The 57,671-nt window shown below is 58.0% G+C and carries 46 protein-coding genes, 1 pseudogene and 1 riboswitch (2 of these 48 cut by a window edge); of the genes and pseudogenes, 25 read left to right on the forward strand and 22 right to left on the reverse strand.

The annotated features are described in order from the left end of the window. The 3 genes in view from CWM52_RS04500 to CWM52_RS04510 are tightly spaced (at most 11 nt apart) and all read left to right on the forward strand, a layout consistent with a single transcriptional unit that may run on beyond the window. Positions 1-235 carry the 3' portion of a cellulose biosynthesis protein BcsC gene (locus tag CWM52_RS04500; protein ID WP_100682989.1) on the forward strand. Its footprint begins 3,818 nt before the window's first position, so the window shows 235 of its 4,053 coding nt (coding positions 3,819-4,053); its start codon lies off the left edge, out of view; its stop codon occupies positions 233-235. Beyond that, a complete protein-coding gene (gene bcsD, locus CWM52_RS04505) occupies positions 235-711 on the forward strand; it encodes a cellulose biosynthesis protein BcsD (RefSeq protein ID WP_165785340.1) in 477 nt (158 codons plus the stop codon). Before CWM52_RS04500 ends, bcsD begins: the two co-directional genes overlap by 1 nt. Positions 712-722: 11 nt before the next feature. After that, the gene (locus tag CWM52_RS04510; protein WP_100682991.1) at positions 723-1,715 is read left to right on the forward strand and encodes a glycosyl hydrolase family 8; all 993 of its coding nucleotides are present in this window, start codon (positions 723-725) and stop codon (positions 1,713-1,715) included. 187 nt (positions 1,716-1,902) lie between these two features. On the opposite strand, the gene bcsG is transcribed toward CWM52_RS04510, so the two are convergent. From bcsG to bcsE, 3 genes are read right to left on the reverse strand one after another with little or no spacing between them, the layout of a single operon-like run. Beyond that, complete coding sequence (gene bcsG / locus CWM52_RS04520; protein WP_100682993.1) at positions 1,903-3,573, reverse strand: cellulose biosynthesis protein BcsG; 1,671 nt, start codon at positions 3,571-3,573, stop codon at positions 1,903-1,905. Continuing rightward, positions 3,570-3,767, reverse strand: a complete 198-nt coding sequence (gene bcsF / locus CWM52_RS04525; RefSeq protein WP_100682994.1) for a cellulose biosynthesis protein BcsF — start codon at positions 3,765-3,767, stop codon at positions 3,570-3,572. The genes bcsG and bcsF overlap by 4 nt, the downstream gene beginning before the upstream one ends. Beyond that, entirely contained in the window at positions 3,764-5,320 is a 1,557-nt protein-coding gene (bcsE, locus tag CWM52_RS04530; RefSeq protein WP_100682995.1) for a cellulose biosynthesis protein BcsE, read from the reverse strand. The genes bcsF and bcsE overlap by 4 nt, the downstream gene beginning before the upstream one ends. A gap of 165 nt (positions 5,321-5,485) precedes the next feature. On the opposite strand from bcsE, the gene bcsR reads away from it, so the two are divergent. From bcsR to CWM52_RS04580, 9 genes are all read left to right on the forward strand, one after another. Further along, the gene (bcsR, locus tag CWM52_RS04535; RefSeq protein ID WP_100682996.1) at positions 5,486-5,674 is read left to right on the forward strand and encodes a cellulose biosynthesis protein BcsR; all 189 of its coding nucleotides are present in this window, start codon (positions 5,486-5,488) and stop codon (positions 5,672-5,674) included. Between the two features lie 11 nt (positions 5,675-5,685). Beyond that, on the forward strand, positions 5,686-6,423 hold the full coding sequence (bcsQ, locus tag CWM52_RS04540; protein WP_100682997.1) for a cellulose biosynthesis protein BcsQ: 738 nt from the start codon (positions 5,686-5,688) through the stop codon (positions 6,421-6,423). Then, positions 6,420-9,038 (forward strand): UDP-forming cellulose synthase catalytic subunit, encoded by a 2,619-nt coding sequence (gene bcsA / locus CWM52_RS04545; RefSeq protein WP_100682998.1) that lies wholly within the window; start codon positions 6,420-6,422, stop codon positions 9,036-9,038. The genes bcsQ and bcsA overlap by 4 nt, the downstream gene beginning before the upstream one ends. A gap of 10 nt (positions 9,039-9,048) precedes the next feature. After that, positions 9,049-11,409 (forward strand): cellulose biosynthesis cyclic di-GMP-binding regulatory protein BcsB, encoded by a 2,361-nt coding sequence (gene bcsB, locus CWM52_RS04550; RefSeq protein ID WP_100682999.1) that lies wholly within the window; start codon positions 9,049-9,051, stop codon positions 11,407-11,409. 10 nt (positions 11,410-11,419) lie between these two features. Further along, a complete protein-coding gene (gene bcsZ, locus CWM52_RS04555) occupies positions 11,420-12,526 on the forward strand; it encodes a cellulose synthase complex periplasmic endoglucanase BcsZ (RefSeq protein WP_100683041.1) in 1,107 nt (368 codons plus the stop codon). After that, positions 12,508-15,987, forward strand: a complete 3,480-nt coding sequence (bcsC, locus tag CWM52_RS04560) for a cellulose synthase complex outer membrane protein BcsC (protein WP_100683000.1) — start codon at positions 12,508-12,510, stop codon at positions 15,985-15,987. The genes bcsZ and bcsC overlap by 19 nt, the downstream gene beginning before the upstream one ends. A 299-nt stretch (positions 15,988-16,286) precedes the next feature. After that, positions 16,287-18,296 (forward strand): biofilm formation regulator HmsP, encoded by a 2,010-nt coding sequence (gene hmsP, locus CWM52_RS04565; protein ID WP_100683001.1) that lies wholly within the window; start codon positions 16,287-16,289, stop codon positions 18,294-18,296. Positions 18,297-18,452: 156 nt separating this feature from the next. Next, positions 18,453-19,739 carry a dicarboxylate/amino acid:cation symporter gene (locus tag CWM52_RS04575; protein WP_100683002.1) on the forward strand — a complete coding sequence of 429 codons (1,287 nt, stop codon included), beginning with the start codon at positions 18,453-18,455 and terminating at the stop codon, positions 19,737-19,739. 220 nt (positions 19,740-19,959) lie between these two features. Further along, on the forward strand, positions 19,960-21,453 hold the full coding sequence (locus CWM52_RS04580) for a M16 family metallopeptidase (protein ID WP_100683003.1): 1,494 nt from the start codon (positions 19,960-19,962) through the stop codon (positions 21,451-21,453). A 53-nt stretch (positions 21,454-21,506) separates the two neighbouring features. Here CWM52_RS04580 and CWM52_RS04585 read toward each other — a convergent pair whose 3' ends face one another. Beyond that, a complete protein-coding gene (locus CWM52_RS04585) occupies positions 21,507-22,436 on the reverse strand; it encodes a sugar kinase (protein WP_100683042.1) in 930 nt (309 codons plus the stop codon). A gap of 193 nt (positions 22,437-22,629) precedes the next feature. Here CWM52_RS04585 and CWM52_RS04590 point away from each other — a divergent pair, with 193 nt between their 5' ends. Beyond that, entirely contained in the window at positions 22,630-24,681 is a 2,052-nt protein-coding gene (locus tag CWM52_RS04590; protein WP_100683004.1) for an AsmA family protein, read from the forward strand. Between the two features lie 44 nt (positions 24,682-24,725). On the opposite strand, the gene CWM52_RS04595 is transcribed toward CWM52_RS04590, so the two are convergent. The 3 genes from CWM52_RS04595 to CWM52_RS04605 all read right to left on the reverse strand — a co-directional run bounded on the left by CWM52_RS04595 (position 24,726) and on the right by CWM52_RS04605 (position 28,356). Further along, complete coding sequence (locus CWM52_RS04595; protein ID WP_100683005.1) at positions 24,726-26,048, reverse strand: MFS transporter; 1,323 nt, start codon at positions 26,046-26,048, stop codon at positions 24,726-24,728. 269 nt (positions 26,049-26,317) lie between these two features. After that, positions 26,318-27,349 (reverse strand): inner membrane protein YhjD, encoded by a 1,032-nt coding sequence (gene yhjD, locus CWM52_RS04600; RefSeq protein WP_100683006.1) that lies wholly within the window; start codon positions 27,347-27,349, stop codon positions 26,318-26,320. A 107-nt stretch (positions 27,350-27,456) separates the two neighbouring features. Beyond that, positions 27,457-28,356 carry a LysR family transcriptional regulator gene (locus tag CWM52_RS04605; RefSeq protein ID WP_100683007.1) on the reverse strand — a complete coding sequence of 300 codons (900 nt, stop codon included), beginning with the start codon at positions 28,354-28,356 and terminating at the stop codon, positions 27,457-27,459. A gap of 119 nt (positions 28,357-28,475) precedes the next feature. Between CWM52_RS04605 and CWM52_RS04610 the strand changes: the two genes are divergently transcribed. After that, on the forward strand, positions 28,476-29,234 hold the full coding sequence (locus tag CWM52_RS04610; RefSeq protein ID WP_100683008.1) for an SDR family NAD(P)-dependent oxidoreductase: 759 nt from the start codon (positions 28,476-28,478) through the stop codon (positions 29,232-29,234). A 42-nt stretch (positions 29,235-29,276) separates the two neighbouring features. On the opposite strand, the gene CWM52_RS04615 is transcribed toward CWM52_RS04610, so the two are convergent. The 3 genes from CWM52_RS04615 to CWM52_RS04625 form a co-directional block, all read right to left on the reverse strand. Beyond that, positions 29,277-29,816: a GNAT family N-acetyltransferase gene (locus CWM52_RS04615; RefSeq protein WP_100683009.1), complete on the reverse strand. Its 540-nt coding sequence runs from the start codon at positions 29,814-29,816 to the stop codon at positions 29,277-29,279. A gap of 68 nt (positions 29,817-29,884) precedes the next feature. Further along, a complete protein-coding gene (locus tag CWM52_RS04620) occupies positions 29,885-31,537 on the reverse strand; it encodes an alpha,alpha-trehalase (protein WP_100683010.1) in 1,653 nt (550 codons plus the stop codon). Between the two features lie 248 nt (positions 31,538-31,785). Further along, positions 31,786-32,934 carry an iron-containing alcohol dehydrogenase gene (locus tag CWM52_RS04625; protein ID WP_100683011.1) on the reverse strand — a complete coding sequence of 383 codons (1,149 nt, stop codon included), beginning with the start codon at positions 32,932-32,934 and terminating at the stop codon, positions 31,786-31,788. 122 nt (positions 32,935-33,056) lie between these two features. Between CWM52_RS04625 and CWM52_RS04630 the strand changes: the two genes are divergently transcribed. Then, entirely contained in the window at positions 33,057-33,680 is a 624-nt protein-coding gene (locus tag CWM52_RS04630) for a glutathione S-transferase family protein (RefSeq protein ID WP_100683012.1), read from the forward strand. A 161-nt stretch (positions 33,681-33,841) separates the two neighbouring features. After that, positions 33,842-34,013, forward strand: a pseudogene (locus tag CWM52_RS26670) (serine hydrolase); the annotation flags it as partial. 19 nt (positions 34,014-34,032) lie between these two features. On the opposite strand, the gene gorA reads toward CWM52_RS26670, so the two are convergent. Further along, positions 34,033-35,385, reverse strand: coding sequence for a glutathione-disulfide reductase (gene gorA, locus CWM52_RS04640; protein WP_100683013.1), 1,353 nt, complete (start codon positions 35,383-35,385; stop codon positions 34,033-34,035). A gap of 97 nt (positions 35,386-35,482) precedes the next feature. Next, complete coding sequence (locus CWM52_RS04645) at positions 35,483-36,325, reverse strand: 23S rRNA (adenine(2030)-N(6))-methyltransferase RlmJ (protein ID WP_100683014.1); 843 nt, start codon at positions 36,323-36,325, stop codon at positions 35,483-35,485. Positions 36,326-36,518: 193 nt separating this feature from the next. Here CWM52_RS04645 and CWM52_RS04650 point away from each other — a divergent pair, with 193 nt between their 5' ends. From CWM52_RS04650 to rsmJ, 3 genes are all read left to right on the forward strand, one after another. Continuing rightward, positions 36,519-37,790 (forward strand): acid phosphatase, encoded by a 1,272-nt coding sequence (locus tag CWM52_RS04650; protein WP_100683015.1) that lies wholly within the window; start codon positions 36,519-36,521, stop codon positions 37,788-37,790. Between the two features lie 258 nt (positions 37,791-38,048). Next, positions 38,049-40,091, forward strand: a complete 2,043-nt coding sequence (gene prlC / locus CWM52_RS04655; RefSeq protein ID WP_100683016.1) for an oligopeptidase A — start codon at positions 38,049-38,051, stop codon at positions 40,089-40,091. A 7-nt stretch (positions 40,092-40,098) separates the two neighbouring features. Further along, on the forward strand, positions 40,099-40,851 hold the full coding sequence (gene rsmJ, locus CWM52_RS04660; RefSeq protein WP_100683017.1) for a 16S rRNA (guanine(1516)-N(2))-methyltransferase RsmJ: 753 nt from the start codon (positions 40,099-40,101) through the stop codon (positions 40,849-40,851). 71 nt (positions 40,852-40,922) lie between these two features. Here the strand turns inward: rsmJ and uspA are convergent, their stop codons facing one another. Continuing rightward, entirely contained in the window at positions 40,923-41,360 is a 438-nt protein-coding gene (uspA, locus tag CWM52_RS04665) for a universal stress protein UspA (RefSeq protein ID WP_004126268.1), read from the reverse strand. 377 nt (positions 41,361-41,737) lie between these two features. On the opposite strand from uspA, the gene uspB reads away from it, so the two are divergent. Continuing rightward, positions 41,738-42,073, forward strand: a complete 336-nt coding sequence (uspB, locus tag CWM52_RS04670; protein ID WP_100683018.1) for a universal stress protein UspB — start codon at positions 41,738-41,740, stop codon at positions 42,071-42,073. Positions 42,074-42,149: 76 nt separating this feature from the next. Here uspB and pitA read toward each other — a convergent pair whose 3' ends face one another. After that, a complete protein-coding gene (gene pitA, locus CWM52_RS04675) occupies positions 42,150-43,649 on the reverse strand; it encodes an inorganic phosphate transporter PitA (RefSeq protein WP_100683019.1) in 1,500 nt (499 codons plus the stop codon). A gap of 230 nt (positions 43,650-43,879) precedes the next feature. Between pitA and CWM52_RS04680 the strand changes: the two genes are divergently transcribed. Then, a complete protein-coding gene (locus CWM52_RS04680) occupies positions 43,880-45,073 on the forward strand; it encodes an NAD(P)/FAD-dependent oxidoreductase (RefSeq protein WP_100683020.1) in 1,194 nt (397 codons plus the stop codon). Between the two features lie 41 nt (positions 45,074-45,114). Here CWM52_RS04680 and CWM52_RS04685 read toward each other — a convergent pair whose 3' ends face one another. The 8 genes from CWM52_RS04685 to CWM52_RS04720 all read right to left on the reverse strand — a co-directional run bounded on the left by CWM52_RS04685 (position 45,115) and on the right by CWM52_RS04720 (position 52,841). Then, positions 45,115-46,131, reverse strand: coding sequence for a magnesium transporter (locus tag CWM52_RS04685; protein ID WP_100683021.1), 1,017 nt, complete (start codon positions 46,129-46,131; stop codon positions 45,115-45,117). 56 nt (positions 46,132-46,187) lie between these two features. Beyond that, positions 46,188-46,371: riboswitch (M-box (ykoK) riboswitch) on the reverse strand. A gap of 114 nt (positions 46,372-46,485) precedes the next feature. Further along, on the reverse strand, positions 46,486-46,902 hold the full coding sequence (nikR, locus tag CWM52_RS04690) for a nickel-responsive transcriptional regulator NikR (RefSeq protein ID WP_100683022.1): 417 nt from the start codon (positions 46,900-46,902) through the stop codon (positions 46,486-46,488). Further along, positions 46,890-47,681 (reverse strand): nickel import ATP-binding protein NikE, encoded by a 792-nt coding sequence (gene nikE / locus CWM52_RS04695; RefSeq protein WP_100683023.1) that lies wholly within the window; start codon positions 47,679-47,681, stop codon positions 46,890-46,892. Before nikE ends, nikR begins: the two co-directional genes overlap by 13 nt. Further along, positions 47,678-48,442, reverse strand: a complete 765-nt coding sequence (gene nikD, locus CWM52_RS04700) for a nickel import ATP-binding protein NikD (protein ID WP_100683024.1) — start codon at positions 48,440-48,442, stop codon at positions 47,678-47,680. The genes nikE and nikD overlap by 4 nt, the downstream gene beginning before the upstream one ends. Next, positions 48,442-49,275: a nickel ABC transporter permease subunit NikC gene (gene nikC / locus CWM52_RS04705; protein WP_100683025.1), complete on the reverse strand. Its 834-nt coding sequence runs from the start codon at positions 49,273-49,275 to the stop codon at positions 48,442-48,444. The genes nikD and nikC overlap by 1 nt, the downstream gene beginning before the upstream one ends. Continuing rightward, positions 49,272-50,216, reverse strand: coding sequence for a nickel ABC transporter permease subunit NikB (gene nikB / locus CWM52_RS04710; RefSeq protein ID WP_100683026.1), 945 nt, complete (start codon positions 50,214-50,216; stop codon positions 49,272-49,274). The genes nikC and nikB overlap by 4 nt, the downstream gene beginning before the upstream one ends. Beyond that, positions 50,216-51,784 carry a nickel ABC transporter substrate-binding protein gene (nikA, locus tag CWM52_RS04715; protein ID WP_100683027.1) on the reverse strand — a complete coding sequence of 523 codons (1,569 nt, stop codon included), beginning with the start codon at positions 51,782-51,784 and terminating at the stop codon, positions 50,216-50,218. The genes nikB and nikA overlap by 1 nt, the downstream gene beginning before the upstream one ends. A gap of 196 nt (positions 51,785-51,980) precedes the next feature. Further along, on the reverse strand, positions 51,981-52,841 hold the full coding sequence (locus CWM52_RS04720) for a LysR family transcriptional regulator (protein ID WP_100683028.1): 861 nt from the start codon (positions 52,839-52,841) through the stop codon (positions 51,981-51,983). A gap of 96 nt (positions 52,842-52,937) precedes the next feature. On the opposite strand from CWM52_RS04720, the gene CWM52_RS04725 reads away from it, so the two are divergent. The 4 genes from CWM52_RS04725 to arnA form a co-directional block, all read left to right on the forward strand. Continuing rightward, positions 52,938-53,465, forward strand: coding sequence for a phenolic acid decarboxylase (locus tag CWM52_RS04725; protein ID WP_160704471.1), 528 nt, complete (start codon positions 52,938-52,940; stop codon positions 53,463-53,465). Positions 53,466-53,818: 353 nt separating this feature from the next. Further along, a complete protein-coding gene (arnB, locus tag CWM52_RS04730; protein ID WP_100683030.1) occupies positions 53,819-54,958 on the forward strand; it encodes a UDP-4-amino-4-deoxy-L-arabinose aminotransferase in 1,140 nt (379 codons plus the stop codon). A 1-nt stretch (position 54,959) separates the two neighbouring features. Beyond that, complete coding sequence (arnC, locus tag CWM52_RS04735; RefSeq protein WP_100683031.1) at positions 54,960-55,943, forward strand: undecaprenyl-phosphate 4-deoxy-4-formamido-L-arabinose transferase; 984 nt, start codon at positions 54,960-54,962, stop codon at positions 55,941-55,943. After that, positions 55,940-57,671: the 5' portion of a bifunctional UDP-4-amino-4-deoxy-L-arabinose formyltransferase/UDP-glucuronic acid oxidase ArnA gene (gene arnA / locus CWM52_RS04740; RefSeq protein WP_100683032.1), read on the forward strand. It continues 254 nt past the right edge of the window; 1,732 of the gene's 1,986 nt are visible here — the first part of the coding sequence; it begins with the start codon at positions 55,940-55,942; its stop codon lies beyond the right edge, outside the window. The genes arnC and arnA overlap by 4 nt, the downstream gene beginning before the upstream one ends.

Genomic DNA, 57,671 nt, shown 5'->3' on the forward strand with positions numbered 1-57,671 from the left:
GACCAATCCTGAATGGCAGCAGACCCTGGAGACCGCGGTAACCAATGGTTTTGCCAAAGAGGCATACTATTCAGCGACCTCGAAGAGCGGCATTGGCTACACGCTGCGCGCCGGGGCGGATTACAAGGTGAACAAACAGATGACGCTGGGCGGCCAGATTGGCTACGACACCTTCGGTGATTACAACGAGAGCACCGCCGGTCTCTATATCCGCTATATGTTGGGAGATAACTGATCATGACGGACAAAAACAACGCGGAAGTCATGGCCTGGTTTCAGCAGCAGCAAACCCCCGCGGGATGGTTTGATCTGCTGCTCATTATGATTGACGGGATGCTGAACAACGCCGGCGAGCTGGAGAGTCAGCCATTTTTACGTCAGATGGGGGAAGCTCTGGCCGATCGCTACCCGCTGCCGGAGTCAGAAACCGTCGGCCAGCTGGAGGTCAACATCAACCAGCTGCTCAGCCGCTTTCAGTGGGGGTTCGTCAGCGTGGATGTGGGCGATGACGGTCTGCGTTTACGTCATCGCGCGCTGCCGCTGAGTCGTGATGATGCGCGTCGCGTGCCCTGGTGCAATGCGTTTTGTGCCATACTCGAGGGGCTTTACTCTCGCTGGCTACAGGGACAAGGGGGCGGCGCGCATGTGGTGTTACAGCGTGAGCGGCTGTTCTCGGTTTCTGATGTTCAGTTTCTCTACTTCCATCCATAACGGGTGAACATATGTCTTTGCGTGCTGTAATCGCTGTTATGGTGACGATGGTGCTGCTGCCCCGCGCGTGGGCAGACACCGCCTGGGAAAGCTATAAATCACGTTTTATGATGGCTGACGGGCGAATTGTGGATACCGGCAACGGTAACGTTTCGCATACCGAAGGCCAGGGGTTCGCGATGCTGCTGGCCGTGGCCAAAAACGATCGGCCGGCCTTCGACAAGCTGTGGCAATGGACCGATAAAACGCTGCGCAATAAAGACAACGGGCTCTTTTACTGGCGCTATAATCCTGTGGCGCCGGACCCTATTGCTGACAAGAACGATGCGACCGACGGCGATACCCTGATTGCATGGGCGCTGCTGCGTGCGCAGCAGCAGTGGGGGGACAAATCCTATGGCAACGCGTCTGACGCCATTACCGCATCGTTGCTGAAAAATACGGTGGTGACCTTTGCCGGTTATCAGGTCATGCTGCCTGGCGCCGAAGGCTTTAACCGCAACGACCATCTTAATCTTAACCCCTCCTACTTTATCTTCCCGGCATGGCAGGCGTTTGCCGCGCGTACGCATCTGGTAGCCTGGCGTAAGTTGCAAAGCGACGGGCAGGCGCTGTTGGGCAAAATGGCATGGGGCAAAACGCAGCTCCCTACCGACTGGGTTGCGCTGAAAGCCGACGGCAGGATGGAGCCGGCGAAAGAGTGGCCGCCGCGGATGAGCTATGACGCGATTCGTATCCCGCTGTATCTCGCCTGGGCCAATCCGCAGAGTCCCCTGCTGACGCCGTGGAAAAACTGGTTCCAGAGCTATCAGCGGTTGCAAACCCCCGCGTGGATTAACGTCAGCACCAATAACGTCTCCCCGTGGTTCATGACCGGCGGCCTGTTGGCGGTTCGCGACCTGACCATGGGCGAGACGCCGGAGGATCCGCAAATTACCGCTCAGGATGATTACTACTCCGCCAGCCTGAAACTGCTGGTCTGGCTGGCAGGGCGCGATCGGTAAGCGTACCGCCTTCGCCCGGCTTGCCGTAGTGCAGTCTGCATCTTCTGCCCGACGCTGTAGCCGTTGCTTTCGACATCGCTCTGAATCGCATGGCCGATATCGCCCGGCGTGGCGCCAGGAGATGAGCGAAGTGGCGAGGGGACTGGCGAGTCATGGCCGCAGAGAACCCCTGCGGCCATTAACGGGGTTACTGCGGGTACGGTACCCAGCTTCCGCCGTTCAGCTGAACGTAGGGTTTCCCCTGGTACTGCACAACGATGGCGTTGGCGTTTTCCGATACCGCGGCGCTTTGCGGCAGATTGGCGGTGTACTGCTGCCAGTTCACGTTATCTTCGGTAAACATCTTGCCATCCAGCGCGCGAACCACCAGCTCCGACACGGCCAGATAGCTGGTTGGCTGGTCGATCATCAGCGGGGCGCCCTGATGCGGCGCCTTCATCCCGAAGAATTTCACCGCCGTCGGCACGTTGGTAATGGACGGGCTCGGGATATCACGCAGGCCAGAAACCTGCATTTTGTCACCTTTCAGCGCGCCGCCGTGCTCCGGTACGACCAGGACCATCACTTTACGGCCCGATTTTTCCAGCTCGCTAAAGAAGCTGTCCAGCTCGTCGAAGAGTTTCTGCGCGCGAACTTTGTAGTCCGCCGTTTTGCTCTGGCCCGGGAAGTGGTTGCCGTCGTGCAGCGGCAGGGTGTTGTAGAAGGTGGCGTTGCGGGCGTTACCCTGTTTATTTTCGGTTTCCAGCCAGCGGTTGAGGGTCGCTAAGTCATCATAGACCGGCGAGCCATCAAAAGCCTGCAGGCTGACCGGCAGCCCCGTTTGGTCCATCAGCGGACTTTGCATCCCGCCTAAGCTACGCAGCTCTTTCAGGAAGTCGCCAAACTGGCCGTTGTGGCCGAGCATCAGCTGTTGGGTGAAGCCGAGTTTTGCCAGATTTTCGAACAGGTAGCAGTCGTTGCCCGACGGTTGATAGAGGTTGGAATGCGACAGCTGGCCGCAGCTTGCGCGCAGCAGTCGTACCGCCGCCGGGCCGCTGTAGGAGGTCGCCGAGTTAAAGTTTTTGAACACAATATCAAAATGCTTCCACAGCGGATGATCCATCAGCCCGGCGGCTTCAATATCGGACCACGACAGCGAGCAAATGTTGATAACCAGCAGGTCAAACGGCTGGGCATCGGCCGGGAGCTGCTCCGGGAACGGCGTTTTGCGTTTCTGTTCTGAGGCATAGAACGCGTTCAGCCAGTTGGTCAAATTCTCCGGGGTGGGCGGTTCGGTTTGTGGCGGAATATCGCCGCTGGCGGCAGGGGCGCTCGCCTGGGCCACCGTCGCAGTTGTCGTCTTCACGGTAGTCGCCGCTGCCGTCGGCTGGCCCGCAGGCCATAACGTAAAGGCCGGAAGCAGCGGGCCGATCGCCAGCCACAGCATAATGGCGCAGACCACCACCGTGACGCGCAGCCACTGGCTGATGAACATCCACAGTACCAGCAGCAGGAAGAAGGCACCGACCATATTCCAGTTAATAAAGCGGGTTATCAGGTCCCAGATATAGCTGGCGCTGAAGCCAGCAAGCTGCGAGCCCTGGCTGAAAATACTTTCCGGCCCCGGCAGCCAGGTATCATGCCAGAACAATCCAATGCCGATCGGAATAGCTATCCAGTGTCGCAGCCGGTGAAGTTGATATTTCGGCACAGGGACCAGTAAAAACGCGAGAAAGACCAGGTTGAGCATCGGATGAAAATTAAGATATCCCGCCCAAAGCAGCGCAAACTTCACCAGGAAGTAAAAATTCCAGCCGGCCAGGCCACGCCAGTATTGCCAAAGCGGCAATGGCGTCGCATTTGTTTTTGGATTCGTCATTTATTCACTTTGCTTTGCTGAGTTGTTGCTTCCCGGCGTAATACGCCAGCCGGTTTGACATAACGAGGTTTAAAGAACATTAAGCGTAAGGTGGTGCGAATTCGGCGCTGGTAATAGCGCGTCAGGTATCCCAGCGGAAAAAACAGCAGGGCACAGAGTACGATCAGCTGAAGAATATCGCTGATGGACATCATGACGTTTTCTCCCCGTCGGTAGACAAGCGATGCGGCTGAGGAATGCGTCGCCAGCTGCGCCCGTCATGGGTCGCATTAATCGGGAGATTTTTCTCCATCGTAACCGGCAGCGGCGTGTTCCACTGTTCCGGTGAAATACCTCGCATCAGCACAATTTCCGCAGTGATTTGTTTATCTTCAAACCAGACCATGCGGTTGGAAAAAATATCGCCGGTGGGCAACGGGAAAATATGGTTTAACGCGGTATCGAGGTCGTTTACGCGACAAAATGACAGAAACAGCACTAACCGGTTGTTACCGATCGTCATGATATCGCCCAGACGGTTTGGTCGGCATAGCGTCAGCGCTTGCTCGACGCGCAGCCCCGGCGCCGGGCGCAGCGCCACCATCACGCCCTTGCTGTCCGCAGGCAGCATGGTGTTGGTCATCATGTTATGTACCGCGGCGCAGAAATCCCCCCACTTCTGGTAACCGCGTAGCTTGAGCGGCTGGCTCCAGGTCAGCAGGGTGGTGAAGTCTTCCGGGATATAGCGGGTGAACTTCTGTTTTTGCACGCTTTCCACTAACGTCAGACAGCGGGAAAGCGGTGCGCTGAAGGGGATAACCATATTCGCGCCGCTGCTGAGTAGCAGTCGCTCATCGGTCGTCCGCAGGCTAGGTCGCTGTTCGCGCACGACAATTTTCAACGCGCTGCCGCGCTGGCGGCGCAGCGTGTGAATATAGCGACCCAGTTGCTCAATCTGTTCGTTCTGCGTCAGGGAAAATAACAGCGTTGCCGCCTGCGCGGTGCGGGCGGCGTTAAATACGCCGTCATTGGTATCAAACAGCGTCCAGTATTCGGACAGGGCAGGCGCGCCTTCCAGCACTCGCAGGTTACTCAGGACGACCTTCTCATCGCTGCGCGGCTGCACCATGGCCTCTTCTTCTTCAGCCAGCCGCCAGCCGTCCTCATCCTCGATGAGCGTCAGTTGCTGCTGCGCGCTCATTCCTTTTTCACTGCCCCACCAGGCGATATCAAACAGAAAACTATCGCCCTGATAACGAATGCTCGCCAGCCCGGAAAGTGCCCGGTACTCGCGTAATAATGGCGAAAGCTGTTTGTCTATATCATTATCGGAATTAAGTATTAATAAGGAACACTTATGATATTTAGCCCACTGGTGAGATTTTTCTACCCACGCGATCATCTTCTCGCTTTTTATGTTTTTCCATGCATTTTCAGCGCATAGCAAAATAAAAAAGTAACTGGCTGGATCGACGGAGCACAGTAAATCACGATGCATTTCTTCCAGCCCGGCCGTCAGGTCAGGCATACTGAATAATGCCACTTTTTCCGGGCCGCTACCCTTTTTTAATGATATGATTTTATTTGGTTTTTCACCCATGACAATGGCAGCGACTTTACATTCTTTCTCCTGGGCCGCCAGAGTTTGATTGAGCAGGCTTACCGCGTCAGGATAGCGATCGACGTTCAGCCACCACACGCCCCCGACGGGCATATGACAGACTTCGTCCCATAGTGATGAAATACCTAAAGTATAAACGATATTCACGTCGTTCCTCGCGAGCCCTGATTCATACTGAATTAGTTTACTAGCGAAAGCGTCAGAGTAAACCTAACATTGAATTTAAAGGGTATCAGTTTTAGCATGGGCGGCTTGAGAATGAGCCTATTGCACATTGGGTTTTATTTATGTGTTTTTTGAATGGACAGCGAAATGCCAGGAAAAGAGCCTTTAGTACCCTCAGATGCAACTCTGGGTTACACCCTTCAAAATGATTTCCTGGCGTTAAGCCGGGCATTTTCCCTGCCCGAAATTGATTACCACGACATTTCCCGGCACGAGCAGTTAGCCGCGGCGCTGCAACGCTGGCCGTTATTGGCGGAATTCGCCGAGAAAAAGTAAGGACGCCGTCGATGGCTATTCTTGGATTACAGGGTATCCGCGGTGGCGTGGGCACCACGTCGATTACCGCTGCACTCGCCTGGGCGTTACAGCTCCTCGGGGAGAAGGTTCTGGCGATCGACGCCAGCCCGGATAATATGCTGCGCTATTTTTTCAACGTTGATGCGACGCATCGCGACGGTTGGGCGCGCTCGTTGCTTGATGGCGGCGACTGGCGTGACGCCGGTATCCGTTATACCTCGCATATTGATATTTTGCCTTTCGGCCTGCTCTCACCTGGCGAAAGAGAGAACGTTGATAAGCTCTGTCCGATGCTGGAGTCCTTTGTCGGCATGGTGGAGAAACTGGATCAACAGGGCGATCATCGCTGGCTGCTGCTGGATTTACCGGAAGGGTATTCCCCGTTGACTCGTTCGCTGCTGAGCGCCTGCGATCGCACGCTGGTGGTGGTGCATCCGGACGGCAACAGCCATATTCGCCTGCATCAACAGGCGCTGCCGGCGAAGGGCGATATTCTGATTAACGATCTGCGCGTCGGCAGCCAGCTACAGGCAGATTTACATCAGCTGTGGCTGGAGAGCCAGCGCCGTATTTTGCCGGTCGCGGTCCATCGTGATGAGGCGATGGCGGAGTGTCTGGCGGCGAAGCAGCCGCTGGGGGAATACCGTTCTGATTCGCTGGCCGCCGAGGAGATCCTGACCCTCGCCAACTGGTGCTTGCTGCACTATTCCGGCAAGGGGATGCCATGATGCGCCTGAGCACCCTGTTACTGGCACCCCCGGTGGCGCAACGCCTGCGCGAACGCTACAGTGATTATCGCCAGCATGGCGCATCGTGGCTGTCCGCATCGTTGGGCTGCCTGTGGGCGTCGCTGGTCTGGGCGCTGATGCCGCTGGAAACACCGCGCTGGCAGGCGATTCTGAACAACCATCGTGACTACTTCCCGCATATCAATCCCCATCGCCCGCGGCTGCTGGATCCACTGCGCTATCTGCTACAGTCCCTGTGGCTGCTGGTGACGCATGTGCCCGGGGCAGATAAAAAGGCGAACTGGCGTTCGTTTGTCGCCATCGAAGGGGTGCACGGACGCTACACCCAGTGGCTGGATACGCTTCCCGAACGGATGAACAGCCGAACCGCCCATCTGAATAAACACAAAGAGCTGGCGCACGTCAGCCCGAAGCTGCGCAAGGCGATTCTCGGCGTGGTCGTCACTTTCTCGCTACTGCTGTCGCTGCTGTGTATTACCCAGCCCTTTAACCCACTTTCGCAGCTTATTTTCCTGCTGTTGCTGTGGGGCGTGGCGCTGCTGGTACGTCGTATTCCCGGACGTTTTTCGGCCCTGATGCTGATTGTCCTCTCGCTGACCGTCTCCTGCCGCTACATCTGGTGGCGCTATACCTCGACGCTGAACTGGGACGATCCTGTCAGCCTGGTGTGCGGCGTTGTGCTGCTGTTTGCTGAAACCTACGCCTGGCTGGTGTTGGTGCTGGGCTATTTCCAGGTGATATGGCCATTGAACCGCCAGCCGGTTCCATTACCCAAAGATATGGCCGAGTGGCCAACGGTGGATATTTTCGTTCCCACCTACAACGAAGACCTTAACGTGGTGAAAAACACCATTTATGCGTCGCAAGGCATCGACTGGCCGAAAGATAAGCTCAATATCTGGATCCTCGATGACGGCGGGCGCGATGAGTTTCGTCAGTTCGCCAAAGACGTCGGCGTGCATTACATCGCCCGCACGACTCACGAGCATGCCAAAGCCGGGAATATCAACAACGCGCTGAAGTACGCAAAAGGCGAATTTGTGTCGATCTTCGACTGCGACCACGTGCCGACGCGCTCGTTCCTGCAGATGACCATGGGGTGGTTCCTGAAAGAGAAAGAGCTGGCGATGATGCAGACGCCGCACCATTTCTTCTCGCCCGACCCGTTTGAACGCAACCTGGGACGTTTCAGGAAAACGCCGAACGAGGGGACCCTGTTTTACGGTCTGGTGCAGGATGGTAACGATATGTGGGACGCCACCTTCTTCTGCGGATCCTGCGCGGTGATTCGTCGTGTCCCGCTGGATGAGATTGGCGGTATCGCTGTGGAAACGGTGACCGAGGATGCCCACACCTCCCTGCGTCTGCACCGGCGCGGTTACACGTCCGCCTATATGCGCATTCCGCAGGCTGCCGGCCTGGCGACCGAAAGCCTTTCGGCACATATTGGCCAGCGTATTCGCTGGGCGCGTGGCATGGTACAGATTTTCCGCCTGGATAACCCCTTGTTTGGTAAAGGACTTAAGTTTGCCCAGCGGCTCTGTTACGTCAACGCGATGATGCACTTTTTATCCGGTATTCCCCGGCTTATCTTCCTCGTCGCGCCGTTGGCGTTTTTACTGCTGCACGCCTATATCATCTATGCGCCGGCGCTGATGATCGCGCTTTTCGTCTTACCGCATATGATTCACGCGAGCCTGACGAACTCGAAGATTCAGGGTAAATATCGCCACTCTTTCTGGAGCGAAATCTACGAAACGACGCTGGCCTGGTATATCGCGCCGCCGACCTTTGTCGCGCTGATTAACCCGCATAAAGGCAAGTTCAACGTGACGGCGAAAGGGGGACTGGTGGAGGAAGAGTACGTCGACTGGGTCATTTCCCGCCCCTATATCTACCTGGTGCTGCTCAATCTGGTGGGCGTGGCTGCGGGGGTCTGGCGTTACCTCTACGGCCCGGAAAACGAGATCCTGACCGTGTGGGTCAGTATCGTCTGGGTGTTCTATAACCTGGTTATCCTTGGCGGCGCGGTGGCGGTCTCGGTGGAAAGTAAACAGGTCCGTCGTTCACACCGCGTCGAAATGAGCATGCCAGCGGCAATTGCGCGCGAAGATGGCCACCTGTTCTCCTGTACCGTGCATGACTATTCCGATGGCGGGCTGGGGATCAAAATTCACGGTAAGGCGCAGGTGCTGGAAGGGCAAAAAGTGAATCTGCTGCTCAAACGCGGCCAGCAGGAATATGCCTTCCCGGTCAGGGTCGCGCGCGTGAATGGCAGCGAGGTCGGTTTGCAGCTGATGCCGTTGACCAATCAACAACATATTGATTTTGTACAGTGTACGTTTGCCCGTGCTGATACGTGGGCGCTTTGGCAGGATAGCTTCCCGGAAGATAAACCGATGGAAAGCCTGCTGGATATCCTGAAGCTGGGGTTCCGTGGATATCGTCACCTCGCGGAGTTCTCGCCGCCGTCGGTGAAGGTTATTTTCCGCTCGCTCACCATGCTGGTTGCCTGGGTAGTCTCGTTTGTTCCCCGTCGGCCTCAACGTGCCGCGGCGATACTCTCTTCGGAACCAGAAATGGCTCAACAATGATGATAATGCGATGAAAAGAAAACTCTCCTTGATTTGTGCAGTGGCTGTGGGAATGGCTGGTTGGTCATCCTTCGCCTCTTTTGCGGAGCCGACGACCGCCATTGCGGCGGCGCCAGCCCCTGCGGCGACGGATCCGCTAGCCGGTGGGCTGACGGCTCCGGCCCCGGTCATTGCCGACAGCCAGCCGACGGCATCCCTTGCCGCGCCGCCGGCGTCGGCGGTCGTCATGGAGAATGTGCCGACCCGCGACGTGAAGCTCTCTTTTGCCAGTATCGCCCCGGCGCCGGGCAGTATGGTGCTGCGCGGGGCACACCCCGACGGCTCGGTAGAGTTTGGCATGCGCAGCGATGAGGTTGTGACGAAAGCCCTGCTGAATCTCGACTATACGCCGTCTCCTTCGCTGCTGCCGGTGCAGTCGCAGCTGAAGGTGTACCTCAATGATGAGCTGATGGGCGTCCTGCCGGTCACCAAAGAGCAGCTGGGTAAAAAAGTCAGCGCGCAGATCCCTATCGATCCTCTGTATATCACCGACTTTAACCGCGTGCGGCTGGTGTTTGTCGGCCATTATCGCGATGTGTGTGAGAACCCGGCCAGCAGTACGCTATGGCTGGACGTCGGGCGTGACAGCAACCTGGACCTGACCTATCAGGCGCTGGCGGTGCGTAACGATCTGTCCCATTTCCCGGTACCGTTCTATGACCCCCGGGATAACCGTTCGTTGACGTTGCCGATGGTTTTTGCCGCCTCGCCGGATGCCCGGCAGCAGCAGGCGGCGGCGATTGTCGCCTCCTGGTTCGGCAGTAAAGCCGGCTGGCGCGGCCAGGTGTTCCCGGTGCTGTTCAACACACTGCCGGATCGCAACGCCATCGTGTTTGCGACCAACGATAAGCGCCCGGACTTCCTGCGGGAACATCCGCCGGTGAAGGCGCCGACCATCGAAATGATCGACCATCCTGACAACCCTTACGTCAAGCTGCTGGTGGTCTTTGGCCGCGATGACAACGATCTGCTGCTGGCCGCCAGGGGCATTGCGCAGGGCAATATTCTGTTCCGCGGCAGCAGCGTGGTGGTCGACGACGTCAAAGAGTTGCAGGCGCGTAAACCTTATGACGCGCCGAACTGGGTGCGTACCGATCGTGAAGTCACCTTCGGCGAACTGAAAACCTATGCCCAGCAGCTGCAGTCCAGCGGCCTGGTGCCGGATTCCATTAACGTGGCGCTGAGTCTGCCGCCGGATCTCTATTTGCTGCGTGCCAACGGCATCGATATGCGGCTTAACTATCGCTACACCATGCCGCCTATCAAAGACAGCTCGCGCATGGATATCAGCCTCAACGACCAGTTCCTGCAATCCTTCAGCCTGAACAGCTCTCAGGACGTGGATAAATTGATATTGCACCTGCCGGTGCTACAGGGGCTGCTGGACGGTAAGACCAACGTCAGTATCCCGGCGCTGCGTCTCGGGGCGATAAACCAGCTGCGATTTGATTTCCAGTACATGAACCCGATGCCGGGCGGCTCTATCGATAACTGTATTACCTTCCAGCCGGTGCAGAACCACGTGGTTATTGGTGACGATTCGACGATTGACTTCTCGAAGTATTATCACTTTATTGCCATGCCGGATCTGCGCGTGTTCGCCAGTGCCGGCTTCCCGTTTAGCCGGATGGCCGATCTGTCTGACACGCTGATTGTGGTGCCGCCCGCGCCGACGGAGGGTCAGGTGGCGACGCTGCTGGAATCCGTTGCCGGTATCGGCGCGCAGACCGGTCTGGCGGGGATCAATATGCAGGTCACCGATGATGGCAGCAAAATTAAGGATAAAGATGCCGATCTGCTGTTGATTGGCTCGATTCCGCCAGCGCTGAAAGATGACACCAAAATTAGCCTGCTGGTCGATGCGACAAAGAGCTGGGTGAAGATGCCGATGCGTCATTACGACCTGCCGGGCATTTATCCGGACGATGAGGCCAGAACGCCCAATACGCGCACGGATATCACCTCCTCCGGGCCAATGGCGGCCATTATCAGCTTCCAGTCGCCGTATTACGATCAACGCAGCGTCGTGGCGCTGCTGGCGGACAGCCCGCGCGGTAACGAACTGTTGAACGGCGCGCTCAACGACAGCGGTAAGCGGGCGGCGATGTTTGGTTCCGCCTCGGTGATTCGCGAATCCGGGGTGAACAGCCTGCGCGTGGGCGATATCTATTATGTCGGGCACCTGCCGTGGTTTGAGCGTATCTGGTTTGCGCTGTCCAACCACCCGGTGCTGCTGGCGATTCTGGCTGCGGTGAGCATTGTGCTTCTGGCATGGGTACTGTGGCGCATGCTGCGTATTCTCAGCCGTCGTCGTCTCCACCTTGATGAATGAGTAAGCGATCATGAACCCGATTCGCGCAGTTATCCTGTCGGTTCTGATGCTGGCGGCAGCGCAGGTGAGCGCCGCCTGCCAGTGGCCGGCCTGGGAGCAATTTAAAAATGAGTATGTGAGTACCGAAGGGCGGGTGGTTGATCCCGCCGATTCGCGTAAAATCACCACCTCCGAAGGGCAAAGCTATGCCTTGTTCTTCGCGCTGGCGGCAAACGATCGCGACGCTTTCGGCAAGCTGTTGCAATGGACCCAGAACAATCTGGCGGCGGGCGACCTGCGTGCGCGCCTGCCGGGCTGGCTGTGGGGCAAGAAAAGCGAAGATGAGTGGACGCTGCTGGACAGCAACTCCGCGTCTGACTCCGATTTATGGATAGCCTGGTCGCTGCTGGAAGCGGGGCGGTTGTGGCAGGTGCCGCAGTACACCGAGGTGGGCAAAGCGCTCCTGGCGCGTATCGCCGGGGAAGAAGTCGCGGATGTGCCGGGGTTCGGACCGATGGTGCTGCCCGGCAAAGTTGGTTTTGCCGACGATAAAGGCTGGCGTTTTAACCCCAGCTATCTTCCACCGCAGCTTGCCAGCTACTTCAGCCGTTTTGGCGCCCCGTGGCCGAAACTGCGCGACAGCAATCTGCGTTTTCTGCTGGAGACGGCGCCGAAAGGTTTTTCTCCTGACTGGGTGCGTTACGAAAAAGGACAAGGCTGGCAGCTGAATGCGGACAAACCGATAATCGGCAGCTACGACGCGATTCGCGTCTATCTGTGGGTCGGGATGCTCGATGATGGGGATAAACAGAAAGCGCGGCTGCTGGCGCGTTTTAAACCGATGGAAACGCAGACGATTCGCCAGGGCGTACCGCCGGAAAAAGTGAATATCGCGACCGGTAAAACGACCGGCAATGGCCCGGTCGGATTTTCAGCGTCGATGCTGCCGTTTTTACACAATGACGACGCCCGGGCGATACAGCGCCAGCGCGTTGCGGACCACTATCCTGGCGCCGATGCCTACTATAACGTGGTCCTGACTCTTTTTGGCCTGGGATGGGATCAACACCGTTTCCGTTTCACGGCGGATGGCGAATTACGACCTGACTGGGACCAGCAATGCGTAAGTTCAGATTAAGTATTATCGCGCTGTCTCTCGGGGTCGGCCTGCTGCTGCAGGCGCAGGCGGCGACCACCCCTGCCGAGGAGCATCTGCTGGAGCAGGTCCGGCTGGGTGAGGCGAGCCAGCGTGAAGATCTGGTTAAGCAATCCCTTTATCGCCTGGAGCTGATTGACCCCAATAACCCGCAGTTAATTGCCGCGCGAATGCGTTATTTGTTGCGCCAGGGCGACACCGACGGCGCTAAAAAACAGCTCGACAGGCTGGCGAAGCTGGCCCCCGATTCCGCAGAGTTGAAATCCTCCCGTAGCGAAATGAACCTCAGCACCGGCGACGGGAGGCAGGAGCTTCAGCAGGCGCGCTTGCTGGGGGTATCGGGGCATGTAGAAGAGGGCATGGCCGCCTTTGAAAAATTGTTCGGCGGCGTGCCGCCCGATCAGGCCCTCGCGATTGAATACTGGACGCTGGTGGCTCGACTCCCGGCGCGGCATAAAGAAGCCGTCGCTCAGATGAAGAAACTGGATGCCAGCTCTCCGGGCAATGCCGACCTGCAGGCGTCGCTGGCCAAACAGATGTTTGCCGACGATAAGCCGGAAGAAGGGTTTGCTTATCTCGAACAAATGGCGCGCTCGGCCGCCGGTCGCGGCACCGCGGCCGATATGTGGCTCAGCGAAATCAAAGATATACCGGTCAGCCGGACCAGCGTGCAGGAACTGCAGCGTTTCCTGGTCCTGTTCGCCACCGGGGAATCGGCAGCGAATGCCCGTCTGTTGCTGGCTCAGCAACAGGCTCAGTTGCAGGACCCGACGTTTCGCTTGCGGGCTGAGGGACTGGCGGCGGCCAAGAATGGTAACTCCGCCCAGACCGTGGCCAATTTACAGCAGGCTGTACGAGCCGATGCCAGGGACAGCGACGCGGTGGGCGCGCTGGGCCAGGCCTATTCGCAGCGTGGCGACAGAGCCCGTGCCGTCGCACAGCTGAACAAAGCGATCGCGATGGATCCGAAAAGCCCGAATCGCGATAAATGGGACAGCCTGCTACAGACCAACCGCTACTGGTTGTTGATCAAACAGGGCGATAACGCGCTGAAGGCCGGAGAGCTGGATCGGGCACAACACTATTATGCGCAGGCTCAACGGGTCGACGGCAGCGATAGCTATGCGGTGCTCGGGCTCGGGGATGTGGCGGCGGCGCGCAAAGATAATGCGGCAGCGGAACGCGACTACCAGCGCACCCTGCGGATGGATCGCGGCAACAACCTCGCGGTGCGCGGGTTGGCTAACCTTTATCGTGCGCAATCGCCGGAAAAAGCCAGCGCTTACATCGCCAGTCTGTCGCCTGCCCAGCGGCGCAGCATTGATGATATCGAGCGCAGCCTGACCAATGAACGCCTGGAAAAACAGGCCGAAGCGCTGGAGAGCCAAAGCAACTGGGCGCAGGCGGCGGAAATTCAGCGTCGGCGTCTGGCGCTTGACCCGGATAGCGTGTGGATTACCTACCGTTTATCCCGTGATTTAGTCAGCGCAGGCGAACGGGCACAGGCCGATACGCTGATGCGTAATATGGTCAGCCGCAAGCCGGGAGATGCCGAGCGGGTTTATGCCTGGGGTCTCTATTTATCCGGTAATAATCAGGACGATCTGGCGCTGGCGCAGCTTGCTGCCCTGCCGCGTAGCCAATGGACGGATAACATTCGTGAGCTGGACGCGCGCCTGCAAAGCGCTAAGGTGATACGCCAGGCTAACCAGCTACGCGACAGCGGCCAGGAAGCACGGGCTATCGCCCTCATTCAACAGCAGCCGCCGCTGGTTCGCTACCGGCTGACGCTGGCGGACTGGGCGCAGCAGCGCGGCGATAGCCAGACGGCGATTGCGCAGTATAACGCGGTGCTGAGTCAAGAGGCCGATAACGGCGATGCCCGTCTGGGACTGGCGGAAGTCTACCTTGCCGAAGGTGATAAAAATGCCGCGCGCGCCCAGGTCAGCCAGCTGAAAGGCGGGGAGAGCGATTCCATCAATATGCAGCGGCGGGTGGCCCTGGCGAACGCGGGATTGGGCGATATCGCCCAGGCCCGACACATTTTTGACCGCATCATCCCGCAAGCTAAAGCGCAGCCGCCGTCTATGGAAAGCGCGCTGGTGCTACGTGATGTAGCCCGATTCCAGGTCCGGAGCGGCCAGCCGCAGGTGGCGCTGGAGAGTTATAAAGATGCGATGGTGGCTTCTGGCGTGACCCCGGTCCGCCCGCAGGATAACGATGCCTTTACCCGCCTGACCCGTAACGACAGCGGCGATGACTGGCTGAAGCGCGGGATCCGCAGCGACGCCGCGGATCTCTATCGCCAGCAGGATCTTAACGTCACCCTCGAACATGATTTCTGGGGTTCGAGCGGTACCGGCGGCTATTCCGATCTTAAAGCGCACACCACGATGCTGCATGTGGAGGCGCCGCTCGCCGATGGACGCATGTTCTTGCGCACCGACCTGGTCAATATGGATGCCGGTAGCTTCGCGACGAAAAGCGACGGCAGCTATTCGCCAAACTGGGGGACCTGCGGGGAAATCGCCTGTACCAGCGGTAGCAAGAACCAGACCGACGGGGGAGCCAGCGTCGCGGTAGGCTGGAAGAATGAGACCTGGAGCGCGGATATCGGCACGACGCCGATGGGTTTCAACGTGGTTGATATGGTGGGCGGACTGAGCTACAGCAACGATCTCGGGCCGTTCGGCTACACCCTCAATATGCATCGCCGACCGGTTTCCAGCTCGCTACTCGCTTTTGGCGGACAGCAGGACAGCAGCAGCCATACCGGGACAACCTGGGGCGGCGTCCGCGCTGACGGCGGCGGCGTGAGCATGAGCTACGATAAGGGCGAGGCCAACGGCGTCTGGTCTTCGCTGGGCGTCGATCGGCTCACGGGGAAAAACGTGGCCGACAACTGGCGCGTGCGCTGGATGAGCGGTTACTACTATAAAGTCATCAATGAAGATAACCGCCGCGTCACCGTGGGCCTGAACAATATGCTCTGGCACTATGACAAAGACCTGAGCGGCTATACCCTCGGCCAGGGCGGCTACTATAGTCCGCAAGAGTATCTCTCGTTCGCGGTACCGGTCACCTGGCGTCAGCGCACGGAAAACTGGTCATGGGAACTGGGAGGGTCCGTCTCCTGGTCCCACTCGCGCACCAAAACCATGCCGCGCTATCCGTTGCTGAATTTGATTCCCGCGGACTACCGGGCCGATGCCAGTCCGTTGACGGAACAAGGCGGCAGCAGCCAGGGCTTTGGTTATACCGCCCGGGCGCTGGTTGAACGGCGTGTCACCGGTAACTGGTTCGTTGGCGCGGCGGTGGATATTCAACAGGCCAAGGATTATACCCCGAGCCATGCGCTGCTCTACGTGCGCTATTCGGCCGCCGGCTGGCAGGGCGACATGGATATGCCGCCGCAGCCGTTGGTGCCTTATGCAGACTGGTAGCAGAATAGCCTGAATTACGCGATCGGGCGTCACTCCACCCGCCGGTTCGCGTATACTCGTCAAACTTCGCCCGTCTGTGTCAATTCTCTCTCCCCCGGTAGCGCTATGCGCCGGGGCGACAGATCGATACAGTCGCCTGACCCCGGTAAGGGGTCAGCGGCAATCCGGGAAAATAACCCGCAGAGAAGCGTCACGCCTTGCGGACGTGGGCGAAGGATTTGAGTATATAATCAGCCTGAAAACGACCGGTGTTGATGGAATTAAACCGGGTAGGCGTTAAGTATCAGTGGAGAACCCAGTTGCGCGTCAGCCGCTCACTTACAATTAAACAGATGGCGATGGTCGCGGGCGTGTCCATGGCGTTTGTATTGGTATTTTGTTCTATTTTGCTGTTTCACTTTGTGCAACAGAGTCGCTTCATTACGGCCACGCAATTAGAAAGTATCGCTCGTTCCGTTCGCGAACCCCTGTCGGCGGCTATCCTGAAAGCGGATATCCCCGAGGCGGAAGCCATTCTGGGGCGTATTCAGCCTGCTGGTATTGTCAGCCGGGCCGATGTGGTGTTGCCCAACCAATTTCAGGCGCTGCGGATGCGTTTTATCCCGGAGCGTCCGGTACCGGTGATGGTCACCCGCATTTTCGAACTCCCGGTACAGATCTCGCTGCCGGTTTACTCGCTGGAAAGGCCCGCCAACCCGCAGCCGATTGCCTATCTGGTGCTGCAGGCGGACTCCTGGCAGAGCTACAAATTCGTCATGAGCGTACTTTCTACGTTAGTGACTGCTTACTTCTTGCTGGTGCTTGTTCTGACGGTGGCTATCACATGGTGTATCAACCGTCTGATCGTCCGCCCGCTGCGCAAGCTGGCTCGTGAGCTCGATGACGTCGCCCCGCAGGACCGGCTCGGGCACCAGCTGACGCTGCCGCGTCTGCACCATGATGATGAAATTGGCCTGCTGGTGCGCAGCTATAACCGGAATCAGCAGACCCTGCTGCGCCAGCACGATGAACTGACGTTACAGTCCACCCGCTTCCCGGTATCCGAGCTGCCGAATAAGGCCTTTTTGATGGCTCTGCTGGAGCAAACCGTCGCCCGGCCGCAAAGTGCGGCGTTGCTGGTTATCGCCTGCGAAACATTGCAGGATACCGCGGGGGTGCTGAAAGAGACCCAGCGCGAGATCCTGCTGCTGACGTTGGTGGAGAAGCTGCGGGGGATTATCCCGTCGCGGATGGTGCTGGCCCAGATTAGCGGCTATGACTTCGCGATTCTGGCCCACGGGATGAGCGAACCGTGGCACGCGGTGACATTAAGTAAGCAAGTGCTCACTGTCATAAATGAACGGCTGCCGTTGCAGGGGATCCAACTGCGCCCCTGCGCCAGCGTGGGTATTGCGATGTTTAACGGCGAGCTGAGTGCGGAACAGCTCTATCGCCGGGCATTTTCTGCCGCCACCGCCGCGCGGCACAAAGGTAAAAACCAGATTGAATTCTTCGATCCGGCCCAGATGGAAAAAGCCCAGCGTCGGCTGATGGAAGAACACGACATCCTCACCGCGCTGGATAATCATCAGTTCGCAATCTGGCTCCAGCCACAGGTTGATGCCGCCAGCGGCGAGGTCTGCGGCGCGGAAGTGCTGCTGCGGCAACGCCAGCCTGACGGTAGCTGGTTGCTCCCTGCGGATCTGACTGAACGCATTGAAGCCTGCGGGCTGATGGTGCCGGTGGGTTACTGGGTGATGGAAGAAGCCTGTCGTCAGCTGGCCGCATGGCAAAGCCTGGGCATCATGTTGCCGCTGTCGGTGAACGTTTCGCTGCTGCAGTTGCTGCACCACGATCGCGGCACCGGGATGCTGACGTTACTCGATCGCTATCGCATCGCGCCTGGGACGCTGGTGCTGGAGATGACGGAAAGCCGGCATCTGGACGACCCGCAGACGGTGGCGGCGCTGCTGCGTCCGCTGCGTGAGGCCGGCGTGCGGATCGCGCTGGATGACTTCGGCATGGGTTACGCCGGTCTGCGTCAGCTCCAGCATATGCAATCGCTGCCGGTCGATATTCTGAAAATCGATAAAGCGTTTATTGATATGTTGCCCGAGGATACCCGCATGGTTCCGGCGATTATCCAGCTGGCGCGCGGTCTTAATCTGCACATCGTGGCGCAAGGGGTCGAAAAGGCGCCGCAGTATCACTGGTTGCAGGCGGCCGGCGTGGATGTCGTCCAGGGGGGGCTGTTTGGTTGCGCCTTGTCGCAGGAATCCTTTATGACGCAGTTCCTGCGAGGCAAGGATGAAGTGGATGCAAGCTTGTAACGCGAGTGCGAACTTGTGCGTGTCAGCTCAAAGTTTTTAACAATTCCGTTGCACTTTTACGCTTAGTTATTTCTGAAATGTTTCCAGGGTGTTACTTTTAAGCCACAGATAGCCCATACCCCTTCAGGATCTGTGGTTTTACCCAAAGGACACCCTATGAAAACCTCTCTCTTCAAAAGCCTCTATGTGCAGGTTTTGTCGGCCATTGCGATCGGTATTCTGCTGGGCCATTTCTACCCGGAACTGGGCGCGCAGATGAAACCTCTCGGCGATGCCTTCGTTAAACTGATAAAAATGGTTATCGCGCCGGTTATTTTCTGTACGGTTGTGACCGGCATTGCCGGGATGGAAAGTATGAAAGCCGTCGGTCGTACCGGAGCGGTAGCGCTACTCTATTTCGAAGTGGTCAGTACCATTGCGCTGATTATCGGCCTGATTATCGTTAACGTAGTGCAACCCGGCGCCGGCATGAACGTCGATCCGGCGACCCTCGATGCGAAGGCCGTGGCGGTCTACGCCGAGCAGGCAAAAGATCAGGGCATTGTCGCCTTCCTGCTGGATATTATCCCCGGCAGCGTGATTGGCGCTTTCGCCAGCGGTAATATCCTGCAGGTGCTGATGTTTGCCGTGCTGTTCGGTTTTGCGCTGCATCGCCTCGGGAGCAAAGGCCAGCTCATTTTTAACGTCATCGAAAGTTTCTCACAGGTGATCTTCGGCATCATCAACATGATTATGCGCCTTGCGCCAATCGGTGCTTTCGGGGCCATGGCCTTCACCATCGGGAAATACGGTGTCGGCACCCTGGTGCAACTGGGTCAGCTGATCATCTGTTTCTATATCACCTGTATCCTGTTCGTGGTGGTGGTACTGGGTTCTATCGCCCGGGTGACCGGGTTCAGCATTTTCAAGTTCATCCGCTACATCCGTGAAGAGCTGCTGATTGTTCTTGGCACCTCTTCGTCCGAATCGGCGCTGCCGCGTATGCTGGACAAAATGGAGAAGCTGGGCTGTCGTAAATCTGTCGTGGGGTTGGTCATTCCAACCGGCTACTCCTTTAACCTTGACGGCACCTCGATCTATCTGACGATGGCGGCGGTCTTTATCGCTCAGGCGACGAACAGCCATATGGATATTTTCCACCAGATTACCCTGCTGGTTGTGCTGCTGCTCTCTTCAAAAGGAGCGGCGGGGGTAACGGGAAGCGGCTTTATCGTTCTGGCGGCAACGATTTCTGCGGTCGGGCATTTACCGGTTGCCGGGCTGGCGCTCATCCTCGGGATTGACCGCTTTATGTCAGAAGCCCGCGCATTGACCAACCTGGTGGGCAACGGCGTGGCGACTATCGTGGTGGCAAAATGGGTGAAAGAACTGGACAGCAAGCAGCTGGACGATGTCCTGAATAACCGCGAGCCAGCCAACAAATCGCACGAATTATCCTCTTAAATCCTTCTGTTAGGCCCGTTGTCCTTGCTGGACTCCGGGCTCCTGCGCATAATTAGGTATCATTCCCCGAGGCAGGGGAATGATACTAAATGATTATTTTACGTCTCCGTGCGACATTTTTATCTCCGCGTGGTCTAACCGACGTACTTTGCTCACCATATTTTTTGGCAGCCCGTGCGCGGGTTGCTTTTGTAACCAGGAATGTTCATCAGGGGTTCACATGCAGGGCACAAAAATTCGACTGTTAACGGGTGGTTTGCTGATGATGGCAGCAGCCGGTTATGTGCAAGCAGAAGCGCTCCAGCCGGACCCGGCCTGGCAACAGGGGACTCTCGCTAATGGACTTCAGTGGCAGGTTTTAGCCACGCCGCAGCGTCCTAGCGATCGTATTGAAGTCCGTCTGTTCGTCAATATTGGCTCGCTGAGTGAAAGCACTCAGCAGAGCGGCTTTAGCCACTTTATCCCTCGTCTGGCGCTGACCCAGAGCGGCAGTCTGCCGACAATGCAGGCGCGTTCGCTATGGCAGCAAAGCATCGACCCCAACCGTCCGATGCCGCCCGCGATCGTCTCGTATAACTACACCATGTTTAATCTCAGCCTGCCGAATAACCGCAATGATCTGCTGAAAGAGGCGTTGAACTGGCTGTCGGATGCCAGCGGCAAGCTGGTCGTGACGCCGGAATCGGTGAACCATGCCCTGCTGGGGGAAGACATGGTGGCGACCTGGCCGCTGGACACCAAAGATGGCTGGTGGCGCTATCGTCTTAAAGGCTCCACGATGCTGGGCCATGATCCTGGCGCCGCGCTGAAAAAACCGGTCGATATCGCGCAGCTGAAGGGGTTCTATCAGAAATGGTATACCCCGGACGCCATGACGCTGATCGTGGTGGGTAATATCGATAGCCGCGGCGTGGCAGAGCAGATCAACAAGACCTTCGGCGAGCTGAAAGGCAAACGCGAAACGCCGGCGGCGGTACCGACGTTGGCGCCGCTCCCGACCAGACCTGTGAGCATCATGACCAGGACGGTGCGTCAGGACAAGCTGTCAATCATGTGGGATTCCCCGTGGCAGCCGATTCGCGACTCGGTGGCCCTGCAGCGCTACTGGCGTGACGACCTGGCGCGCGAAGCGCTGTTCTGGCATGTACAACAGAGCCTGAGCAGGAGCAACGCCAAAGACGTGAACCTCGGCTTTGATTGCCGGGTGCTGTATCAGCGCGCCCAGTGCGCCATTAATATTGAATCTCCAGGCAACAAACTCAACGCAAACCTGACCACCGTCTCCCGCGAGCTGGCGAAGGTACGTGATAACGGCTTGCCGAAAGAAGAGTTTGATACGCTGATTGCGCAGAAAAGCCTGGAGCTGCAAAAGCTGTTTGCCACCTATGCGCGCACCGATACCGACATTCTGATTAGCCAGCGTATCCGTTCGTTGCAAAACCAGGTGGTGGATATCGCGCCGGAGCAGTATCAGAAGCTGCGTCAGGAGTTTCTGGACTCTCTGACCGTGGATATGCTGAACCAGTATCTGCGCCAGCAGCTGTCGCAGGATATGACGCTGGTGCTGCAACAGCCGCAGGGTGAGCCGGAATACAATATGAAGGATCTGAAGGCGACATGGGAAAGGCTGATGGCGCCAGTTCCGACTGCGGCAACCAGCGGCGGCGCGGCTGAAGCGCGTAACGACGCTTCGGATATTCCCCCCGCGCAGTAAGTCGTTCACGGCCCGGAAATGTCTCCGGGCCGTGGCGTGAAGCCCTTCCGGGGTTACTGCGGCATCGCGTCGCGCGGAATAATCGCCCCACGATACTGAATGACCGTGCTGGCCGTCAGGTGGCCGCGTCTGGCGGCCGACTCCGCATCGCCACCGGTCAGACGCACCGCCAGATAGCCGGCGCTAAACGAATCGCCCGCCGCGGTGGTATCCACTACGCGCTCTTTTGCCAGCTTCACGGCCGGTACCTCCAGCAGCGGCTGTCCGGCGATCGCCACCAGGCATGAATCCGCGCCGCGCTTGACCACCACCTCTTGCACACCTGCGGCATGAGTACGGGCAATTACCTCCTCGACCGGCTTTTCACCCCACAGCGCATCTTCGTCATCCAGCGTCAGGAAGGCGATATCGGTGCAGGCCAGCATGTGTTGATAGACCTGGCGGGTCTCTTGCTGGCTGGCCCACAGACGTGGGCGGTAGTTATTATCAAAAATGACCTTCCCGCCGTTGGCGCGGCATGCGCCCAGCAGCGTCAGCAGCTTGTTGCGGCTGGCCGGGCTGAGGATAGCCAGGCTGATTCCGCTGAGATAGAGATAGTCAAAGGTGGCCAGCTCTTCGCAGATTGCGTCAGCCTGCTCGCTCTCCAGCCAGAATTTTGCCGCCGCCTCGTTGCGCCAGTAGTAAAACGTGCGCTCGCCGGTATCGTCGGTTTCGATGTAGTACAGGCCGGGTAAACGATCGGCCATGCGCTGAATCAGGTTAGTGTGGACGTTCTCCTGCTGCCAGGCGTCCAGCATCTGCTGGCTGAATCCATCCGTACCCAGCGCGGTAACGTAGTGGACGGCGAGCGCGTCGGCGTCGGTCTGACGCGCAATATAGACGGAAGTGTTTAAGGTATCGCCGCCAAATCCGCGGTTTACCGCCGCGTTTTTCTCTGACAGCTCAATCATACATTCGCCAATGACGGCAATTTTTTTAGACATAATCATGACCTGAGATGGAATCGAATGAGCGCTAGTGTGCGCCGGGCTGTTTTTATGGTCAATTATATTAAAACAATGTTCCATTATTTTTTGACCTGACGCGTGGAATGTGACGAAAAGCGCATTTGTCAGAGCAAGATGGGCTTTTCGACTATATTCAGGACTGACGAGACGCAAAAGGAGCGGAGAGGGAATGACCAGAACCCGTAAAACGATTGCCATTATCTCGGGAACGATACTCGTCGCGATCGTTCTGTTGTTCATCGTGCTGGCAACTTTTGACTGGAATCGCCTGAAACCGGCGATCAACCAGAAGGTCTCAGCCGAGCTGAATCGTCCGTTCGCGATTCGCGGCGACCTCGGCGTTGTCTGGGCGCGCCAGCCTGATGAGCGCGGCTGGCGGCGCTGGATCCCCTGGCCGCACCTCCATGCCGAAGATATCGTCCTCGGCAACCCGCCGGCTATCCCTCAGGTCACCATGGTGCATCTGCCGCGGGTCGAAGCCACCCTGGCGCCGCTGGCGTTGCTTACCAGAACCGTTTATCTGCCGTGGATTAAGCTGGAACAGCCCGATGCCCGCCTGATCCGGTTGTCGGAAAAAAACAATAACTGGACCTTTACGCTGGCCTCCGACGCCGCTGCTACCGAACGGCCCGCCTCTTCCGGCTGGTCTTTGCGCCTGGATAATATTCTGTTCGATCGCGCGCGGATCGCCATTGATGACAAAGTGACGCGCGCGGATATCACGATCCAGGTCGATCCGCTCGGCAAGCCGCTGCCCTTCAGCGAGGTCAGCGGCGAAAAGGGCAAAGAGGGGGCGCCAGCAGCCGGAGACTATATTTTTGGCCTGCAGGCGAAGGGGACCTATCACGGGCAGCCGCTTCAGGGCAGCGGTAAAATCGGCGGTATGCTGGCGCTGCGCAGCGAGGGGCAACCGTTCCCGCTGCAGGGGGACTTTCGCTCTGGCAGTACCCGGATCGCCTTTAGCGGCACGGTCAGCGATCCCCTCAATCTCGGGAGCGTGGATCTGCGCTTGCAGTTCTCCGGGGCGTCGTTGCGCGACCTGTACGAGCTGACCGGGGTGGTGCTACCGGATACACCGGCCTTCTCGACCGACGGCCACCTGCGGGCCACTTTCCAGGGGGCGAACGGCGCGCGTTTCGCCTACCGTGATTTTAACGGTCGTATTGGCGAGAGTGATATCCACGGTTCCTTAACCTACAGTACCGGCAAACCGCGGCCGAAGCTGGAGGGCGATGTCGCTTCACAACAGCTGCGGCTGGCGGATCTCGGCCCGCTCATTGGCGTGAATGCGGGTACAAAAGCCGCCGCAAGCGAGCAGCGTAAAGGCACGGCTTCGCCGCAGCCTGCCGGGAAAGTGCTGCCGTACGATCGCTTTGACACCGATAAATGGCAGCTGATGGACGCCGATGTACGCTTTAAGGGCGGGCGGATTGAGCACGGTGGCACCTTGCCAATTAGCGACCTTTCTACCCATGTGTTGCTGGAACGGGGCGATCTGCGCCTGCAGCCGCTGCGCTTTGGCCTGGCGAACGGCACCATTGCCGGCAGCGTCCATCTGCAGGGCAATAAAAAACCGCTGCAGGGAGAAGCCAGTCTGCAGGCGCGGCGTCTGAAGCTGAAGGCCCTGATGCCGAAAGTCGAGATGATGCAGAAGACGCTCGGGGAGATGAATGGCGACGTACAGCTACGCGGGAGCGGTAACTCGGTGGCCGCGCTGTTGGGCAACAGCAACGGCAATCTGAAGCTGCTGATGAACGACGGTCTGATTAGCCGTAATCTGATGGAAATCCTCGGCCTGAACGTCGGTAACTATGTTATCGGGCAGATATTTGGTGATGATGAGGTCCGGGTGAACTGCGCGGCGGCGAACATCAATGTGACGAACGGCGTGGCGCGGCCGCAGATTTTTGCCTTTGATACCGAAAATGCGCTGATTAACGTCACCGGCACCGCCAGCTTCGCTACGGAACAGCTCGACCTGACCATCGACCCGGAGAGTAAGGGGGTGCGTATTATTACCCTACGCTCTCCGCTGTACGTGCGCGGGACCTTTCAATCGCCGAATGCCGGGGTGAAGGCCGGTCCGCTGATTGCGCGCGGCGCGGTAGCGGCGGCGCTGGCAACATTAGTCACGCCGGCGGCAGCGCTGCTGGCGCTGGTATCGCCAGCGCAAGGGGATGCGAATCAGTGTCGGGAGATTTTAGCGCAGATGAAAAAGTAAAGCGTAAGAAGCGTACCCGGCGCATCGCGCCGGGCAGCAAGGGACTACAGCGACTGATGGCGCGTTTCGTGGGTCAACAGCAGCGCAATCAGCGTCAGCCCGGCCATGGCCGCGAGGTAGAGGCCGACCGCCATCAGGCCATAATTACCCTGTAGCCAGGCGGCAATATACGGCGCGACGGAGGCGCCGAGAATCGACGACACGTTATACGAGAACGATGCGCCGGTGTAGCGAACTTCCGTCGGAAACAGCTCCGGCAGCAGCGCGCCCATCGGACCGAAGGTCAGCCCCATCAGGCTCAGGCCCAGCAGCAGGAAGGCGAAGACGAGCGCCGGCTGGCCGGAGCCCAGCAGCGGTTTAAAAGCGAACAGCGCAAAGAGGATGATCAGCGAGGTAATCACGATCATGCTCTTACGGCGACCAAACGCATCGGCCAGCAGACCCGCCACCGGCACCATCACGCCGAAGCCAATCACCGCCATCATCAGCATCCACAGCACTTCATTACGCGGCAGGCCGAGACCTACCGGCGCAGCGCCGGTACTGAAGGTCATGGAATAGACGGTCATGATATAGAACAGGGTATAGGTCGCCAGCATGATAAAGGTACCGAGGACGGTGACGCGCACATGCTTTGTCAGCAGGGTACCCAGCGGGATTTTGACCTGTTTCTTCGCGGCGGCGATTTTGGCGAACACCGGCGTCTCGTGCAGCGACACGCGCACATACAGCCCGATAATCACCAGCACGGCGGAGAAGATAAACGGTACGCGCCAGCCCCATGCCATAAACTGCTCGTCGGTCAGCAGCCAGGAGAGCAGCAGGAAGGTGCCGTTGGCGAAGAAGAAGCCGATTGGCGCGCCCAACTGCGGGAAAGAACCGTACAGCGCGCGCTTGCGCGGCGGGGCGTTTTCGGTCGCCAGCAGCGCCGCGCCGCCCCATTCACCGCCCAGCCCCAGACCCTGGCCGAAGCGCGCCAGCGCCAGCAGCATCGGCGCAAGAATACCAATGCTCTCGTAACCGGGCAGCAGGCCGATAACCACCGTGGAGATCCCCATAGTCAGCAGCGAAGCGACCAGCGTGACCTTACGGCCGACGCGATCGCCGAAGTGGCCGAATAAGGCGGAACCAATCGGACGGGCAATGAAGGCAATGGCGAACGTCGCCAGCGACTGTAGCGTGGCTGCGGCCGGGTCACCCTGCGGGAAGAAAATATGCGGGAAGACGATCACCGCGGCGGTGGCATAGATATAAAAGTCGAAGAACTCAATGGCGGTGCCGATGAGGGAGGCGACGACGACTTTATTGCGCGAGTTAACCGGAGCGGTTTCCTGGGTCTTGTCGAGTGTGCTGGCTGTGGCTTGCATAAATCTTTCTTATTTTTAGCGAACGAAAGGCCATATAGCCACAGCAAAAGGGACATTTCAATCTGTAACAGAGCGCGCGAGAGGCGAAAAAATAGTCAAAAAGCGGATAATTTGCGTGCCGGAAAAATAACTTCTATGAAATGCTTCACATAAATAAAACAATAGTAGATAAAACCAGTATTTAGTTAAATAAAAGTTACATGTTGGATTTATCTGCTGAAATGATGATTCGGGCTGAATTTTGTCCCTTTCTTCAGCCCGATACGGCATCAATCGTGGACTTTGCCCGGCATGCGACGGTCATCCTTATAGTCGGCCGTGGCGATCCACGCCGCGCAGAACAGCGTCAGGCGGGCGAAGAAATAGAAGAAGGCCATCAGGCCTAATACGGAGCCAAAGGCGGCGCCGGAAGGCGATTTCACCAGCGCGGGCAGTGTCCAGGTCATGATCATTTTTATGATTTCAAAACCGATAGCCGCAATCAGGGTACCGCGAATCAGCGCTTTGCGCCGCGGGCGGTGGCGCGGCAGACGCCAGAAGATCCAGAAAAACAGCAAATAGTTGGCGAAGATGGAGATAGCGAGGCCGATCAGTCGCCAGGCCGGTTGCAACCATTCAATATTATCGAGATAGAGCGCGGAGATGATCATCTGCTGCGCGGAACCGGCGACGGAGGTTATCGATAACGTCACCACCAGCGCCACCAGCAGGCCGATCAACGAGATAAAATCGCGGAAGTATTTCATCCAGATCTTTTCCTGGTCCTGCGGCGCTCGCTCCCAGACGTCGCGCGACTGGGCGCGAATCGCCTCCCGCAGGTTGCCCATCCAGTTAATACCGGAATAGAGCGCGACCAGCAGACCGACCAGGCCAACGGCGGTACGTTGCTGGATGGCGGTATTAATGGTGTTTTTCAGGGTGGCGGCCAGCGTGGGGTCGCTGACATTCAGCAGGATTTTATCGAAAATATCCTGCAGCAGCGTCGGGTGCCAGGCCAGCACAAAACCGGCGGCGGCGAAGGAGACCATCAGAATCGGGATCATCGACAGAAACGAGAAGTAGGTGATGGCCGCGCCGAACTGGTTTCCCATCCTGTCGTTAAAGCGTTCGGCGGCGCGCAGCAGGTGCGCAATAATCGGGTTCCGCTGGACTTTTTCTGCTGTTCCGGTGACGGTTTTTAACGCCTGATTCGCCTTCTGCGCTACGGCAGAGTCGTTGATGGCGGCCAGCGGGCTTTTGCTTTTTTCCGGCGGCTGGCCCGGATCCTGGGTCGGGCGTTTGGCGTCGTTTTCCGATGTCATGAGTGATTTCTTCCTTTCTTTACAGCGAGATTCTTCAAAATTATATACGTAAAATCCTTCATAGACCTGCGAAGCGTCCAGACGCCGTCGGTAAAGGGCGGTATCGCTTAATCGACGTACTCTTTCATCACGCTCCCCAGCCACTCCATAAACAGATGTACCCGGCGGGAAAGGTTGCGTCGGTGCGGATAGATTAACGATACCGGCAGCGGTTCCGCGCGGTACTGCGGCAGGATGTCAATCAGCTCGCCGGTACGCAGCGCCTCGCGGACGCCGGTGCGCGGAACCTGGATAATGCCCAGCCCGGCCAGGCAGGCGGCCTGATAGGTTTCCGTGCTGTTAACGGTGAGCGTACCGCCGGTTTTCACCCACTGGACGACGCCATCTCTCATCACCTCAAACCCCAGCGGGCGGGCGCCGGGAGTGCTGGCATAGTGGATCAGGGCGTGATCGGCCAGATCGTCGAGCGTGGTCGGGTAGCCGAAGCGTGATAAATAGTGCGGGCTGGCGCAGTTAATTTGCGTCAGCTTACCCAGCGGGCGGGCGATCAGGCCGGAGTCTTTCAGCGTACCGACGCGCACCACGCAGTCAAATCCCTCGCGAATCACATCCACCAGCCGGTCGCTACTGCTCAGCTCCAGCTCAATACCCGGGTACTGCTGCAAAAAAGCCGGCAGGCGCGGAATGATCAGTTTTCTCGCCAGTCCGACCGGCATATCCACCCGCAGGCGACCGCTGATGGTCGCCGGATCGTGCTGAAACATGCCGTCCAGCTCATCGAGATTGCTGAGCAGGTCCCTGGCGCGTTCGTAATAGACCATTCCGTCCTGGGTGAGCTGTACCCGGCGCGTGGTGCGGTGCAGCAGGCGCACGCCGAGATGGTTTTCCAGCGCCTGAATCTGGCGCGAGACGTTCCCTTTCGGCAGGCTTAAGGTTTCGGCGGCGCGGGAAAAACTCTCCAGCTCCGCGACGCGGATGAATAGCTGCATTGCGTGAATTTTATCCATACCGAAACTCTATTGTTGTTAATTCTGGAACAGTAAAACGTAATTTAGCGCATTTATTGTTTTACTGGCAGCTAATAAGCTCTTTAACCAGACAAACGCAACTGAGAAGGGGCTTTCTGATGACACAACGTATCGCTTTAGTGACCGGCGGCAGCCGTGGACTGGGAAAAAATGCAGCGCTGAAGCTGGCAGAGAAGGGAACCGATATTATTCTCACCTGGCACAGCAACCCGCAGGCTGCCCAGCAAGTGGTGGATGAAATTGAGCAAAAAGGGGGGAAAGCGGCGGCATTGGCATTGAATGTCGGTGATACGGCGAGCTTTGAGGCTTTCACTCAGAATGTGGCTCAACTGCTGCAACAGCGCTGGCAGCGCGACACCTTTGATTATTTATTAAACAACGCCGGAATCGGTTTAAACGTCCCCTTTGCTGAGACCAGCGAAGCGCAATTTGATGAGCTGATGAACATTCAGTTTAAAGGCCCGTTCTTCCTGACCCAGCGCCTGCTGCCGCTTCTGGCGGATAAGGGACGTATCCTTAACGTGTCGAGCGGGCTGGCCCGTTTCGCGCTGCCGGGCTATGCCGCCTACGCGGCGATGAAAGGGGCGATGGAGGTGTTGACCCGCTATCAGGCGAAGGAGCTGGGGGCGCGCGGGATTTCGGTCAACATTATCGCGCCAGGGGCGATAGAAACCGATTTTGGCGGCGGAATGGTCCGCGATAACGCTCAGGTTAATCAGCATATTGCGGCGCAAACGGCGCTGGAGCGGGTCGGGTTGCCAGATGATATCGGCGATGCGATTGCGGCATTGTTGAGCGATGACCTGAGATGGATGAACGCGCAGCGCGTGGAAGTTTCCGGCGGCATGTTCCTGTAATCGTAACCGCCTCTCCCACTGCGAAGAGGCGTTGCGTCCCGCTTATATGTTCAGCGTGTGATAATCGCGACGCAGCAGGCCAAACAGCCAGTCATTATGCCAGCGTCCGTTCAGCCAGTAGCATTCGCGCAGCTCACCCTCCTGCAGGAAACCGGTTTTCTGCAGCAGATTTCGCGACGCTAAGTTTCCGGCGGTGACCGTGGCGGTCAGTCGACGCACGCCTCCGGTGCTGAAGGCAAAATCACAGAGCGCGCGCAGGGATTCATAACCATAGCCGCATCCCTGCGCGGTCGGAGTAAATAAAAAACCCACTTCGGCACAACCGCCTTCATGGTGCTGGTAGCCGGTCAGCCCCAGAGGTATGCGGGTTACTCTGTCGCGCACGACCAGGCTCAGCCACTGTTTTGCCCCTGGCGACCACGGTAAAATACGCGAATCGAAGGCCTCGCGTATTTCAGACAGCGGGCGTGAATCGGCGATATACAGCATCACCTGCGGATCTCTTTGCAGAGCGAGAAAAAAAGACCAGTCCTCCTGCTTCAGCTGTGAACAGTGCAGCCGTGGCGTAAGCAATTCGGTCATGAAAACAATTCCTGCGAAGTGAGATGCTATGACCATAGCAGGACATGAATGGTCGGAACAGCACCTGGTTATAAGGGTTCCCCGTACAGTCCTATCAGCCGACGCGCCACGCCGTTGGTCCAGCCGAAGCCATCCTGTAACGGATATTCGCCGCCGCCGCCTTCGTGGGCCACCCCGCCGGCGATGTGGTACTTCTCAATCAGCTTATGGTGCTGCTTGTAAAAATGGTTCACGGTTTGCAGCCAGCTGTGGGCTATTTCGTCGCCGAGCGGGTCCTGGCCGTACAGTTTAAAGCCCTGGATCGCCATCCACTGTAGCGGCGCCCAGCCGTTGGGTTTATCCCATTGTTCGCCGCTGTCATATTCGGTGGCCATGATGCCGCCGGGGGTCAGCAGGCGGGCACGTACCGCATCGGCAAGCCGGTCTGCCTGTTGGTGCGTGGCCATGCCGACATACAGCGCGACGATGCTGGCGGCGGAAAAGAGCGCCTGCTGTTCGCGTCGCCAGTCGTAATCACGAAAACAGCCGCCCTCTTCATCCCATAAATAGCGGTTTACAGCTGACCGGCGATCGCTGGCCTTCTGGCGAAAGGCCGCCTCCGTTTCCCGGTCGCCTTTCAGGCCGGAAAGATTGGCGATGGTGTTTTCCAGTTTGAACAAAAAGGCGTTTAAATCGATCGGAATGAACTGGGTGGTGCGGATGCTCGCCAGCCGGGTGATATCACGCAGCCAGCGGCTGGAATAGTCCCAGCCGGAGGCCGCGCCGGCGCGCAGGTCACGGTACACCTCGTTGGCCGGGCGGCCAGAGTGTCTTGCCGTTTCGACATCTTCCCGCCACGATTCATCCCGCGGCGTATCGCGGTCGTCCCAGTAGCGATTGAGTAACGAGCCGTCCGGCATACGCACCGTGTGGCGATAGGCCTGATTGGGGATCAATGAGTCAGCGCCGTCCATCCAGAACTGGTACTCCAGCTTCAGATGATCGAGGTAGCGCCGCGCGCCGCGCACGCCATCCTCCTCAAACAGCTCTACCATCAGGGCAAACACCGGTGGCTGCGAGCGGCTGAGATAGTAGGTGCGGTTGCCGTTGGGAATATGACCGTAGGTCTCAATCATCCACGCGAAGTTGTCCGCCATACATTTCAGCAGGTCTTCGCGGCCGCTTTCCGCCAGCCCCAGCATCGTGAAGTAGGAGTCCCAGTAGTAGGTTTCGCTAAAGCGTCCGCCGGGCACGATATAAGACTGCGGCAGCGCCAGCAGCGATGACCAGGGAATATGATCCTGCGGCTCGCGGGTGAGAACGGGCCAGAGGTTATCGATATGCTCTTTCAGCGATAGCCGGGGATCGGACACGTAGTCGTCAGCGCGGTTGTCCGGCATCCAGAAGTGCTCTTCAACAAACTGGCGCAGGTCGAATCCTGGCTGGCGCTTCACCCGCCGGTAGTGGATCAAGATATCCAGCGGATCCTGCTTTGGCGCGCAGTCGGGGAAGGTTTTGCTGTCGGCGAAGATCCGCGATTTCTGCACGTGGGTAAACAGTTCCAGATAGCGGTCGGCAGGCGTCAGAGCATCAGAGGCCGGCAGGCCTTCGATGATCTCCGGCTCCGGTTCGGCATCGAACATTTCATCCAGTTTTAACTCATACGGATCGGCTTCATAGCACAAATCGCGCTCGATCTTCGGTTTATCGCCATTATCGTTGCGTAATATCTGGCTGGACATCGTGATATGGACCTCCGGATCGCGTCAGTTCAGGGCGCCGGGCCTCTCCCGGCCTGACTATTAAGCGTAGTCACTCGCTTCGGTGTCTGGAAACAAAAGTGTGCGTCAGGTCACGATTTTTAACGGTACATTGACGTGCCAGGATTATTAATTTATTGATTTTTTTAAAGTAAATTGCCCCGAAGCGAAGAGAGAAATTCGGAGCAATCGTTTTGCAACAAAATCTAATACTGCCGGGTAGAGCGGCGTTACTCCCACGCCGCTTCCAGCATCTCCAGCAACTGCTCGCTATCCAGCGACACCGGATTCGCTTTCATTGAGGAGGAGCTGCTGGCTGCCAGCGCCGCAGGCTCCAGGGCCTCGTGCGGCACGCCCAGTTCGCGCAGATTCCCCAGCCCGGCGCCGCGGCTCCATTCGCGCAGGCTATCCCAGGCGGTCGCCGGCTCGACGTCAAGCCCGTCGGCCAGCCACTGGCGGACTTCAGCGAAGCGCCCGCGGATAGCCCTGTTGCTGACCTGCGACTCATTGAGCGCCAGGCCGTAAGGCAGCAGGCTGCCGCAGAGCGCGCCGTGGGAAGCATTGCTCAGCCCCCCCAGCGGGCCAGCCAGTCCATGAATGACGCCAAGACCGGCATTGGCCAGCGCCAGGCCGCCGCACAGACTGACCCAGGCCATCTCATCGCGGCTGTCCGGGCACTCTTTTTCCATCAGCGTGCGCAGCGCTTTGATTCCCCGTGGAATAGCGGCCCGGCAAAGCGCATCGGTAAAAGGATTGGCGTGGGTACAGAGCCAGGGCTCAATGAGCTGGGTTATCGCGTCAAGGCCGGAGCCGAGCGTCACCGCGCGCGGAGCGTTGTCGGTCAGCGCCGGGTCGACGATGGCCAGGTCCGGCAGCATCCGATCGTCGCGCAGGCTGACTTTCCGCCGCTGCTGCGTGACGTTGATCACCGCATTTTTCGTCACTTCTGCCCCGGTACCGGCGGTGGTCGGGATGGCGACAAACGGCAGCGGATGCGCTTCGGGTATCCGGCCATTGCCCACCACTTCCAGATAGTCAACGATCGGCCCCGATGCCGGCACCAGCGCGGCGATAGCCTTGCCGGCATCGATAACGGCGCCGCCGCCAAGGCTCAGGACGGCGTCGATGGCATGCTCGCGCGCCAGACGCACCCCCTGCTCAATATCTTCCAGCGTCGGTTCATGGGCAACGGCGAGTGTGACGACCGCCAGATGATGCGCGCGCAGTTCGGCCAGCAACAATGCGGCCCGCTGCGGGCTGGCGCCGTGGACCAGCAGCACTTTCGTGGCGCGCTGGGCCAGCCATGGGGCGGCGCTCCCGGCAAGACCCCGGCCAAAACGGATGTTGCCCGGAGTGAAAACAGTAAACGGAGTCAGCATGGCGGGTTCCCTGTGTCAGCAAAAAAGGCTGCAATCAACTATACACATTATCCGGCAGGCTGCCTCTTTGTTGCCGGATAGAGTAGGGTGGAAGTCACGTTCCTTCGCTTAAGGATGTCACGATGCTAAAAATACTGGGCAAACGCTCATCAATTAACGTGCGTAAAGTGTTATGGACCTGCGATGAAGTCGGTCTGACTTATCAGCAGGAGGATTACGGCAGCGGTTTCCAGCCGGTCGATACCGCCGAATTTCGTGCCCTGAACCCAAACGCCCTGGTGCCGGTGCTGCTGGATGATGATTTCGTGCTGTGGGAGTCAAACAGCATCTGCCGCTATTTGACGCGTAAAGCCGGGCGTGAGGATTTGCTACCGGTTACGCCTCAGGGCGCAGCGGATGTCGAGCGCTGGATGGACTGGCAGGCCACGGAGTTTAACAATGCCTGGCGCTATGCTTTTATGGGCCTGGTGCGCAAAGATCCGCGTTTTCAGGACCCGGTGGCGATGAAGGAGAGTATTGCCGCCTGGAGCCGCTGCGTGCAGATCGTGGAATCACAGCTGCAACGTACCGGCGCATGGATAGTCGGCCCGCAGTTTACGCTGGCGGATATTGTCCTGGGTCTGTCGGTGCACCGCTGGAAAATGACGCCGTTTGCCCATCCGGAGCTGCCGGCGGTTGAGCGCTGGTACCGGGCGCTCAATCAGCGACCGGCGTTTATGCGTCATGGCAATAATGGTACCGCCTGAGGGCGAAGGTAAAGATGGCCGGACGGGCGTCATTGCGCGGATGATTTCAGCCTGTTCGCTTTGCAATGATCGTTGACAGCCGCTACGATCCCGGCGTCTTTAACTCCCCTCATTGGTTTCAGTACCACAGGAAGATATGACAGGCCGTTGAGTCCTCTACTATCGGCGGCTACGCCAGCTATATCGGTTTTGATAAGGCGAATCAGAATGCGGTGGTGGTACTGCAAAACAGCTTTAACTGGAGTAACTACATCGGGCACGCGATTTTGCAGCACCAGGGCCGCGAAATCGACCTGGACGGCAGGCGATGAGCGCATAAAAAAAGCCCCGTGAGAACACGGGGCCGAAGAGATTAACGCATGGTCACGAACTCTTCCGCAGCGGTCGGGTGAATCGCCACGGTATTGTCGAAGTCCTTCTTGGTCGCGCCCATTTTCAGCGCTACCGCAAAGCCCTGCAGCATTTCATCCATGCCGAAGCCGATGCCGTGAATACCGACAATTTTTTCTTCAGGACCGACGCATACCAGCTTCATGCGGCACGGCTGGCGGTGCGAGGTGACGGCGGTATACATCGCGGTAAAGGCTGATTTATACACCTTCACGGCGTCATCGCCATACTGCTCGCGCGCCTGCGGCTCGGTTAAACCAACGGTGCCGATCGGCGGATGGCTGAAGACCACGGTCGGGATATTGCTGTAATCCAGATGCTCTTGCGGCTTGTTGTTGAACAGGCGTTCGGACAAACGGCGACCTGCGGCTACCGCCACCGGCGTCAGCTCCACCGCCCCGGTGTTATCACCCACGGCATAGATCCCCGGCACGTTGGTGTTCTGGAATTTATCCACCACGATATAGCCTTTGTCGTTGGTTTTTACGCCAGCGGCTGCGAGGTTGAAATTATCGGTCTCCGGCTCACGACCAATGGCCCAGATCAGGCAATCCACGGTCTGACTCCGGCCATCTTCCAGCTGTAGCGTCAGGCTGCCGTCCGTGTTTTTCACCACCGCCTGCGGGATGGCGTGCGTGTGCAGCTGCGGCCCTTCGGTGTTCATCACTTCCACCAGAGTATCGACGATCAGCGGATCGAAGCTGCGCAGCGGCGCATGTTTACGCACGAACAGGTGCGTTTCGGCGCCGAGGCCGTTAATCACGCCCGCCAGCTCAACGGCAATATAGCCCGCGCCCACCACGGCGACGCGCTTCGGCAGAGCCGGTAGCTCAAAGAAGCCGTTGGAGTCGATGCCGTACTCAGCACCCGGAACAGACGGATGGCTCGGGCGGCCGCCGGTGGCGATCAGGATATGATCGGCAGTGATCGTTTCGCCATTCACTTCCACGGTGTTGGCATCCACAAAACGGGCGAAGCCTTTGATGACATCCACCTTATTTTTGCCTAACACATTGTCATAGGAGGTGTGGATACGGTCGATATATGCGCTGCGGCTGGCTACCAGTTTGTCCCAGTCGAAGTGATTAATCGTGGTATCGAAACCGTAGTCCGGGCCATACAGATGAATCGCTTCGCGAATCTGCGCCGCATGCCACATGATTTTCTTCGGTACGCAGCCGACGTTGACGCAGGTGCCGCCCAGATCTTTAGCTTCAATCAGCGCGCACTTCTGGCCATACATTGCCGCACGGTTGATGGAGGCGATGCCGCCGCTGCCGCCGCCGATAGCGATGTAATCATAATGTTTGCTCATAGCCTGTATCCTTAGAAGACCTATCCTGATAGGCCCTTAATCGTTAAATGACCGCGATTGTAGCGCGAGGCGTAAAAGGTTCCACCGATGGCTGTGATTACTCCGGTACGATCCAGCCGACGGTGGCGTGTCCGATGCCGGTCGGCGAAAGCTTCTTATGCAGCCACGGCAGAACGTTGTTCATCTGCTGTTCCAGCTTCCACGGCGGGTTAATGACGATCATCCCGGAAGCGGTCATGCCGCGCTGGTCGCTGTCCGGACGCACGGCAAGTTCAATCTGCATGATTTTGCGAATACCGGTCGCTTCCAGATCTTTGATCATGCGCTTAATCTGCGCGCGCAGTACCACCGGATACCACAGCGCGTAGGTGCCGGTGGCAAAGCGTTTGTAGCCTTCGTGGATACCGGTCACGACCGCCTGGTAGTCGCTTTTAATCTCGTACGGCGGATCTATAAGAATCAGGCCGCGACGGGACACCGGCGGCAGCTTAGCCTTCAGCTGCTGATAACCATCGGACTTTTCCACGCGCGCGCGCGCGTCTTTCTGGAATTCTGAACGCAGCAGCGGGAAATCGCTCGGGTGCAGCTCGGTCAGCTGCAGGCTGTCCTGCTCGCGCAGCAGCTGGCGGGCGATCAGCGGAGAGCCCGGGTAATAGCGCAGCTGGCCGCTACGGTTGAAATGCTGGATGACGGAAATGTAGGCTGCCATCTCGGCCGGCAGGTCGTCCTGCTGCCAGATACGGGAAATGCCTTCCAGGTATTCACCCGTACGCTCGGCGTGCTCGCCGCTCAGCTGATAGCGGCCCGCGCCGGCGTGAGTGTCCAGATAGAGAAACGGTTTTTCTTTCTCTTTCAGCGATTCAATGATTAGACTCTGAACGGTGTGTTTAAGGACGTCGGCGTGGTTGCCTGCGTGAAAGCTGTGGCGATAACTGAGCATGGATGCAGAGATTCCGGGAATTAAACAAGATGACCGATAGTTTACCGCAGATCCGTGCAGATTACCGCTGTAGCGCCGCGCTGTTTCAATGAGGTCAAAAGCGTTGCAAAACATGACCGTGTCATAAAAACGTCAAATATCAGCGCTAGCGTCGCGTGAAGGCAAGGTAATTGTTTGAATAAAAGGAAAAATAATGAAACTGCAAATCACACTCCTGACCTCGGCGTTAATCCTGGCGCTGCCGGCTCTGGCGAAAGAGGTTCCGCTGAATCAGGCGGCGGCGATCGCGGCCAGCGTGACGTCCGCGGCGGCCAGCCCGGCGTTTGACGGTCTTGAAGGTCAGGCGCTGGCGCAGCTGCGCGCTGCGCTGAAGGGCGATGCCGCCACGCTCACCCGCGGTCAGCTCGCCCATGCGAAACAGAGCAAAACCCAGGCAGATAAGGCCTGGCTGAAGGCCAGCGGCTATGACTTCCAGGAGAAAGCGAATCAGCAGGCGGGCATCGCGCTGCTTGGCGCTTTCAGCAAGCTCCCGGATTCGGTGGTGAAGGATAACCTGGCGACGGTGACCGCGATTAACCGCGATGCGACGCAGGCTACCCGCCATCAGGCGCTGGCGGATGCGGAGGGGATTAGCTATCTCTATTTCCTCAGCGATGCGCTGGGCCCGCGGCTCGGCAAAGCGTTCCTCACGGCCTACGACAAAGGTGAGCTGGGGAAAGCCGCGGCGCTGATTAAGGCCAGTGAAGTCAGCACCGGGGCGGCGAAAAAGCATTTTAACAACCCGCGTCCGTTCCTGATTCAGGGCAATACCATTCATCTGGTGCCGGACGATGTGGTTATCAAGGACAACCAGCCTTACACCGCCGACGGCGGTTCCTTCCCCAGCGGACACACCAACACCGGCTACACCGATGCGCTGCTGATGGCGGAAATGATCCCGGAACGCTTTGATGCGCTGGTCACCCGCGGCGCGCGCTACGGCTATTCCCGCATCGTGCTTGGCGTTCACTACCCGCTGGATGTCATGGGATCACGGATGGTGGCACAGCGCAACGTCGCGCATTACCTCAACGACGCGAAGTACCGTGCGCTGTTTAATGAAGCGCGCGATCAGCTGCGCGCCGCGCTGGAAAAAGAGTGCGGTACCTCGCTGGCCGAATGCGCGAAGCCGGCCGGAAAAGACGACCCGTATCGCGATCCGGCGATGCGCGATTTCTACCGTTTCACGATGACCTATGACCTGCCGCAGCAGAAGGGCGAGAAGCAGAGCCTGAAAGTGCCGGAAGGGGCGGAAGTCCTGCTGGAAACCGCGCTGCCTCATCTGTCCGCCGCCCAGCGCCGGGCGCTGCTGGTGAAAACCGCGCTGCCGGCAGGCTATCCGCTGTCGGGCGAGACCGCCGACCAGCAGTTCTGGCAGCGTGTGAATCTGTCTGCGGCCTGGCAGATGGCGCAGAAAACGCGCTAATGGCGCCCGTCGCGTAAATCCTTCGCGTTGCAGGAAGGCGTCGCCATCGCTCCTGCAATGCGTCATATGCGGCGTCGCCTCTGCCAGCGGGGCGCCCGGCGTCTTCCCCGGCCGATGCCCGGCAAATGCTTATTGCAGCAATACCCGGCGCCTGGCACGGTGTGACATTGAAATTCCCGTTACGATCCCCCATTCTAGATCTCATGCTAAAGCGCCAGACCGCGCGCTTCATTCACCCTTTTCAACAGGACTGCGCATATGACCAATCCATTATTGACGCCTTTTTCATTGCCGCCTTTTTCTGCGATCAAGCCGGAACACGTCGTCCCTGCGGTGACCAAAGCGCTGGACGACTGTCGGGCTGCGGTAGAAAGCGTGGTGGCGCAAGGCGCGCCGTACAGCTGGGAAACGCTCTGCCAGCCGCTGGCTGAAGTGGATGATGTGCTGGGACGTATCTTCTCGCCGGTCAGCCATCTGAACTCGGTCAAGAACAGCCCCGAGCTGCGTGAAGCCTACGAGCAAACCCTGCCGCTGCTGTCGGAATACAGCACCTGGGTCGGTCAACATGAAGGGTTGTATCAGGCGTATCGCGATCTGCGCGACGGCGACCATTACGCCACGCTAAACACCGCGCAGAAAAAAGCGGTGGATAACGCGCTGCGCGATTTTGAGCTGTCGGGGATTGGCCTGGCGAAAGAGCAGCAGAAACGCTACGGCGAAATCGCCGCGCGCCTGTCTGAGCTTGGCAACCAGTACAGCAACAACGTGCTCGACGCCACCATGGGCTGGAGCAAGCTGGTGACCGACGTCGCTGAGTTGTCCGGGATGCCGGAAAGCGCGCTGGCGGCAGCCGAGGCTCAGGCCCAGGCGAAAGAACAGGAAGGCTATCTGCTGACGCTGGATATTCCGAGCTATCTGCCGGTGATGACCTACTGCGACAACCAGGCGCTGCGTGAAGAGCTGTATCGCGCTTACTCCACCCGCGCGTCAGACCAGGGGCCGAATGCCGGCAAATGGGACAACAGCCCGGTGATGGCGGAAATTCTCGCGCTGCGCCACGAACTGGCCCAGCTGCTGGGCTTTGACAGCTATGCCTCCAAATCGCTGTCGACCAAAATGGCGGAAAACCCGCAGCAGGTGCTCGACTTCCTGACCGACCTGGCGAAACGCGCTCGTCCACAGGGGGAGAAAGAGCTGGCTCAGCTGCGCGCCTTTGCGCAGGCGGAGTTTGGCGTCGACGAACTCCAGCCGTGGGATATCGCTTACTACAGTGAAAAACAGAAGCAGCATCTCTACAGCATCAGCGATGAGCAGCTACGCCCTTATTTCCCGGAAAATAAAGCGGTTAACGGCCTGTTTGAAGTGGTGAAACGTATTTACGGGATTACCGCGAAAGAGCGCACCGATGTGGATGTCTGGCACCCGGAAGTGCGTTTCTTCGAGCTGTATGATGAGCACAACGAACTGCGCGGCAGCTTCTATCTCGATCTGTATGCGCGCGAGCACAAACGCGGCGGGGCGTGGATGGACGACTGCGTCGGGCAGATGCGTAAACTCGACGGTTCACTGCAAAAGCCGGTCGCCTACCTGACCTGCAACTTCAACCGCCCGGTGAACGGCAAACCCGCGCTGTTCACCCACGATGAAGTGATCACCCTGTTCCACGAATTTGGTCACGGTCTGCACCATATGCTGACCCGTATCGATACTGCCGGCGTCTCCGGCATCAGCGGGGTACCGTGGGATGCGGTCGAGCTGCCGAGCCAGTTTATGGAAAACTGGTGCTGGGAGCCGGAAGCGCTGGCGTTTATCTCCGGTCACTATGAAACCGGCGAACCGCTGCCGCAGGCGCTGCTGGAAAAAATGCTGGCGGCGAAAAACTATCAGGCCGCGCTGTTCATTCTGCGTCAGCTGGAGTTCGGCCTGTTCGATTTCCGCCTGCACGCGGAGTACCAGCCGGAGCAAGGGGCGAAAATCCTCGAAACGCTGGCGGAAATCAAAAAGCAGGTCGCCGTGGTGCCGGGTCCGTCCTGGGGCCGCTTCCCGCATGCCTTCAGCCATATTTTTGCCGGGGGCTATGCGGCAGGTTACTACAGCTATCTGTGGGCCGATGTCCTGGCGGCGGACGCCTTCTCGCGCTTTGAAGAGGAGGGGATTTTCAACCGTGAAACCGGCCAGTCGTTCCTCGATAACATCCTGAGCCGCGGCGGTTCCGAAGAGCCAATGGTACTGTTTAAACGCTTCCGCGGTCGCGAGCCGCAGCTGGATGCGATGCTGGAGCATTACGGTATTAAGGGTTAAGTCCGCTGTGAAGATCTGCTTAATTGATGAAACGGGCGCCGGAGACGGCGCCTTATCTGTTCTTGCCGCTCGCTGGGGCTTGATGCAGGACGATGACAATCCGCTGGCGCTGGTCATGACCTGCGAGCATCTCGAGCTGCGTAAACGCGACGAGCCAAAACTTGGCGGCATCTTCGTCGATTTCGTCGGCGGGGCGATGGCCCACCGGCGTAAATTTGGCGGCGGTCGCGGCGAGGCGGTGGCGAAAGCGGTGGGCGTCAAAGGCGACTACCTGCCGGATGTGGTGGATGCGACGGCGGGACTGGGGCGCGATGCCTTCGTGCTGGCCTCGGTGGGCTGCCGCGTACGCATGCTGGAACGTCATCCGGTCGTGGCGGCCCTGCTTGATGACGGACTGGCTCGCGGCTACGCCGACCCGGAAATCGGCCCGTGGCTGCGCGAGCGTTTGCAGCTGATCCATGCCTCCAGCCTGACGGCGCTGACCGACATTACGCCGCGCCCGCAGGTGGTCTATCTTGATCCGATGTTCCCGCATAAGCAGAAAAGTGCGCTGGTGAAAAAAGAGATGCGCGTGTTTCAGTCGCTGGTCGGGCCGGATCTGGATGCCGACGGCCTGCTGGAGCCAGCGCGTCAGCTGGCGACCAAACGGGTGGTGGTGAAACGTCCGGACTATGCGCCGCCGCTGGCGAATGTCGACACGCCGAATGCGGTGGTCACCAAAGGCCACCGTTTCGATATTTACGCCGGGATGCCCGAGTAGTCGCGTTGGTGAAAAATAACAACGCCCGCAAAGGCGGGCGTTGGCATTCTGCTGGTTAACCGCGCGAACGGTTATTCGTCTTCTTCATCGCGCAGCGGCACAATCAGCATATCGACGTGAACGGTATTGATGAGCTGACGTGCGGAAGACATCAGCTTGCTCCAGAAATCCTGATGGTGACCGCAAACCACCAGATCCATATCGTATTTTTTAATCGCATCAACCAGTACCTGGCCGAGATCGCCGCTGCCGCTCAGGGTTTCGGTAATCGGATAGCCCGCGTTGGTGGACAGCTCGCTCAGGGCGTGGTGCGTCTCTTCGGAAATGCGTTTCTGCATGTCGCCCAGGTTGACATCGATCAGACCGGTGTACAGGTCGGAGTAATTAACATCCACGTGAATCAGAGAGACTTTGGCATTATAAGGACGCGCCATAGAAACGGCTTTCTCTACCAGAACTTTGCTTTCCGGGGAGAGGTCTACTGCGATAAGAATATGTTTGTAAGCCATAGTGTTACTCCTTCCATAAGTTGTCGATGACCATTGGACCAGACAGCGGGTGCTGCCGCTTCGCCCGCGTCCTGCGTGCTAATCCGCGGGGGTACAGCCCTTTAAGGACTTAATTGTAGAAGATATTTCTACCTTATAGAGCCCCTCATGCTCCGTCAATGCACCTGATTCACCAAAAGTTAAACAAATATATTCATCTTACGCATTGATAACGATTAACCTTGTGGTAAAAAAATTGACTGATCTCCTACACTATTTAATGAGCCGATCGGATAAATAAACGTGATCGGAATCACACTCTCGTATTGTGTTGGGTTGGGTATTGGGAAGCGCTAGCTCCGGAGATGTCTCCGAGGGCGGGTCGCCGGGGAGGACGTATGATCAGCACTATTGCGCTGTTTTGGGCCCTGTGTATCGTTTGTGTGGTGAATATGGCACGTTACTTCTCTTCATTGCGTGCATTATTGGTTGTGCTACGTGGTTGCGATCCCCTGCTTTATCAATATGTTGATGGCGGAGGCTTTTTTACTTCGCATGGGCAGCCGGGCAAACAGGTGCGCCTGGTCTGGTACATCTACGCCCAACGTTATCGCGATCATCACGATGATGAATTTATTCGTCGCTGCGAACGGGTACGGCGGCTGTTTATCCTGACCAGCGCCCTGTGCGGCCTGGTGGTGGTGAGTCTGATCGCGTTACTGATTTGGCACTAGCCGGATGACAGGTAAAAAAAACGGGCCAGTTTCCTGACCCGTTTAGGGTTGCTCGCTCAGCGGTAATGACCTGAACTTAGATAATCTTCAGGGCTAGCCAGTACAGCCCGCCTGACAACAGGATTGCTGCCGGCAAGGTCAGCACCCACGCCATCAGAATACTGGTGACGGTCTTTTTCTGCAGGCCGCCGCCATCGACGAGCATCGTCCCCGCCACGGAGGAGGAGAGCACGTGGGTGGTCGATACCGGCATACCGGTGTAACTCGCCAGGCCAATCGAAATCGCCGCGGTCATCTGGGCGGACATACCTTGCGCGTAGGTCATGCCTTTCTTACCGATCTTCTCGCCGATAGTGGTCGCCACGCGACGCCAGCCGATCATGGTGCCGATACCCAGCGCCAGCGCCACGGCCATAATGATCCAGATTGGCGCGTACTCGATGGTGCTCAGCATATCGGTTTTCAGTTTCTTCAGCAGGCGCCGATCGTCAGCATTCACTTCCGGTAGTTTCGCGACTTTGTCGGTGGTGTCGGAAATGCACAGCATGATGCGACGCAGTTGACTCCGCTGATCCACGGAGAGCGAGTCATAGCTTTCAATACCGGTCAGCGCCGTTTTCACGTGACTCAGTGCGTTGATGGTATTCGCCGGATGGCAATGGAACTCACCGCCGCTGGCGGCCGTTCCGGCCTCCGGAGAAGGAATCAGTTGCTCAACGCCGGTGACCTTTTTCAGCAGCTCAGGGCGCTGCTCGAAGAAGGTTTCCACGTTGTTCACCGCATCGCGGGTCCGGGTAATCTCATAGCCGGAGGCATTCATGTTCACGACGAAACCTGCCGGTGCCACGCCGATAAGTACCAGCATGACCAGGCCAATGCCTTTCTGGCCGTCGTTAGCGCCGTGGGAGAACGATACGCCAATGGCGGACAGAATCAGGGCAATACGGGTCCAGAATGGCGGCTTTTTCTTGCCGTCTTTCTTTTCACGTTCTGCGGGAGTCAGGTGAATACGAGCACGTTTTTTGGTACCGCTCCAGTAACGACGCAAAATGAAAATCAGGCCGCCCGCGACCACCAGACCTACAATTGGTGAGATGATAAGTGAGCCGAAAATACCCATGACTTTCGGGATATTCAACGCGTCAACCACAGATGTGCCGGTCATCAGCGCATTGGTTAAACCAATCCCGATGATAGCGCCGATCAGCGTGTGCGAACTGGAGGCCGGAAGGCCAAAATACCAGGTACCGAGGTTCCAGATAATCGCTGCCAGCAGCATAGAGAACACCATGGCGAGGCCATGTGCGGAACCCATGTTAAGCAGCAGATCGGTCGGCAGCATATGCACGATGGCATAAGCGACGCTAAGACCCCCCAACAGAACACCGAAGAAGTTGAAGAGGGCCGCCATCGCAACAGCAAGTTGTGACCGCATTGCGCGTGTGTAAATCACAGTAGCAACAGCGTTTGCGGTATCATGAAAACCGTTAATCGCTTCGTAAAACAGCACGAAAGCTAAAGCAAGCAATAGTAATAGTCCGGTATGTAAATCCAGACCGGCAAATAAATGTAGCATAGGACGTTACGCCATTTTGAGGACATGAACGCGGCGCATTATCAGTGACTTTAGCGGCGCGGGCAAAGTGAAATATAGACTTTTTTTGATTTTCTTCCGGTCGGGATTTTACCCGCTTGAGAGTAATCTTATATCTTTCAATAATGTACATGAATACATGGATTTTCATGCTGGTGCGACCAGCGTGAAAAATTTACAATTCCCGACAATCGGGATATGAGGAAGGTTGTGTGGAAAGGTTTGATGCCGTTGTAATTGGCGCCGGGGCGGCGGGAATGTTTTGTGCAGCGCAGGCGGGCCAGGCGGGGCTGCGCGTGCTGTTGCTGGATAATGGCAAAAAGCCGGGCCGTAAAATCCTGATGTCCGGCGGTGGCCGCTGCAACTTTACCAATATGTATATTGAGCCTGCAGCTTACCTCAGCCTGAATCCGCATTTTTGCAAATCTGCGCTGGCGCGTTATACCCAGTGGGATTTTATCGAACTGGTAGGCAAGCACGGAATTGCCTGGCATGAGAAGACCCTTGGCCAGCTGTTTTGCGATGATTCCGCCGGGCAAATCGTCAACCTGCTGCTGGCCGAATGTGAGAAAGGCGGCGTGCAAATTCGCCTGCGTAGCGAAATTATCGGCGTAGAACGCGATGATGAAGGCTACAGGTTACAGCTCAATGGTGACGAGGTGGCGGCGAAAAAACTGGTCGTGGCCTCCGGCGGCCTGTCGATGCCCGGGCTGGGCGCGTCGCCGTTCGGCTATAAGCTTGCTGGGCAGTTTGGCCTCAAGGTCCTGCCGACCCGTGCGGGCCTGGTGCCCTTTACTCTGCATAAACCGCTGCTTGAGCAGTTGCAGGTGCTTTCGGGCGTGTCGGTGCCATCAACCATTACCGCACAGGACGGCACGCTGTTTCGCGAGAATCTGCTGTTTACCCACCGCGGGCTTTCCGGGCCAGCGGTGCTGCAAATATCCAGCTACTGGCAGCCGGGCGAGTTTGTCACCATCAACCTGCTGCCGGATTGCCATCTTGATGATTTCCTTAACGCGCAGCGTAGCGAACATCCGAATCAAAGCCTGAAAAACACCCTCGCCATGCAGCTGCCGAAGCGGCTGGTGGAGTGCCTGCAGCAGCTGGGACAAATTCCGGACGTCACGCTAAAACAGCTCAACGTGCGCGAGCAGGAAATGCTGGTGGAGACGCTGACCGCCTGGCGCGTGCAGCCCAACGGCACTGAAGGCTACCGTACGGCGGAGGTGACGCTCGGCGGCGTAGATACTCACGAACTGTCGTCGCGGACCATGGAAGCGCGCAAGGTAGCGGGGCTCTATTTTATCGGTGAAGTGATGGATGTGACCGGCTGGCTGGGCGGCTATAACTTCCAGTGGGCCTGGTCTTCCGCCTGGGCCTGCGCCCAGGCGCTGGCAGAGGCGTAAAACAGGGGACAGCCTCTGGTGACGGCAGGCTGCCCTCCGGTTTATCCGTTCAGACCCAGAAAATACTGGGCGATTTTGAAGTAGATAATCAGCCCGGTACCATCAATCAGCGTGGCGATAAACGGCGCGGAGACCACCGCCGGGTCGATACCCACGCGCTTGAGCGTCAGCGGGATCACTGACGAGACCACCGCGCTCCACAGCGTAATGCAGACCAGCGTCAGGCTGACAATCAGGGTGATCTCCAGGCCGATACCCATCATCCAGGCACGCAGGCAGCCCGCCAGACCGAGAGTGAGGGCAATCAGCAGCGATGTCGTCATCTCTTTACGAATCACTCGCCCCACATCGCGCAGGCGTACTTCGCCGAGCGCCATGGAACGGACCAGCGTGGAGGTGATCTGCGTCCCGCTGTTGCCGCCGGTGCCGATCAGCAACGGAATAAAGAAGGCCAGCGCAATGGCGGATTCCAGCGCCTCTTCAAAATGTTGAATCACGCTGCTGGTGTAGGCTTCCGCCACGAACAGCAGCAGTAGCCATACCGAACGTTTCTTCCACAGCGTCCACGGGCTGATCTCCAGATAGGGCTTCTCCAGCGGGAGCGTGGCGCCCTGGCGATGAACATCTTCGGTAACGTCATCTGCCAGCAGATGGGCAATCTCTTTTTCCATCAGGCAGCCGACCAGTTCACCTTTTTCCACCACCGGCACCAGATCGAGGCCGCGTTCGCTCAGTTCGGCGACCACCTCCTGGCGCTCATCATCGGGCTTCACGCGGAACAGGCAGCTGTCCATTAAATAGCGAATGGATTGCGCCGTATCGCTCTCCTGAAGCAGCTTTTTAATCGATAAACTGCCGCGCAGCTTCTTTCCGGCCACCACAAAGACCTGGCCTGGAATATCATCGCTGGCGAGCTGTGAGACAAAGAGCTCCCGCGCTTCATAGACGCTGAGGTGCTCGGGCAGGGTGATAAAATCGGTACGCATATACTGGGCGATCGCATCGCCATCGAAGGCGGCGGTAGCCAGGTGCGCGGCGCGGTGTTGCATTGAAGACATGGTGTAATTCCCTATAAAAAATCACTCATAGGGGCGAACAAGACAGGATGAGCACAGGCAGATCCCTACGTCCTGGTTTTAGCACTGCACAACGTATCTGTCCGGCATGAACGCCGTCAGAAGTTACCTTGGCAACACCTTGATTCGATGGATGCCTGTATTTCCCTGAGTGGTCTCTCTCGATACCAACAGGGCGGTAACTTGTATTTGTGCAGGAGCCTCGCCATAACGAGATCGTTAAATGAGCGGCCATTATAGGGAAGCCGGAGGGCGGTGAAAGCGTATCATTTACTTGGTTTATCAACAGTTGATAAACCACGTTAATTACCGTGGTTTATCAGGCGGTATTGTGCTTCAGCGGTGCGTATGCTCATCTGAAGCCGTTAAGCAGTGCAAATGACCATGGCGTACGCCGCGCTGGGCAATCACCTCATCGGCAAAATGCTGCACCTCGCCCATCTCGCCTTTAAGGACGGCAATCTCCAGGCAGTCGTCGTGGCTGATATGCACGTGCAGCGTCGCAACGGACAGGTCATGGTGGTGATGCTGCGTGGCGATAAGCCGGCTTGCCAGCTCGCGCTTTTCATGTTCATAGACATAGGAAAGCACCGCGTAGCCGCGCTGTTCGGGCTGTTGCGCATGCTCATGCATCAACGTATTGCGCAAGATATCGCGCACCGCCTCCGAACGGTTGTGATAGCCGCGCCGGGCGCTCTGCGCGTCCAGGGTGGCCAGAAGATCGTCATCAAGAGTCAGGGTTACGCGCTGCATGGTCGTTTCTCTTTAGTAAGGGTAGGTGGAAAAGCGGGAAGGACCGCACGCTGGAGTGTCCGGCCCGCCATTGACTGCAGACGCAGCGGTGTGTTGACCGCGGTGGTTTCAACAATCTGCCCACTCTCCATCACCATCACCCGCTGACAAAAGCGCTCGACCAGCCGCAGGTCGTGCGTGATAAACAGGCAGGCGGTAGAAAACTGTACCTGCAGACGCTTTAGCAACGCAACGATCTCCGCCTGTAAAACGAGGTCAAGATTCGAGACGGCCTCATCGAGGATCAGTAACGGGGGATGCACAACCAGCGCCCGCGCCAGGCAAACGCGCTGTAGCTGCCCGCCGCTAAGCTGGTGCGGACGTGTGTCGAGCAGGAGAGGAGAAAGGTCCACCGCCTGCATCATCGCTTCGACCCGCGCCTGGCGCTCATCGCGCGCGAAGCGGAACAGATGGCGCAGCGGCTCGCTGATGATCTCATTCACCGTTTTGCGCGGGTTCACCGCGCTTTGAGCATCCTGGAAAACCAGCTGGATATCGCGACGAAACGCCCGCTGCGCGTCGCCTTTTAGCGTCTGAATCGGCGTCCCGCGCCAGGTTATCTCGCCGTTATCCGGTGTCTCAAGGCCGACCAGCATCCTCGCCAGGGTGCTTTTGCCGCAGCCGCTGCGTCCGAGCAGCGCCACCGTTTCACCCGCCCGGATGCTCAGGCTGACGTCGCGCAGCACGCCCGGCTGGTGCGGGTAATCGTGGCTGACGTCGGTCACGTTCAGTAGGCTCATTCTGCACACTCCATTCCGTACAGCGCCAGGTGTGCCGCCAGCAGCCGTTGACTCACCGGATGCCGGGGAGCGCTGAACAGGGTGTTGACGTCGCAATGCTCGACGATGCGCCCGTGGTCCATCACCGCGACTTCGTGCGCCAGTCGCGCCACTACGCCCATGTCGTGAGTGACCAGCAGCAGGCCCTGGCCGCGGCTGGAGACAATCTCTTCCAGCAGCTCCAGAATGCGCCCCTGCGCCACGGTATCGAGGTCGGTGGTGGGTTCATCGGCGAAGATAAACGGCGCCTTACTCAGCAGGGCGAGGGCGATCATCATGCGCTGCAACATTCCGCCGCTCATCTCGAAGGGATAGCGTTTCAGGAGCTGAGACGGGTTTTCCAGACCAACGGCGGCCATGGCGGCAATCAGCGCCGCATCATCCGCCGGCTGGCCGGCGGCGCGGCAGGTTTCTCGTGCATGGGTCGCCATCGTGTACAGCGGATTAAAGGCGCTGCGTGGATTTTGCATAATCGTGGCAACGGTGCCGCCGCGCAGCTGCTCGCCGTGCACCGGAATGCCGTCCAGCAGCAGATGCCCGGCGGTTTGCCGGACGCCGGGGGGCAGCACGCCAAGCGCGGCGGCGCAGGTCAGCGATTTCCCGCAACCGCTGCTGCCGAGCAGAGCCAGTACCTGCCCGCGACGTAAGGTTAACGACAGGTCCGTGACCAGCGGCTGACCGGCGCACAGCGTCAATTGTTCTAACTGGATCTTTTGCGGCATCAGTGGCTGTGCTCCGCGATCAGGTGAGGATCGAGACGATCGCGCAGCGCGTCGCCCACCAGGTTAAAGGCCATCACGCTGATAAACAGCGCCAGACCGGGCCACAGCATCTGTAGCGGCTGGGTCCAGATAAACTGCCGCGCATCGTTGATCATCACCCCCCATTCCGCCGTCGGCGCGCTGACGCCAAGGCCGAGGAACGACATCCCGGCGACGTGCAGCATCATATGACCGATATCGAGGGTGGCGAGAACCAGCAGCGAGGGCACCACCGCGCCGGCCAGGTGATCGAGGAAAAGCCGCCAGCGATTCGCTCCGCTCAGCCGTGCGGCGAGAATAAACTCGCGCTGGCGCAGGGAGACTACCAGGCTGCGAACCATGCGCGCGTACCAGGCCCAGTGAGACAACGCGATGGCGATAATGACGTTGGTCAACCCGGTTCCCAGCACGCCGACCATAAAAAACGACAGAATGGAGGTTGGAAAGGTCATAAACATGTCGGCCACTCGCATGATGAGCTGATCGACCCGCCCGCCCATGAGTCCGGCACAGCCGCCAACGAGAAGCCCCAGCGCCAGAACCAGCAGTAAACAGGCCATCACCGCTCCCAGCGACACCCGGGTCGCCGCCAGCAGACGGGAGAAAATATCGCGGCCCAGATGGTCGGTCCCCAGCCAGTACTGGCCGTCCGGCGACAGCAGACGGGAAGATAAATCAATGGCCTGCGGATCATACGGCAGCCACCACTGGCTGGTGAGCGCCACCAGCGTCAGCAGGACGATGATGACCAGCGCCGCGCGCACCGAACCGCGCGCTGAGAAGAAAAAGCTCATGAGTGCGCTCCTTCATGACGACGAATACGCGGGTCCAGCGCGGCGTTGAGCAGATCGACCGCCAGATTGCACAGGGCGAATACCACCACCATGATAAGCGTAAAGCATTGAATCACTGGATAATCGCGATTAAAGATCGCCGAGACGGCATAGCGGCCGATGCCCGGCCAGGCAAAGATATTTTCGATGATCATCGTCCCGCCGATCAGTTCGCCAATGTGCATGCCCACGGCGGTAATCATCGGTAGCGAGGCGTTGCGCAGAATGTGGCGACGTTCGATTTGCCTGGCATTCAGGCCGCGCAGGCGCGCCCAGGTGACATGGCGCTGTCCGGCCACGTCCAGCATGCTGGCGCGCAGAAGGCGGGCGTTAATCGCCAGCGACATAAACGCAATCGACACCGCCGGCAGGACGATATGCTGCCAGCCGCCGTAGCCGAGAGCGGGCAGCCACTGTAAATAGACCGAGAAGAACAGCACCAGTAAAAAGGCGAGCCAGAAGTTTGGCATCGACACGCCAAGAAAGGCGATGAGCCGCACGATGAAATCCGGCAAATGCTCGCGGTGGCGTGCGGCCCAGATACCCAGCGGTACGGAGGTCAGCAGAATCAGCACCAGCGCCGCGCCCGCCAGCTGCAGCGTCGCGGGCAGGAAGCGCAGCACATCGTCAAGCACCGGACGCTGGGTGGCAAATGATACGCCAAAATCGAGATGCAGCGCGCGCCATAGCCAGTGGCCATACTGGACGACGAGCGGCTGATCCAGCCCGAGCATCGTTCGCGTAGAGGCCACCATCTCCGGCGTCGGCGGCAGGTTTGACAGCCGCAGGTAGTCGAGCGCCGGGTCGCCGGTGCCGAGGCGAAGCATCAGGAAGATAATCACCGAGGCGGCAAAAATCATCGGAATCAGCAGCAGAATGCGCCGCAGCAGATAACGTTGCATCAGGGATTCACCGGCTGGATCTGTTCGAACGGAATTTCAGCGGTAACCGGCGCGTAAGGAATCGGCCCCAGGTCGGGTTTCGCCACCACCATCATCGAGATATAGCTGACGGGCAGATAGACCGCGTCGTTGTGCAGACGGGTCAGAATATCGCGATACAGCGCCTGACGTTGTGTTGCGTCGCTGGTGGTCAGTACCTGGCCAATCTCTTTATCGATCAGCGGTTTGTCTGCTAACCCTTGCTGGGCCTGATAATCGGCGTGCGAGGGGACGCGCATTGAGCTCATAAACGCGTGCGGGTCATATGGCGCCCCCCAGGTACGGTTAAAAATCATGCCAAAGCGGCCGTCGCGCTGGCGGGCGTAAATGCTGCTCTCCTCTTCACCGACCAGCGCCACGTCCACCCCGACCTGGCGCATATCCGCCTGGATTATCTCCGCCATCGACTTACTCAGGGCATCGGTGCCGATAAACGACAGTTCGATGTGCAGCGGCTGGCCGTTTTTCTCGCGAATCGCTTTGCCGGCAGGGCGGATCCAACCGGCTTTCTCCAGCAGGGCGTTGGCCTGCTGCGGGTCGTAGTGGCGTGGTTTGAGGCCAATATCGGCGTACGGCACGGAGGGGGCAAACAGCGTGTCGGCCACCTGTTGCGTACCGTACAGCGCATTGTCGATCAGCGATTTTTTATTCACCGCGTAATTCAGCGCTTCACGCACCGCCAGTTCGTTCGTGGGGGCTCTGGCGGAGTTCAGGGCCAGCATCACCGTTTCGACAGGCTGAGAGAGCTGGGTACGCCAGGCCGGGTTATGGCTGAAACGGGCAAAGGTATCCAGCGGCAGCAGGCCCTCGTTACCGTAAAGCAGATCGATCTCGCCGGTTTCAAAGGCGACGGCGCGGGTCATCGGGTCCGGGATCACTTTCACGGTCACCTGGCGGATTGCCGGTTTGTCGCCCCAGTAGCGGTCGTTGCGTACCAGCACATCATACTGGTTAAGTTTCGAGGTTTTCAGCACCCAGGGGCCGGTGCCGACCGGCGCTTTGATGCCGTGCTGCGTTCCCCCTTCAACAAACTGCGAAGGGGCGATAAAACGGAACGGGCGCGGCAGGGTCAGCTCCTGCAAGAAAGGGGAGTAGGCGCTTTTGAGCGTAATCTGCAGCTGCGTATCGCTGAGCGCCCGCACGTCGGTAATCTGATTGGTCAGCTCCAGCCAGGCATGGCGCTGTCGGTTAGCCAGTACCGCCTGGAAGTTGGCGACCGCGGCCTGCGCATTGAACGGCTCGCCGTTAGAAAACTGCACGTCGTTACGCAGAGTAAAGCGCCACACTTTCCCGTCCGCAGAGTGGCTCCAGTGGGTGGCCAGCCACGGTTTTACTGAGCCATCCGCCTGATACTTTACCAGCGGCTCATACACCATGCTTTGGGCAAACATCTGGTTGGGAGTATACAGGTGCGGGTTCAGCGGACCCACGTTCACCGGCCAGGCGGTAGTGATATCGTATGAAGCGGCGGCGGTCAGCAGAGGTGCGCAGGCGAGAAGCGCCAGCAGCGCGGTGCGGAAAATAGACAAGGTCTTTATCTCAACAGGACGGAAAGTATGATGATTTTAATAATTCATCATACTTCAGGCCTAACCTGGATCAATGTCAGACCGGAAAGTATAAGAATTTCATATATACACGTCGTCCTTCAGGTTGTCTGCGGGGTAGCCGGGTCGCGATAGCCTGAAGGATTCGTGTGCCCGCAGGCCCGCGCACGCGGGTGATTCACGGTGTCCTGAACAGCGCCAGCAGCGTTTCGAGCTGTTCATCGAGGGGAGCCAGATCGCGCTTGACGATCAGATGCAGCGGCGTGGCGCGTCGGGCGCCGTGGCTGAGCGGCAAGATTTTCAGCACACCCTGCTCCAGCCGGGAGCCGATGCGCTCTTCGGGAAGCCAGCCGAAGCCGACCTGATACAGCACGGCATCGATAGCGGCATCAATGGTGGAAAATGTCCACGCATCGCGGCCTGTCTGCGGGTCGTCGCTGCGATCGGCGATACGCACCAGCGGCCAGGGGGCCAGCGCGCTGTCGTCGAGAGGGCCGCTCAGCCTGGCAAGCGGATGGTCCCGGTGGGCAACGGCGACAAAATCAATGTTCATCAACCATTCGCCGCGTCCGCTAATATCCTGGCGGCGGGTAAGTACCATTACGTCGGCCTCGCTGCGGGCCTCCTGCTCATCTTTCATATTTTCGAGGACTTCGGTCAGCCTCACCTGAGTCTGCGGATGGCGCTGCTGAAACTGGCGCAGAATGGCAAACAGCCGTTGGCGGGGGAAAATACTATCCACAACCAGGTCCAGACGGGTTCGCGCGCCGTTGCGCAGGGTCGCCGCACGGGTTTCAACATATGAAAACGCTTGCAGGAGCGGTTTTACCTGGCTTAGCAGCAGCTCCCCGGCCGGGGTGAGTACCGCGCGGCGGCCTGCAGGGTGCAGCAACGCGACGCCCAGCCTTTCCTGCAGCAGGGCGAGGTTATAGCTCACCGAAGACTGGCTGCGATGGGTCTCTTCTGCCGCTTTGGCGAAGCTACCCAGCTCAATGACTTTTTCCAGCAAGGACCATTGTTCCAGCGTCGTTTTGTGCATTATTTATCGAAAAAGTGAATGAATTTCATCAAAACATAGCGTTATTCATTCATTTTTTAAAGCCGTATGCTGAGTCTCAACAGCAAAGGAGGAATCATTATGAGCACTTTTGATAAACATGATTTGCGTGGTTTTATCGGCAAACATCTGGTTTATACCTACGATAACGGCTGGAATTACGAAATTTACGTCAAAAACGGCAACACCCTGGATTACCGGATTCACAGCGGTATTGTCGGGAACCGCTGGGTGAAGGATCAGCAGGCCTGGATTGTGCGGGTAGGGGAGAGCATTTATAAAATTTCGTGGACGGAGCCGACCGGTACCGACGTGAGTCTGATTGTGAACCTGGGCGATAAGCTGTTCCATGGCACCATCTTTTTCCCCCGCTGGGTGATCAACAACCCGGAAAAAACCGTCTGCTTCCAGAACGAACACATCCCGCTGATGGTTTCTTATCGTGAAGCCGGACCGGCTTACCCGACGGAAGTGATTGACGAGTTCGCCACGATCACCTTCATACGCGATTGCGGTGCAGATAATAACAGCGTCATTAATTGCCCTGCTAATCAATTAGCGACTGACTTTCCTGCAAATTTGTCATCTTCCGGAAATGATTTGTGATCTAAGGTAGGTTTTTAAAATTCTGTTTGTTGTTTAACTGTTTAATGTTTGTTTACTTTACTGCACCGCGCTCCTGTTTTGCCCATAAACGGGGGCCATTTTCCCGCTTTACCCCTGCCTCATTTCCTGCAAATTTCCTTTAAAAACAATTTATTATTTTCTTCCTGGTAAATTATATTAATTTCTTAAGATTATCCTAAGCAACTCCGTCTAAATTTAATAACGTCAAATACCCTGGAATGAAAAGTGGCATTGAAGAGATTCCATTTTCATTTTGTTTAAGTCCGCTGGCGCAGGATATTTTTTCTATCGACCCGTAACCCTGAAAGGGTCATATACAGAACAGGAAAATGATGAGCGAATTTTTGCCGTTTTCGCGCCCGTCGATGGGCGACGCAGAGCTGGCTGCGCTGCGTGAAGTTTTGCAATCGGGCTGGATTACTACCGGACCGAAAAACCAGGCGTTGGAAGAGGCATTCTGCACGCTGACCGGCAACCGTCACGCCGTGGCGGTGAGTTCGGCGACCGGCGGCATGCACGTTACGCTGATGGCGCTGGGCATTGGCCCTGGCGATGAAGTCATCACGCCCTCCCAGACCTGGGTTTCCACGCTGAACATGATCTGTCTGCTGGGCGCGACACCGGTGATGATCGATGTCGATCGCGACAATCTGATGATTACCGCCGAGGCGGTTGAAGCGGCGATTACCCCCAACACCAAAGCGATTATTCCCGTGCACTACGCGGGCGCGCCTGCGGATATCGACGCGATTCGCGCCGTGGCGGAACGTCACGGTATCCCGGTGATTGAAGATGCCGCGCATGCGGCGGGGACCTATTACAAGGGCAAACACGTGGGCGGACGCGGCTGCGCGATCTTCTCTTTCCACGCCATTAAAAATATGACCTGCGCCGAAGGCGGACTGATCGTCACCGATGACGATGCGCTGGCATCGCGCATACGTAGCCTGAAATTCCACGGCCTTGGCGTCGATGCCTATGACCGCCAGACGCATGGTCGGGCGCCGCAGGCGGAGGTGATTTCGCCGGGCTTCAAATACAATCTGGCTGATATTAACGCCGCGCTGGCGCTGGTGCAGCTGGATAAACTGGCCCATGCCAACCAGCGTCGGAGCGAGATTGCCCAGCGCTATCTGCGCGAACTGGCGGATACGCCGTTTAAGCCGTTGGCGATACCGGAGTGGCAACACCAGCACGCCTGGCACCTGTTTATTATCCGCGTGGATGAAGCCACCTGCGGGATCAGCCGCGATGCGTTAATGGAAAAACTGAAAGCCATGGGCATCGGCACCGGCCTGCACTTCCGCGCGGCGCACACGCAAAAATACTACCGCGAGCGTTTCCCGACGCTTTCCTTACCGAATACGGAATGGAACAGCGCACGTATCTGTTCACTCCCTTTGTTCCCGGATATGACCGACGATGACGTCACTCGGGTCATTTCTGCGCTGCACCAGCTGTCAGGATGTTGATATGTTTACTTACTCTCCCGTGAAAAAGGTCTCGGTCGTTATTCCGGTTTATAACGAACAGGAGAGCCTGCCCGAGCTGATTCGCCGTACGGATACCGCCTGCGCGACGCTGGGTCGCCAGTATGAAATTCTGCTGGTCGACGATGGCAGCAGCGATGATTCTGCCCGCATGTTGACTGAGGCTGCAGAAGCCGAAGGCAGCCATGTGGTCGCGGTGTTGCTTAACCGCAACTATGGCCAGCACTCGGCCATTATGGCGGGCTTCAGCCATGTGACCGGCGATCTGATTATTACCCTTGATGCCGACCTGCAAAACCCGCCGGAAGAGATTCCGCGCCTGGTGGCGAAGGCGGACGAAGGCTACGACGTGGTTGGTACCGTGCGGCAGAACCGCCAGGACACCGTATTTCGCAAAAGCGCGTCGAAGATGATCAACCGTCTGATTCAGCGCACCACCGGTAAAGCGATGGGAGACTACGGCTGCATGCTGCGCGCCTATCGTCGCCACATCATCGACGCGATGCTCAATTGCCATGAGCGCAGCACGTTCATCCCGATTCTGGCGAATACCTTCGCGCGGCGGGCGGTTGAAATCCCGGTGATGCACGCGGAGCGTGAATTTGGCGATTCCAAATACAGCTTTATGCGCCTGATTAATCTGATGTACGACCTGGTGACCTGTTTGACCACCACGCCGCTGCGTCTGCTTAGCGTCTTTGGCAGCGTGATTGCCCTGCTGGGCTTTACTTTTGCCTTCCTGCTGGTGTTCCTGCGCCTGGTATTTGGCCCGCAGTGGGCGGCGGAAGGGGTATTCATGCTGTTTGCCGTGCTGTTCATGTTCATCGGTGCACAGTTTGTCGGCATGGGGCTGCTCGGGGAGTATATCGGACGCATCTATAACGATGTCCGCGCCCGTCCCCGCTACTTTATTCAACGTGTTGTACGTCAGCCGGAAACGGCGTCTCAAGAGGAAGATCGTTCATGAAAGCTGTAGTCTTCGCTTATCACGATATGGGTTGTGCCGGCATTCAGTCTCTGCTGGATTCCGGGTATGAAATCGCCGCTATTTTCACCCATCCGGATAACCCTGGCGAAAACCATTTCTTTGGCTCGGTTGCGCGTATTGCTGCGGAACAAGGTATCCCGGTGTGGGCACCAGAAGATGTTAACCACCCGCTGTGGATCGAACGCATCCGCGACATGAAGCCGGACGTCCTGTTCTCTTTCTACTATCGCAACATGCTGGGCGACGATATCCTCAGCCTGGCGCCAAAAGGCGGCTTTAATCTGCACGGTTCTCTGCTGCCGAAATATCGCGGCCGCGCGCCGCTGAACTGGGTGCTGGTCAACGGTGAAACGGAAACCGGCGTGACCCTGCATCGCATGGTCAGCCGTGCGGATGCCGGCGCTATCGTGGCGCAGCAGACGGTTGCTATCGACGCTGATGATGCCGCGCTGACCCTGCATCGCAAGCTGTGCGCCGCGGCGTCAGAGCTGCTGAGTCAGGCTCTGCCGGCGATTCGTGAAGGGAAAACCCAGCAGTGTGCCCAGGATGAAAGCCAGGCCACCTACGTTGGTCGCCGCACGCCGGAAGATGGCCGTCTCGACTGGGAAAAACCGGCGCTGACGCTGCATAACCTGGTTCGCGCGGTGTCCGATCCGTGGCCGGGGGCGTTTGGCTATGCCGGCGCGAATAAATTTATCGTCTGGAAATCCCGCGTGCGTCAGGACCTGGCCGCGGCGAAGCCGGGAACGGTCATTTCCACCTCTCCGCTGGTGGTCGCTTGTCAGGATGGCGCGCTGGAGATAGTCACCGGTCAAACCGAGCGCGGCGTTTACATGCAGGGTACGCAGCTGGCGCAGGCGCTGGGGCTGGTATCCGGCGCGGTAATAAGCAGCAAACCGGTTGTGGCGATTAAACGCCGTACCCGCGTGCTGATCCTTGGCGTCAACGGTTTTATCGGTAACCACCTGACCGAGCGTCTGCTCGCCGACGACAACTACGAAATCTACGGTCTGGATATCGGGTCGGACGCGATCGGTCGTTTCCTCGGCAACCCGCGCTTCCACTTCGTTGAAGGCGATATCAGCATTCACTCCGAGTGGATCGAATACCACATTAAGAAATGCGACGTGGTACTGCCGCTGGTGGCCATCGCGACGCCAATCGAATATACCCGCAATCCGCTGCGCGTGTTCGAGCTCGACTTCGAAGAGAACCTGAAGATCATCCGTGACTGCGTGAAATACGATAAGCGCATTATCTTCCCGTCGACCTCCGAAGTGTACGGCATGTGCACCGACAACAACTTTGACGAAGACACCTCAAACCTGGTGGTCGGCCCGATCAACAAACAGCGCTGGATTTACTCGGTATCGAAGCAGCTGCTCGACCGCGTTATCTGGGCCTACGGCGACAAGTCCGGCCTGCGCTTCACCCTGTTCCGTCCGTTCAACTGGATGGGACCGCGTCTGGATAACCTGAATGCCGCGCGTATCGGCAGCTCCCGGGCGATTACCCAACTGATCCTGAATTTGGTTGAAGGTTCGCCGATCAAACTGATTGAAGGCGGTAAACAAAAACGCTGCTTCACCGATATTAGCGACGGTATCGAAGCGCTGTTCCGCATTATCGAGAACAAAGATGGCCGCTGCGACGGGCAGATTATCAACATCGGTAACCCGGAAAACGAAGCCAGCATCAAAGAGCTGG

This window comes from Raoultella sp. T31, from assembly GCF_002806725.1.
Taxonomy (GTDB): Bacteria; Pseudomonadota; Gammaproteobacteria; order Enterobacterales; family Enterobacteriaceae; genus Klebsiella; species Klebsiella electrica.

Excerpts from the sequence above, each read along its gene's own strand:
- CWM52_RS04510 (WP_100682991.1), top strand. The coding sequence starts at position 723 with ATGTCTTTGCGTGCTGTAATCGCTGTTATGGTGACGATGGTGCTGCTG.
- bcsG (WP_100682993.1), bottom strand. The coding sequence starts at position 3,573 with ATGACGAATCCAAAAACAAATGCGACGCCATTGCCGCTTTGGCAATAC.
- bcsF (WP_100682994.1), bottom strand. The coding sequence starts at position 3,767 with ATGATGTCCATCAGCGATATTCTTCAGCTGATCGTACTCTGTGCCCTG.
- bcsR (WP_100682996.1), top strand. The coding sequence starts at position 5,486 with ATGCCAGGAAAAGAGCCTTTAGTACCCTCAGATGCAACTCTGGGTTAC.
- bcsQ (WP_100682997.1), top strand. The coding sequence starts at position 5,686 with ATGGCTATTCTTGGATTACAGGGTATCCGCGGTGGCGTGGGCACCACG.
- bcsA (WP_100682998.1), top strand. The coding sequence starts at position 6,420 with ATGATGCGCCTGAGCACCCTGTTACTGGCACCCCCGGTGGCGCAACGC.
- bcsB (WP_100682999.1), top strand. The coding sequence starts at position 9,049 with ATGAAAAGAAAACTCTCCTTGATTTGTGCAGTGGCTGTGGGAATGGCT.
- bcsZ (WP_100683041.1), top strand. The coding sequence starts at position 11,420 with ATGAACCCGATTCGCGCAGTTATCCTGTCGGTTCTGATGCTGGCGGCA.
- bcsC (WP_100683000.1), top strand. The coding sequence starts at position 12,508 with ATGCGTAAGTTCAGATTAAGTATTATCGCGCTGTCTCTCGGGGTCGGC.
- CWM52_RS04575 (WP_100683002.1), top strand. The coding sequence starts at position 18,453 with ATGAAAACCTCTCTCTTCAAAAGCCTCTATGTGCAGGTTTTGTCGGCC.
- CWM52_RS04580 (WP_100683003.1), top strand. The coding sequence starts at position 19,960 with ATGCAGGGCACAAAAATTCGACTGTTAACGGGTGGTTTGCTGATGATG.
- CWM52_RS04585 (WP_100683042.1), bottom strand. The coding sequence starts at position 22,436 with ATGTCTAAAAAAATTGCCGTCATTGGCGAATGTATGATTGAGCTGTCA.
- CWM52_RS04590 (WP_100683004.1), top strand. The coding sequence starts at position 22,630 with ATGACCAGAACCCGTAAAACGATTGCCATTATCTCGGGAACGATACTC.
- CWM52_RS04595 (WP_100683005.1), bottom strand. The coding sequence starts at position 26,048 with ATGCAAGCCACAGCCAGCACACTCGACAAGACCCAGGAAACCGCTCCG.
- yhjD (WP_100683006.1), bottom strand. The coding sequence starts at position 27,349 with ATGACATCGGAAAACGACGCCAAACGCCCGACCCAGGATCCGGGCCAG.
- CWM52_RS04605 (WP_100683007.1), bottom strand. The coding sequence starts at position 28,356 with ATGGATAAAATTCACGCAATGCAGCTATTCATCCGCGTCGCGGAGCTG.
- CWM52_RS04610 (WP_100683008.1), top strand. The coding sequence starts at position 28,476 with ATGACACAACGTATCGCTTTAGTGACCGGCGGCAGCCGTGGACTGGGA.
- CWM52_RS04615 (WP_100683009.1), bottom strand. The coding sequence starts at position 29,816 with ATGACCGAATTGCTTACGCCACGGCTGCACTGTTCACAGCTGAAGCAG.
- CWM52_RS04620 (WP_100683010.1), bottom strand. The coding sequence starts at position 31,537 with ATGTCCAGCCAGATATTACGCAACGATAATGGCGATAAACCGAAGATC.
- CWM52_RS04625 (WP_100683011.1), bottom strand. The coding sequence starts at position 32,934 with ATGCTGACTCCGTTTACTGTTTTCACTCCGGGCAACATCCGTTTTGGC.
- CWM52_RS04630 (WP_100683012.1), top strand. The coding sequence starts at position 33,057 with ATGCTAAAAATACTGGGCAAACGCTCATCAATTAACGTGCGTAAAGTG.
- gorA (WP_100683013.1), bottom strand. The coding sequence starts at position 35,385 with ATGAGCAAACATTATGATTACATCGCTATCGGCGGCGGCAGCGGCGGC.
- CWM52_RS04645 (WP_100683014.1), bottom strand. The coding sequence starts at position 36,325 with ATGCTCAGTTATCGCCACAGCTTTCACGCAGGCAACCACGCCGACGTC.
- CWM52_RS04650 (WP_100683015.1), top strand. The coding sequence starts at position 36,519 with ATGAAACTGCAAATCACACTCCTGACCTCGGCGTTAATCCTGGCGCTG.
- prlC (WP_100683016.1), top strand. The coding sequence starts at position 38,049 with ATGACCAATCCATTATTGACGCCTTTTTCATTGCCGCCTTTTTCTGCG.
- uspA (WP_004126268.1), bottom strand. The coding sequence starts at position 41,360 with ATGGCTTACAAACATATTCTTATCGCAGTAGACCTCTCCCCGGAAAGC.
- uspB (WP_100683018.1), top strand. The coding sequence starts at position 41,738 with ATGATCAGCACTATTGCGCTGTTTTGGGCCCTGTGTATCGTTTGTGTG.
- pitA (WP_100683019.1), bottom strand. The coding sequence starts at position 43,649 with ATGCTACATTTATTTGCCGGTCTGGATTTACATACCGGACTATTACTA.
- CWM52_RS04685 (WP_100683021.1), bottom strand. The coding sequence starts at position 46,131 with ATGTCTTCAATGCAACACCGCGCCGCGCACCTGGCTACCGCCGCCTTC.
- nikR (WP_100683022.1), bottom strand. The coding sequence starts at position 46,902 with ATGCAGCGCGTAACCCTGACTCTTGATGACGATCTTCTGGCCACCCTG.
- nikE (WP_100683023.1), bottom strand. The coding sequence starts at position 47,681 with ATGAGCCTACTGAACGTGACCGACGTCAGCCACGATTACCCGCACCAG.
- nikD (WP_100683024.1), bottom strand. The coding sequence starts at position 48,442 with ATGCCGCAAAAGATCCAGTTAGAACAATTGACGCTGTGCGCCGGTCAG.
- nikC (WP_100683025.1), bottom strand. The coding sequence starts at position 49,275 with ATGAGCTTTTTCTTCTCAGCGCGCGGTTCGGTGCGCGCGGCGCTGGTC.
- nikB (WP_100683026.1), bottom strand. The coding sequence starts at position 50,216 with ATGCAACGTTATCTGCTGCGGCGCATTCTGCTGCTGATTCCGATGATT.
- CWM52_RS04720 (WP_100683028.1), bottom strand. The coding sequence starts at position 52,841 with ATGCACAAAACGACGCTGGAACAATGGTCCTTGCTGGAAAAAGTCATT.
- arnB (WP_100683030.1), top strand. The coding sequence starts at position 53,819 with ATGAGCGAATTTTTGCCGTTTTCGCGCCCGTCGATGGGCGACGCAGAG.
- arnC (WP_100683031.1), top strand. The coding sequence starts at position 54,960 with ATGTTTACTTACTCTCCCGTGAAAAAGGTCTCGGTCGTTATTCCGGTT.